This window comes from Vibrio sp. VPAP30 (assembly GCF_001188205.1).
Lineage (GTDB): Bacteria > Pseudomonadota > Gammaproteobacteria > Enterobacterales > Vibrionaceae > Vibrio > Vibrio bivalvicida.
Genome location: NZ_LBLS01000039.1, coordinates 1 through 57,671, shown reverse-complemented (window position 1 = coordinate 57,671; position 57,671 = coordinate 1). Strand labels below are relative to the sequence as shown.

Here is a 57,671-nt window from a genome sequence, read left to right as displayed (position 1 = left end):
AACAGAGAATCTTTAGTGATAAAACGTAGATTGACGTTTTCTACGTTTAGAAGTGAACCGGTGTACTCTCTGTGATCTTGGCTTTGACCTAACCAGTGATTCTTAACATCAAGCGGCTCCATCTCATGCGCCTCCTCGATGTAACTCACTAATGGAAAACGAGCCAGCTTCATATCTGAACGCGGAACAGCAGAAATTAAGCTGCGCGTGTATGAATGGTCAGGCTGACCAAGAACCTTAGCGGTAGGGCCAAATTCAACCAAATCACCACGATACATTACCGCTACGCGATCCGTTACGTTAGAAACCACCCCCATATCGTGGGTGACCAGCATACAACCGACATTATTCTGGATACATAACTCTCGGATTAAGCTCAAAATTTGGTCTTGAATCGAAACGTCTAGCGCTGTGGTCGGTTCATCAGCGATGATCAGATCCGGTTCACCGGCCAGAGCAATAGCGATAACGACACGCTGGCGCATACCACCAGAAAACTGATGCGGATACTGCTTCAAGCGATTTTCTGGTTGAGGAATCCCAACCTGTTGCATTAAAGAGAGAGCCCGTTGATATGCCTGTTCATCAGATACCTTCATATTGGCATGAATGGTTTCTTTAAGTTGCTGTTCAACGGTAAAAAGTGGATTTAGAGAAGTCATTGGGTCTTGAAAAATAAACCCAATTTTAGAGCCTCGAACACTACGCATTTGCTCTGGCGTTAAACCAGAAATCTGCTTACCGTCTAGATAAACATCACCACTAGCAATGCGACCAGGAGGACTCAGCAAATCGATAACCGCATTACCAACGGTCGACTTACCTGCACCAGATTCGCCAACAACGCCGACGATCTCCCCACGTTCAATATTAAAGGAGAGTGATTTAACAGCGGCATGGATACCATGACGCGAAGGGTACTCTATTCGAAGATTTTTAACTTCTAAAAGTGACATTACCAGACCTCTACTGCTTCGGCAGCTTTCTGCCCTGTCTGAAAAGTGAATCCATTCGAGCCAGAATATCATTCTGGCAAATTACAAGGTCATCAATTTGGCAAAAAATTCACAGAAAAGCAACAAAGATAGGATAAAAAGTCGAGAACGGACAAAAAACAAGCAGCATAGCAAAATAAATATGCAATAGAGCTATATCATCCATTGGTCATACCTGCGCCAAAAACAGGTCACAGACCTGTTGAAACTTAACTTTTGGTTATTTTAAATGGCATTTAGTTATAACAGGAAAAAGAATAATCATTCACCAAAAACACCCCCACCAATATTAACAACTTTAAAACATTAGTCTGAATATTTTATTTATATCAGTTTTTTTGTCCAACTTTCTTTATTTATATGGAATTAAAGCAAAACAATAATGAGTTGAACTAAATCTATTATCTGCGATTTTTTATTGCCTTACTAAAGCCAGTTAATGCTTAAGTATGAGGGCGGGATGCGGGATGCGGGATGCGGGATGCGGGATGCGGGATGCGGGATGCGGGATGCGGGATGCGGGATGCGGGATGCGGGATGCGGGATGCGGGATGCGGGATGCGGGATGCGGGATGCGGGATGCGGGATGCGGGATGCGGGATGCGGGATGCGGGATGCGGGATGCGGGATGCGGGATGCGGGATGCGGGATGCGGGATGCGGGATTATTTTATCCAGCTAGAGAACAAATACCGTCAACAACTTTCGTTGAGTCACCAACCCCACCTCTAGCAGGACGAAGTCCGTTCCCGATTCTCGAAGCGCAGCGTTCTGTAAGGCGCAGCCCGTTCCTAAATGCAAAAAAGCCCTAGTCTTTCGACTAGGCCTTCAATAGTGATTCGGTGAAGAGCCATTCTTTGAACATCAGGCGAACCCCACTTTGGGTTCTAATCAAATGCACAGTTCTCAAGATGTAAAAAAGCCCTAGTCTTCCGACTAGGGCTTCAATAGTGGTCGGTGAAGAGGGATTCGAACCCCCGACCCTCTGGTCCCAAACCAGATGCGCTACCAAGCTGCGCTATTCACCGAAATCAATGGGGTGGCTAACGAGATTCGAACTCGCGACCACCGGAATCACAATCCAGGGCTCTACCAACTGAGCTATAGCCACCACAGATTTTTTTGTATAACTGCCAGAGCAATTATTGAAATAGTGGTCGGTGAAGAGGGATTCGAACCCCCGACCCTCTGGTCCCAAACCAGATGCGCTACCAAGCTGCGCTATTCACCGACGAATTATTTTTTTACTTGGTTACGTTAATAGAGGGTCTACCCTCTGGTACCGCTTATTCCAAGCGCCGATATACGCTACAAACAACGCTATTCATCGACTTATGTTTTGTCCCGATTTTCATCCGAACAGGAAACCTAGGTTACCTTAATAAATGGGGTGGCTAACGGGACTTGAACCCGCGACAACTGGAATCACAATCCAGGGCTCTACCAACTGAGCTATAGCCACCACTGTAATTTTTACCGATATACCTTTAGGCGAATGGCACGCCCGAAAGGATTCGAACCTTCGACCTTTGGCTCCGGAGGCCAACGCTCTATCCAACTGAGCTACGGGCGCATGCCCTATCGGCGGAGTGGAATAATACGTATATCACACTATGTCGTCTAGTACTTTTTCAACTTTTTTTATCGTTTGGTGCCTTTTTCGGCAATTAAAGTGTGATAAACCCCTATTTCCCATTAGATACCCCCCTGAAAGCGGGTAACTTGTTGTTTATTGCAACAAGTTTACAGGATATAATCACCCATCATTTACATTGATTTAACAGCTGGCCATGCTTTTTGGCAGGGCATAACTGTTGGTCAAGCCACACTCTAATAATGGGTAAGCACGCACTTACCTTCAGGAATGTAAAGTGAGTTTAATGGATATGTCTCGAAAAATGTTAACCGCTTTGGTCGCTGCGATCACTTTTTCTAGCGCCGCTTTTGCAGCGAATGTAAGCCAAGAAGAATATGATGCAATTGCAGAACGTATTAAGCCTGTTGGTGACGTTTACCTAGCAGGAGCAGAACCCGTGAAAGCAGAACCAACAGGCCCTCGCGATGGAGCAGCTGTGTACGGTACTTTCTGTATTGCGTGTCACGCGTCTGGTGTCAGCGGCGCACCTAAAACGGGTGATGCTGGCGACTGGGCTCCGCGTATTGCACAAGGCCACGATGTGCTAAAAGATCATGCTATCAACGGCTTTAATGCAATGCCGGCGAAAGGTTCATGTATGGACTGTTCTGATGATGAAATCGTCGCAGCTATCGACCATATGATCGAAGGCCTATAGAATTACCCTCTATATAGATATAGAAAAGGCTTGGTTTTCACCAAGCCTTTTTAGTCTCTGTCAGCTGAACCAAATTACTTCTTGTTGAACATAGACCTTAGATTAGCAATATGTGCTTGGCCTTTCGCCATTCGTTCCTCTTGGGTAACAGGCTTCTTTACTTGCTCCCATTCTACATCGTCAAATGGCAGCTCATCGAGAAAACGACTTTGTGTCGGTTTAATTAACTCTCCAAACTGACGACGCTCTTTACACATAGTAAAGGTAAGCTCACGTTGCGCGCGAGTGATCCCTACATACATTAAACGGCGTTCTTCTTCAACGTTCTCTTCATCAATGCTGGTTTGGTGCGGAAGAATTCCCTCTTCGGAGCCAATCAGGTAGACGTATGGGAACTCCAAACCTTTAGAGGCGTGCAGTGTCATTAATTGAACTGCGTCGCTATCATCATCTTCTTCGCCTCGCTCCATCATATCGCGCAGAGTCAGACGCTGAACAACTTCTTTTATACTCTTTTCTTCTTGGTCATAGTTGTCTCCTTCAAGGTCCGCCACAATCCAAGAGTAGAGATCTGACACGTTCTTCATCCGCATTTCTGCCGCTTTGGGACTAGCAGAGGTTTCGTATAACCAGTCTTCATAGTTGATATCACGCACTAACGAACGCACCGCTTCAACGGTATCACCACGCTCAGCTTGGTCGGCAATCTTAACTAGCCAAGCAGTGAAGCGACGCAAATTCTCTAACCCGCGACCACTTAATGACTGCTCTAAGCCAATTTCAAAACTGGCTTCAAATAGGCTTTTGCCACGCATATTGGCGTAACTACCCAATTTTTCCAACGTCACTGGGCCAATTTCACGTTTTGGAGTATTCACAATACGTAGAAATGCATTGTCATCATCAGTGTTCACCAAAACTCGTAAATACGCCATGATATCTTTGATTTCAGCGCGAGCAAAAAACGAGGTGCCACCCGATAACTTATATGGCACTCGGTTTTGCATTAAAGACTTTTCAATCAAGCGCGATTGGTGGTTACCACGATACAAAACCGCATAATCTTTATATTCAGTGCGATTAAGGAATTTGTGCGCAATAAGCTCACCAGTAACTCGCTCAGCTTCATGCTCTTCATTTTTTGCCAGCAGAACTTTGAGCTTTTCACCATCAGGAATTTCTGAGAACAGGGACTTCTCATACACGTGTGGGTTATTCGCAATAAGGATATTGGCAGCGCGCAGAATTCGACTGGTTGAGCGATAGTTTTGCTCAAGTTTTATCAGGCGCAGGTTAGGATAATCCTCGCCCAGCAACACCAAGTTTTGCGGCTTGGCTCCGCGCCACGAGTAGATCGACTGATCGTCATCTCCTACCACCGTTAATCGACCACGTTCACCAACAATTAACTTAACTAAATCATACTGACTGGTGTTGGTATCTTGGTACTCATCAACAAGTAGGTAACGAATACGATTTTGCCAACGCTGACGAACTTCCTCGTTAGTACGCAGTAGAAGAACAGGCAATGAGATTAAATCATCGAAGTCGAGCGCGTTATAGGCTTTCATCTGTTTCTGGTACATCTCAAAACAGAAGGCAAACAACTGTTGCTGCTCTCCCTTCGCCTGCGCTTTGGCTTGCTCAGGAGTGAGCATGTCGTTTTTCCAGTTAGAGATTGTACTGAGCAGTTGACGCAGTAGATCTTTATCACCATCGAGCTGTTTTTCTGTCAGCTCTTTAAGCAACGCCATCTGGTCTTGATCATCAAACAGCGAAAATCCAGATTTTAGACCTAATGATTTGTATTCACGCTTGATGATATTAAGGCCCAAAGTATGGAAGGTAGAGACCATTAGCCCCTTAGATTCATTTTTACCTAATGTCTGGCCAACGCGCTCTTTCATTTCACGCGCCGCTTTATTGGTAAACGTCACTGCCGCGATATTACGCGCTTTATAACCACACTGCTGAACCAGATAAGCAATTTTATTGGTGATAACACGCGTTTTACCAGACCCTGCTCCAGCGAGTACCAAACAGGGGCCAGATACGTATTTAACTGCTTCATCTTGATTGGGGTTCAGCTTCATGATCATCTCAGCGGGAGGAAAAATGTGGCGCATATAATAATAGTGCAACAGACAGATTGCTATGTTTATAGCCAAGACAACGACGGCTAAATGTTTCTCAACAAGTGTGAATAACAACTTTTTTCATAAATCATTCGATAGTTTGTTGCATATTTGATGACTTCTTGGGCTATAATGAATGAACGTTCATTCACCAACCTACTATATGTAGATTGTCTGGTTCTCGTTTTATGGTAGATAAAAGACAACAGATCATAGATGCCGCAGAAAAACTGATTGCAGAATCAGGCTTTCAAGGTCTCTCGATGCATAAGTTGGCCAAGGAAGCTGGGGTCGCAGCAGGAACGATATATCGCTACTTCTCTGATAAAGAAGATTTACTGCAACAAGTTCGACTAGCGGTCATCCAACGCAATGCTGAAGTCATTCAGGATGGTGTTGAAGACTTTATGCCGTTAAGAGAACGATTTCGCAAAATGTGGTTAAACATTTTCGATCTCTCGGGGTCAAACATCGGCAACTTAAAGAATCGTGCTCAGTACGACTCTTTACCTTGCGTCCGAAGCCATGAAACCAAAGAGATCGAACGCAAGATGTTTAGCAAAGTGGATCAACTCTTCACTGAAGGGCGAGAACAAGGGATATTTAAACCCCTAGAAAACCCAGTGTTGGCTGCACTTAGTTTAGAAGTCAGTGTCACTCTGGCACGTAAGCAATCTCTCGGATATTACCAACTTGATCAAGACGCCATTAACGCGGCGATCGAAGCGAGTTGGGATGCGATTACAAAACACTAATTTGGAGTTCTAATAAGAATGAAAAAGTGGACTTTCTTTATGTTACTTATCGCAATACTGCTGTTCGGCAGTGTGATAGGTTTCAATCTATTCAAACAACAAAAGATCGCCGAATACATGGCGAATCGTCCTGAACCAGAATTTCCTGTCACGGTAACTGAAGTAAGCCCTGTAGATTGGGTACCTGTGATTGAAGCGATTGGTTTCATCGAGCCAAACCAAGGTGTGACTGTTGCCAATGAAACAAGCGGCGTGATCGACAAGATTGCTTTCGAATCGGGAACTCAGGTTGAAGAAGGCCAGCCTTTAGTAATGCTTGATTCTGACGTAGAAAAAGCAAACCTAAAAAGCTCACAAGCTAAACTTCCTGCTGCCGAAGCCAAGTACAAACGCTACCAAGGTCTGTACAAAAAAGGTTCTATTTCAAAAGAAGCTTATGATGAAGCAGAAGCTAACTACTTCTCGCTAAAAGCGGATATCGAAAGCCTGAAAGCATCCATTGACCGCCGTGAAATAAAAGCACCATTCGCAGGCGTAGTAGGTATTCGTAATGTATACCTAGGCCAATACCTGCAATCAGGCACGGACATTGTGCGCTTAGAAGATACTAGCGTTATGCGCCTGCGCTTCACTGTGCCACAAACTGATATCTCGCGCATCTCGCTTGATCAGGAAGTCGATATCTTTGTTGATGCTTACCCAGAGAAACCATTTAAAGGCTCTATCTCTGCAATCGAGCCAGCGGTTAATATTCAAAGTGGTCTGATTCAGGTACAAGCCGATATCCCGAACAGTGACGGTAAGTTGCGTAGCGGTATGTTTGCACGTGCAAATATCATCCTACCTAAACTAGAAAACCAAGTAACGCTGCCTCAAACGGCAATCACTTTCACGCTATACGGTGACAACGTGTACATCATTAGCGAAGAGAATGGTGAGAAGCGCGTTAAGCAACAAGTGGTTAAAGTTGGCGAACGTACTAAAGATATCGCGCACATCCTTGACGGTGTTAAAGCAGGTGATGTTGTGGTGACTTCTGGACAGGTTCGTTTAAGTAACGACGCTAAAGTTCGTGTAGTAGAAAGCGATGCAACTACTCCACCAGCTGAAACACCAATGCTGTAATTGGAGGCCTCATGCGCTTTACTGATGTTTTTATTAAACGTCCAGTTTTAGCGGTATCGATCAGTTTCTTGATCGCCCTGCTTGGTCTCCAAGCGGTGTTCAAGATGCAGGTTCGTGAATACCCTGAAATGACGAATACAGTAGTAACGGTTAGTACCAGTTACTACGGTGCCAGTGCCGATTTGATCCAAGGCTTTATTACCCAGCCACTGGAGCAGGCCGTCGCACAGGCTGATAATATCGATTATATGACTTCATCTTCTGTTCTTGGTAGTTCAACAATTACCGTCAATATGAAGTTAAATACCGATCCAAATGCGGCGCTGTCTGACATTCTGGCCAAGACAAACTCGGTTCGCTCTCAACTTCCCAAAGAAGCGGAAGACCCAACCGTAACCATGTCGACAGGTTCTACGACGGCGGTGCTCTACATTGGCTTCACCAGTGACGAGCTATCATCAAGCCAAATTACCGATTACCTAGAACGTGTCATCAACCCACAGCTATTCACTGTTAACGGTGTATCTAAAGTTGATCTCTACGGTGGTATGAAATACGCGCTACGCATTTGGTTAGATCCTGCCAAAATGGCCGCGCTAGGCTTAACCGCAACTGACGTAATGAATGTACTCAATGCCAACAACTACCAGTCAGCAACTGGTCAGGCAATTGGTGAGTTCGTACTTTACAACGGTAGCGCAGATACTCAGGTATCTAACGTAGAAGAGCTCTCTAACCTAGTTGTGAGTACTGACGAAGGTAACGTTACTCGTTTAAGTGATATTGCTAAAGTTTCGCTTGAGAAGAGCCATGACATTTACCGCGCAAGTGCCAACGGTCAGGAAGCAGTCGTTGCGGCTATCAATGCAGCGCCAAGCGCCAACCCAATCAACATTGCAGCCGATGTACTTGATTTGCTACCTCAGCTAGAGAGTAACCTGCCAAGCACAATCAAGATGAACGTTATGTACGACTCAACGATAGCAATCAACGAGTCGATTAACGAAGTAGTCAAAACGATTGTTGAAGCAGCTCTGATCGTACTGGTGGTTATTACCCTATTCCTAGGTTCATTCCGTGCGGTAATCATCCCAATCGTTACTATCCCACTGTCACTGATTGGTGTGGCAATGGTAATGCAAGCGATGGGCTTCTCATGGAACCTGATGACACTACTGGCAATGGTACTGGCCATCGGCCTGGTAGTTGATGATGCGATCGTGGTACTAGAAAACGTCGACCGTCACATCAAATTAGGTGAATCCCCGTTCCGCGCTGCGATTATCGGTACTCGAGAAATCGCTGTTCCTGTTATCGCGATGACACTAACATTGGGTGCAGTTTATGCCCCTATCGCATTGATGGGCGGAATTACCGGCTCGCTGTTTAAGGAGTTCGCGCTAACCCTCGCAGGATCCGTATTTGTATCAGGTATTGTGGCACTGACTCTTTCGCCTATGATGTGTTCGAAAATGCTTAAGGCCAACGAAAAACCAAGCAAATTCGAAACGAAGGTTCACAGTATTCTTGACGGTATGACTAACCGCTACGCGAAAATGCTTGATGCCGTTATGCAACACCGACCTGTGGTTATTGCATTTGCTATCATCGTGTTTGCTAGCCTACCGATGCTATTTAAGTTCATTCCAAGTGAACTGGCGCCATCGGAAGACAAAGGCGTAATCATGCTAATGGGGACCGCGCCGTCGAACGCCAACCTAGACTTCATACAAAACACCATGAATGACGTCAACAAGGTGCTGTCTGATCAGCCAGAAGTTGCCTATGCTCAGGTATTTAATGGTGTTCCAAACTCCAATCAAGCATTTGGTATTGCCTCTATGGTGCCTTGGAGTGAGCGTGAAGCTAGCCAGTCTGAAGTGGCAAACCGTGTTGGTGGTTTAGTTGCGAATGTTCCTGGTATGGCAGTCACTGCATTCCAGATGCCTGAGCTACCGGGTGCAGGCTCAGGTCTGCCAATCCAGTTCGTTATCACCACACCAAATGCATTTGAAAGCTTGTTTGCTATCACTACAGATATTCTTACTGAAGTACAATCCAACCCGCTTTTTGTTTATTCAGATCTTGACCTGAACTATGACTCTGCGACGATGAAGATCAGCATCGACAAAGATAAAGCAGGTGCTTACGGCGTTACTATGCAAGACATTGGTATCACGTTGAGTACCATGATGGCAGATGGTTACGTTAACCGAATTGACCTAAACGGCCGTTCGTACGAAGTGATTCCTCAGGTAGAGCGTAAGTGGCGCCTAAATCCAGAGTCGATGAACAACTACTATGTAAAAGCGGCTGATGGTAAAGCGGTACCTCTTGGTAGCTTGATTACGATTGATGTTGTCGCAGAGCCTCGTTCACTGCCTCACTTCAACCAGCTCAACTCAGCCACTATTGGTGCGGTTCCTGCTCCTGGTGCTGCTATGGGTGATGCAATTGCTTGGTTTGAAGATATTGCAGCGAGCAAGCTACCAAGCGGCTATAACCATGACTACATGGGTGAAGCACGTCAGTACGTAACAGAAGGTAGCGCACTATATGCAACATTCGGTCTGGCACTAGCAATCATCTTCTTAGTACTGGCAATCCAGTTTGAGTCATTAAAAGATCCACTGGTTATCATGGTTTCTGTACCACTGGCAATCTGTGGTGCCTTGATTGCTCTAGCTTGGGGTGCAGCTTCGATGAACATCTACTCTCAGGTTGGTCTGATTACTCTGGTTGGTCTTATCACCAAACACGGTATCTTGATCTGTGAAGTAGCGAAAGAAGAGCAGCTACACAACAAACTGAGCAAGACAGAAGCGGTAATGGAAGCAGCAAAAGTTCGTCTGCGCCCTATCCTGATGACAACCGCAGCCATGATTGCTGGTCTTATCCCGCTAATGTACGCAACAGGTGCAGGTGCTGCTCAGCGCTTTAGTATCGGTATCGTAATCGTTGCTGGTCTAGCGATTGGTACTATTTTTACGCTATTCGTACTGCCTGTGATTTACAGCTACCTAGCTGAAAAACATAAGCCTCTACCAGTGTTTGTCGAAGACAAAGACTTGGAAAAGCTAGCACGTGTTGATGAAGCGAAAGCCGCTCAACGTGAACTAGCAGAGAACAAGTAATCTATCACTCCTCTAAGGCCACTTCGGTGGCCTTTTTTATACCTGTAACTTGAGTGCCTACCCGGCTCAGTAGCTAATCAACTATTTATTCTAATTGGTATAACAGCTTCGAATTTTTACTATCGAGATAGCGACTTTCATGTATCAATTACATAGAATGAGCACAAATTGAAAGGAGTTTTAGTCACCATGTTTGACCCAAAGAAACTAGAGCAAATCGCTAAACAAATTCACGATTCGATGCCTGCGCCAGTAAAAGAGCTAGGTGCAGACATTGACCAAAAAGTTCGCCAAGTAATTCAAGGCCAACTAAACAAACTAGACGTAGTCAGCCGCGAAGAGTTTGATGTCCAGACTCAAGTTCTTCTGCGCACTCGTCAAAAGCTTACAGAGATGGAAAAGAAGCTCGCGGATTTAGAAGAGAAGCTAGCGGATAAGTAAGCGAGAAGCGAGATAACCCTGGGGGCTGACGTGAAAACGTCGGCCCTTTTTGTATGCGATTGCTTTAGGAGGAAGGTAGAGGGGGTAGACAGTTACAACTCTTTGTTTTTTATTACTGTCATCCTCAAGAGCGAGAAACGAGAGAGTTGGGGATCTCATACAGTGAGCGAAGAACCGTTAGAGATTCCCTACTCCTTCCTTCGTCAGTCTATGGAATGACGGTTTATCTCTCGACGGGTATAAAGCGACGCCCAAAAACAAAAAGGCTTGGTCAACGGAGACCAAGCCTTTTAATTAGATGTTGTGTTTTATTTTGTATTTATCACCCCAGTCTGCCTGGAGTTCTTTACTAACCTAAGTTAGTGAATTTCGCAGTAATTCAATATTCACAGCTAAGAGCTTAAGTTCGCGGAGGTAACACGAAGTTTGCGCGAGCAAATGAGTATTACCGACAAAGAAATTAAGCTCCTTAGCGAAGAAGATTAGCCGCCTACCGCGATGTTCTTCATATCTGTCATATAACCACGTAGCTCTTCACCAATGTACTCTACTGGGTGGTTACGAATAGTATCGTTAACTGCGATTAGCGTTGCGTTATCTACTTGGTTAGACGTCTCGCCTAGACCTTTACCAATTACGTCTGTACCTACTGAAGGCATGAACTTCTCACGTAGTAGCGGCGTTGCTACGTTAGCAAATAGGTAGTTACCGTATTCTGCTGTGTCTGAGATTACTACGTTCATTTCGTATAGACGCTTACGTGCTACTGTGTTTGCGATTAGTGGTAGTTCGTGTAGAGATTCGTAGTACGCAGACTCATCGATGATGCCTGATGCTGTCATTGCTTCGAATGCGAGTTCAACACCTGCACGAACCATTGCCACTAGTAGGATACCGTTGTCGAAGTACTCTTGCTCAGAGATTTCGATATCGCCTGCTGGGTAGTTTTCAAATGCTGTTTCGCCTGTCTCTTCACGCCAGCCTAGTAGGTTTGCGTCATCGTTAGCCCAGTCAGCCATCATAGTGCTTGAGAACTCACCCGTGATGATGTCATCCATGTGCTTGTTGTAAAGCGGACGCATTAGCTCTTTTAGCTCTTCAGACAGCTCAAATGCTTTGATTTTCGCTGGGTTAGATAGACGGTCCATCATGTGAGTGATGCCACCGAACTTCAGTGCTTCAGTGATGGTTTCCCAACCGTACTGTAGAAGTTTACCAGCGTAGCTTGGGTCGATACCGCCAGCAACCATCTTCTCGTAAGATACGATAGAACCTGCTTGTAGCATGCCACATAGGATAGTTTGCTCACCCATTAGGTCAGATTTAACTTCCGCTACGAATGAAGATTCTAGACAACCTGCGCGGTGACCGCCTGTACCTGCTGCCCATGCTTTCGCGATATCCCAACCTTCACCTTTTGGATCGTTCTCTGGGTGAACAGCGATTAGCGTTGGTACACCGAAGCCACGCTTGTACTCTTCACGTACTTCTGTACCTGGACATTTAGGCGCAACCATCACAACTGTTAGGTCTTTACGAATTTGCATACCTTCTTCAACAACGTTGAAGCCGTGTGAATAACCTAGTGCCGCGCCTTCTTTCATTAGCGGCATTACTGTTTCAACTACATTAGTGTGCTGCTTGTCTGGCGTAAGGTTGATCACTAGGTCTGCTTCAGGGATTAGCGTTTCGTAGCTTGCTACTTCAAAACCGTTCTCTTTTGCGTTCTTGTAAGATTGACGCTGCTCGTCAATCGCAGCCTGACGTAGTGCGTACGCTACGTTTAGACCAGAGTCACGCATGTTTAGACCTTGGTTTAGGCCTTGAGCACCACAACCAACAATCACCACTTTCTTACCTTTCAGGTAATCAGCTTCAGTTGCGAACTCGCTGCGATCCATAAAACGACAACGACCTAGTTGGTCTAGCTGCTCGCGTAGGTTTAAAGTGTTGAAATAGTTAGCCATCAGGGCGCTCCTTTAAAGAATTTTTCCGTTGAGGTCGGTAGCTTGGGTACCGAATGAGTCCATACTAAAACAGGTATTTAGTTGCTTAAAGTGATATATTCACAATTAGTAATTGCAATTAATGCAACAAGGATGTGACCATTTCATGAACATTAAGTGTCTGCAGTTGTTCATTCATCTGTGTGATAGTAAGAGCTTCGCGAAGACGGCTTCGGCGATGCATATCAGCCCGTCAGCCCTGAGTCGACAGATACAAAAACTGGAAAACGACACTGCTCAAGTGCTGTTTGTGCGAGATAATCGCAGCGTTGAGCTGACCCCAGCCGCGAAAAAGCTTTTGCCTGTCGCATTAAACATTCTTGGTGAGTGGCAAAACTACAACGCCCAACTCAAAGGCCATGAAGAAGAACTGAAAGGTGAAATTCGTCTCTTTTGCTCGGTGACGGCCAGTTACAGCCATCTGCCTGAACTCTTGTCCGAGTTTCGTCTTCAGCATCCGTTTATTGAATTTAAGCTTTCAACCGGAGATCCAGCGCAGGCCATTGATAAGGTATTGAGCGATGAAGTGGATATCGCGATTTCTGCCCAGCCTGAGCAACTGCCCGCTCGAATTGAGTTTGAAACCATCAGTGAAATTCCCCTTTCCGTGATTGCTCCAGTCGGGGTAAGTAACTTTGCTAAGGAGCTGCAAAAAGAGCAGCCGGATTGGTCGACAATTCCGTTTATCGTTCCTGAGTCAGGTACCGCCCGAGACCGCGCCAACGCTTGGTTTAAGGCAATGAAGATTAAGCCTAATATCTACGCCCAAGTTTCTGGTCATGAAGCGATCGTCAGTATGGTAGCACTTGGTTGCGGTGTGGGAATCGCCCCCGATGTGGTGATCAATAACAGCCCTGTTAAGGAAAAAATCGAGCGCTTAAAGGTCGCTTCGATAAAACCCTTTAAACTCGGCGTGTGCTGCAAACGCTCGCAGCTTGATAACCCACTGGTCAAAGCACTGTGGGAAATGGCTCACGATACCTATATCGCGCCCTAACTATAAACGCAGATACAACAAAGCCACCGCTTTTTCAGATCGAAAGAATAACGGTGGCTTTTGCATTTAAAGTAGTTTTCTAGATAGTTGGAGTCACAGCTAGGCGTCGAATAACCTTATTCCCATGAGCATAGTCCGCGATGTGATTGGGACGGCCGGCGCTCCGGGGAGGTTGTGAAGACAACGACGCTGTGGCTTCAAATATGACGAAAACTTAAATGACTCGGGAAAACTGCTGCTGACGCGCCTTAGCCCTTAAATACTTATCGAAACACATACAGATGTTACGGATCAGTAGGCGACCACGCAGTGTGACGCGAATTTCTTTGTCATCCACTTCCACCAGTTCATCATTGATAAACGTCTGTAGTAGCTGCAAGTCTTCTTTAAAGTAGTCATTAAAAGTCACCTTAAACTCAGACTCAATCATGGTCTTATCAAGTTTAAAGTTACAGATAAGCTGTTTAATAACTTCACGACGAAGTAAGTCATCACTATCAAGGGCTACCCCTTTCCATAGAGCATGACGCAGGTCGTTCACTTGCGCGTAGTACTTCTTCAGCTCTTTTTGGTTTTGCGCGTAAGCATCGCCAATCATAGAGATCGCTGACACACCAAAGCCCACTAAGTCCGCTTCGCCTTGAGTGGTGTAACCTTGGAAGTTTCGGTGAAGCACACCATTACGCTGAGCAACCGCAAGCTCATCATCTGGCTGAGCAAAGTGATCCATACCGATAAACTGATACCCTGCACCAGTCAGTGTCGAGATAGTATCTTGCAGGATCGCCATCTTCTCTTCTGCTACGGGTAGGTCTTCATCTTTAATCTTGCGCTGCGCTGCAAATAGCTGTGGCATGTGCGCATAGTTAAAGATAGACAAGCGGCCTGGCTGCATTTGCAAAACCTGAGCTAAGGTTTCGGCAAAACGTGCTTGAGTCTGTTTCGGCAAGCCGTAGATCAGATCTAAGTTAGTCGAACGGAAGCCAAGTTGTTTGGCACGCTCAACCATGGCAAAGATGAATTCTTCATCCTGCTCACGGTTAACCAGCTTTTGAACTTCTTTATTGAAGTCTTGCACACCAATACTTAGGCGATTAAATCCTTCACTTCGCAAGTGGTCGAGCACATCGAGTTCGATTTCGCGCGGGTCAACTTCGATACTAATTTCAGCGTCACCTTCGAAATTAAACTCATCACGCAGAATATTCATCACTCGGCTTATTTGTGCCTTGGTCAGGAATGTCGGCGTACCGCCACCGAAATGCAGCTGTGTCACTTTACGCCCTTGAAGCAATGCCGCTCGAGTACGAACCTCTAGCTCTAATACATCCAAGTACTCATCAGCCTTATGGGCGTGACGTGTAATAACCTTATTGCAGCCACAGTAGTAACAAAGCTTGTGGCAGAAAGGGATATGGATATAAAGAGAAAGCGGTCTGTCTGGGTACTGAGTGCACGCCATATCGTAGTCCGCTACCGTGAATGCTTCATGAAACTCCAAAGCGGTTGGGTATGAGGTATACCGAGGACCCGAATAGTTGTATTTATCCAGGATGGCTTGATCCCAGACTATTTGCTGGCTTGCGACGACATGCTGCGACATGATGGTATTTCCGTTTGGGCTATAATGCTTCGTTTGGCTACACGAGCCATTATTGTTAGCAGGCTATTTTGCCACACCTCGATATCACTGGTTGTGGGACAGGCTGCTTTTTGAGTAGCAATACTCAGAATTGATAACTCGATCACTCCCTCTAAAGGGTAGTCGAAGGAGCTATAAAACCAATCTAGACCATTTGGATGTTGATCTGATTGTTGAGAGGTTGAACCTTTTTCTGCAGGCGTTTCAGCTCTTCAACGATGGCTTCCTGAAGGAGAGACTCTGCCTTATGGCGCTCAAGGTTTTGCTTCATGCGCTCTTTTTTCGCTAGCGTTTGACGCTCTTCACCACGAGCCATATCTTTGACAATATGGAACAGCTCTGAAGTCGCCGGAAACTCCTTTTCAAAATCAACACGCTCTTCACCTTGGACATAATCCATGATGTTGTAGAGGCGGATGCTAATTTCCGACAAGTCACACTGCTCTTGGATACCCGCTAAGCAAAGAACATTGACGCTTTCAAAGATATTGGCATTGCGCTTTTCAATTGCCAGCTTCTGGTGCTGCAATTGCAATTCCTTTTGCTTCTTGAGCTGGAGCAGAAGGTAACCTGCGTATGATGCTAGGCCGAGAATAATGGCTCCACCTAAAATGGCTAACAAGGTTACATTCATGAGGCTCGATTATCCTTTAAATTGGTTCAAGTCTAAGTCTTCGAATTGAGAGAGTAGTTCATCATCTGAATCAGCTTTCTTGCTCGGTTTTTTCTTTGCTACTGGTTGCTCGACAACTTGCTCTTCAAGTTCTTCTTCAGGCTCTTCTTCGTAGATACCTAGCTGTTTCATTAGTGCTTCGATACGCGCTAGTTTCTCATCTACGTATTTCTGCAAACCATCGCCTAAGTTATCGCCATTATCAAGACGATCAAGCAATACGTTAAGTTGCGCATCACTTTCTAGCATCGCTAGCTCTTTCTCTGCATTGATACGGCGCTCAGCCTTAGTTGGCTTCTTCACTGCTTCAGCCACTAGAGGGATCTTCTTTTTGCTGCCTAAACGCGGATCACGCTTTTGACCTGCCGTCTGTTGCTTCTGATCTTTTGCTTCAGAGTGACGACCACCAGTCTTCAGACCTTTGCGCTTTTTGTCTTTCTTACGTAGACGTCCTTCAACGTCTGATTGAGTGCGGTTGCGAACAACGATAACGTCGCTATTGCCACCGGATCTTGCTTTCTTACTACGGCTCATTACTGGGCTTTCCTCAGTAAAATTACATCATTACCAATAAATTCAAGCTTGAGCTGATCCCGCTCTGCCAAATAGTGAAACGTTTTACGACTAAAGAACACCACATGGGTCTGATCGTTTTTATAGTGCCATGAGGCAAACGCTTCAACATCAATGACCATCTTGGTCATAAGACCAATCCAGCCACCTGGCTTAACTAAATTCAACCATTGCTGCCACACCTTATTCGGTTCATAGAGGTGCTCTATCACCTCTGTGGCAGTTATAAAGTCATACGATTTTTCTAACACCGAAACTTCAGGGTGATAATAGATATCGTATAATTTCATGGTGTGTCCTTGCTCTTGCAACATCAATGACAATGTTGGACCAGGTCCACAACCAAAATCTAACCCATGAGAGTTTGGTTCAATACGCTCTAATATGGGGTCAACCACCCGAGATAAAAAGCGTCGATACCCTTGATCATTTGGGTCATTCTCATGCAAATCGTAGTGGGCTTTCTCTTGTTTTGCATCCAATCGCTGATCTGGATTAACAAACACAAGCTCACATTGCAGGCACTGTAAATACTCTCGACGTTTGTCTTGGTAGTAGCGCTGAGTCTCCAAGCTTTGACAAAGGGGGCAACTATGCATATTGGGTGCGTTTAACATATCCTCAAACGGGATGCGAAACATACCAGAAACTGGCGTTAGAGTGGAGCACTATTGTGCAAATAATCATCACTTCATAAAAAATAGCAATAAAAAAAGCGATAGAGTTACCTATCGCTTTCTAAATGCCTTGCGGCCAAACTGTGTTGCACTGATTTCAGTGCACCAATATTCCATTTGTTTTTAGTGCTTTCCCTGCCAAAAGTGTTGTTTGCCACCATCCTGGTGAATTTTGGCCTTCCATTAACTTCCTGATGCCTGGGCTAGTCCTTAGCCTGATCCGTTTCACTGTCTTAAACCATTAGACAAGTCGACCATCCCTATCAAGTAGATTTCCTACCTACCCTGCATCCTTTCTATAACTACCAAGTTTCCATTACTTGCGTCCGTGGAGACTTCCTAGTCTTAATTCCGTTATCAGCACCCTGCCGATGAGTACACTTTAGCTACTTGGTAAAATTGAACAATCCATTGAGAGCAAAAAAACTCACTTTTTTATGGCCAAATTTTCACAGCTCTATTTTTCAATAAGTTACAAAATAGCAGAGGCAATTTACACAACTAAGTATGGACGATCTCTTACAAGAGATAAGGAAAGATCACTCACCCCAACCATAGAGAGAATGTGATCGTTCTCAAACGAAAAAGCCCAAGCAAACTGCTTGGGCTTTTTCATTACAACTTTATGCTCGAACGAATAAGTAGGGCTTAGTGTAGGCCACCAACATATTTAGAAAGAGTATCGATATCTTCATCCGTGAGTTTTTTCGCGATATCACGCATCATCTCGTTCATATCGTTTCCACGAGAACCATCACGGAATTTTACTAGCTGAGCTTTGATGTAGTCAGCATGCTGGCCAGAAATTTTCGGGAAGCCAGACAGCTCTGTACCATCACCACGGGGACCATGGCAGGCAATACATGCAGTTAGTCCACGCTCGGCATCACCAGAGGTATAAAGTACTTTACCCGTATCGACCACATTCTCCGGTGTAGTATTGTGAGAAATAGGTAGAGATGCGTAATAAGCCGCCAGGTCTTTCATATCTTCCTCAGATAGTGGCATAGCCATACCACTCATCACAGGATCCATACGACCTTGCTTACCATTACTAGTCATACCCAACTTGAACTCTTTCAGCTGCTTTTCAATATACTTAGCATGCTGACCTGCAATTTTCGGGTACATAGCGAGTTGACTGTTGCCATCAGCACCATGGCAGGCAACACAGGTTTGGGATTTTGCTTTACCAGCTTCAATGTTACCTTGGGCCCACACGGAGCAGCTGGCTAAAAGACTCAAGATTAGCGCTAATTTCTTCATGACATTCCATTATAATTATCAAGCTTCCGGTACCACTTGCAGGGCGTGTTGACCTTTTCATGGTACAATAGGCGACCTTATGCCGAGCACGGTTATTTTACACAATTTCACAAAAAAGTAATCAATCGACTACACAAAGTCGAGATGGAGTTAACAGTGAGCGTAAAAATTCATTATCAAAACACCCATTTCATCACGAGTGCACCTGATATTCGTCACTTGCCAGAAGATGAAGGTATCGAAGTTGCGTTTGCAGGACGCTCCAATGCGGGTAAGTCTAGTTCTTTAAACCGCCTAACGAACCAACGCAGCCTTGCAAAAACCAGTAAAACACCTGGTCGTACACAACTCATTAACCTTTTTAAGGTTACCGATGGTTGTCATATCGTCGATTTACCAGGTTATGGTTTTGCTCAAGTCCCCCTAGAAATGAAGAAAAAGTGGCAAAAGTCTTTAGGTGAGTACTTGCAAAAGCGCCAATGTCTAAAAGGCTTAGTCGTATTAATGGATATCCGTCATCCAATGAAAGATCTCGATCAACAGCTTATCTTTTGGGCGGTGGACAGTGGTATTCCAGTTCAAGTACTACTGACGAAAGCAGACAAACTGAAGAGCGGAGCACGCAAAGCCCAAGTTTTGAAGATCAAGAAAGATGCCGTTGGTTTTGGCGGTGATGTCAGTGTCGCAGCGTTTTCTTCACTGAAGGGACTTGGAGTCGACACACTACGCAGCAAACTCGATCAGTGGTTTGCTCCAGCGCTCACTGAATCGGTTGTCGAAGAAATCATCGAAGAAGAAAATCTCGATAACGAACAAGAGTAACTATTCAACAGCGACTTTATTGATTAGCCCTGCCCTAACAAGCAGGGCTTTTTTGTCTGCCTAGAAAAATAAAAGCCCCACCATCCTGGCGGGGCAACGGGAGAGAAATAGTCGTTATTAGTTATTATACGTTTAGGATTATGTATCTCGGTACTTAAATCAATATGCTGAAAGGCGGTATAATTTGCTATGCACGCCTCTCCATAAAAAAATAAACATTTGAAAGTAAACGTAATTAGTCTACAAAAAGTCTATTTTATTGCTATCTAGCCGCTTTAGTTTCCCAGCCAAAATAACCAAACTGTGACTGGTATTAATTTACAAACTTTCGGTAAATTACATTCAACCTAATTGAACTAATGTTAATCAGGACTTTTCAACGCAAATTAGGATTAAATTAGAAGGTTGTTGGCTTTCATAGGTATCGTATTGATATTTATGGATTTTTCTTTAGCACAATAAAAAACGCCCCAGTCAAAAGCTGACTGGGGCGGCTGAATCAGCCTAATCCAATAACGTGAAACAAAAGGTCTGAAAGATAGAACATCTTACCTCTGTACCCTACGCAGATTAATGTACAACAATTGGTCAGAAATGAAAACTATTTTTGTAAGTTTTTTTCATTAAAATTTTGTTAAGCAACATTTGGGCTCAAATCCATTTAACTTTTTTAGAACCAAAAAAAAGCCAACGTTTGTGCGCTGGCTCATGCAAAAGTGACATTTTAGGCGATTTTTTGCTTAGTGCGCCTGATCCCAGTTATCTCCATGACCAGCATCTGCGACCAAAGGGACATCAAGCTGTACTGCGGATTCCATCAATTGTTGTACTTTACTTTCAATTTCGGCTAAAGCTGACTCTTGTACTTCAAATACCAATTCATCATGAACTTGCATTAGCAGTTTAACGCGTCCATCACCTTCAGCTTGAATCCACTCATCAACTAATAGCATAGCTTTCTTGATAATGTCGGCGGCTGTTCCTTGCATTGGCGCGTTGATCGCTGCTCGTTCTGCTGCTTTACGACGCATACCATTACGTGACTTGATCTCAGGAAGGTGCAAACGGCGACCAAAGATAGTTTCAACATAACCCTGCTCTGCAGCCGCACTGCGAGTATCTTCCATATACTGCATCACACCAGGGTAACGCTCGAAATACTTGTTCATGTAGTCTTGTGCTTCCCCACGAGGAATACCGAGCTGCTTAGCTAAACCAAACGCACTCATACCGTAGATAAGGCCGAAGTTAACTGCTTTCGCGCGGCGACGTTGTTCTGAGCTGACTTGTTCAATAGTCGTACCCATGATCTCAGCAGCAGTGGCTGCATGGATATCTTTCCCTTGCTGGAACGCTTCTAACAGCGCTTTATCACCCGACAAGTGCGCCATGATACGCAGCTCAATTTGCGAGTAATCGACCGCCATGATCTTATAACCGTGCGGTGCAATAAATGCCTGACGGATGCGGCGACCTTCCTCATTGCGGATTGGAATATTCTGCAAGTTAGGATCGGTAGAAGAAAGACGACCGGTTGCGGTTACCGCTTGATGATAAGAGGTATGCACACGCCCTGTTTCTGGGTTAATCATCTTCGGCAGTTTGTCGGTATAAGTCGACTTTAGCTTGGCCAAACCACGGTACTCGAGAATCAGCTTAGGTAGTGGGTAATCCAATGCCAGCTCTTGTAGCACTTCTTCGTTAGTCGAAGGCGTACCTGAAGGTGTCTTCTTGGTCACCGGTAAACCCATCTTCTCGAACAGAATTGCTTGAAGCTGCTTTGGCGAATTCATGTTGAATTCCTGCTCAGCAATCTCAAATGCTTTCTGTTCTAATTCATCAAGACGTTGAGCTATCTCTTGCGACTGAGCAGATAACTTCATGTCATCAATCAGAACCCCAGTACGTTCAATACGAGAAAGCACAGGCACCAGAGGAACCTCAATATCTTGGTAGATACCTTCCAGCTTCTCATCCTGCTCAATGTTAGTCATAAGTCGGTTATGAAGGCGTAGCGTAACATCAGCATCTTCTGCCGCGTAAGGTGATGCTTGATCGAGCTCGATTTGATTGAACGTCAGTTGTTTTTTACCTTTACCGGCAATTTGCTCGAAAGAAATACAACTGTGCTGAAGGAAACGCAGCGCCAAGCTGTCCATATCATGTTTACCACCAACACTGTTATAAACGTAAGACGCTAACATGGTGTCATGCTTAATGCCTTTCATCTCAATGCCGTAACGCGCTAACACGCTCGCATCGTACTTAAGGTTCTGACCCACCTTAGCTTGAGCATCATCTTCTAAGATAGGTTTTAGTTGCGCCAGAACCCAATCACGCTCTAGCTGCGCAGGTGCATCTAGGTAATCGTGGGCAACAGGCACATATGCTGCAACACCTTCTTCGGTTGCAAATGATAGACCAACAAGGTTAGCAACCATGTAATCCAAGCTATCGGTTTCCGTATCGAAAGCAAACACCTCGGCTGCTTTTAGCTTCTCTAGCCAAGCATTGAATGAAGACTCATCTAGGATGGTTTCATACTGACTACGGTCGATCGTCACTGCCGATGTGTCGATATCTGCTGCAGAATCAGAAGAGGCAGCACTCCGAGCACCCAACTTCTCATCAGCCTCAACCACACCGGTGCCACCATCAAGAAGTTCGTTTAGCCAAGATTTAAACACCAACTGACCATACAGTTTGATCAACTCATCTTTGTTAGGCTCAGTTTTAAGCAGAGACTCAGGCGTCTCTTCTAACTCTACATCCAGTTTGATCGTCGCAAGGTCATAAGACAGACGTGCATTTTCTTCATTGTCGAGTAGCTTTTTCGCCATGGTTTTCGAACCGCGAAAACCTAATGGAGCGATGTCATCGAGGCTTTCATACAGTTTGTTAATGCCGCCAATACCTTGCAGCAAAGCAGTCGCGGTTTTATCACCAACACCCGGCACACCAGGAATGTTATCGACCTTATCCCCCATCAAGGCAAGGTAGTCGATGATCAATTCAGGTGGAATACCAAACTTCTCAACCACACCTTCACGATCCATCACCACATTAGTCATGGTGTTGATCAAAGTAACATTGTCATCTACTAATTGCGCCATATCTTTATCACCGGTACTGATTAACACAGGCATACCAGCTTGGGATGCTTGGTAAGCCAGCGTACCAATAACATCATCGGCTTCTACGCCCACAGTACAGATCAATGGCAAACCCATCGCGCGGATCACGTTGTGCAAAGGCTCAATCTGACAGCGCAGATCATCGGGCATTGGAGGACGGTTTGCCTTGTACTCTGGATACATATCATCACGGAAGGTTTTTCCTTTTGCATCAAAGACAACCGCTATACGATCTGAAGAGAACTGACGCATCATGCTACGAAGCATGTTGACCACACCATAAACGGCATTGGTTGGAATTTCGCCATTACTCATCGTTTCTGGATAAGCGTGGAATGCGCGGTATAAATAAGAAGAACCGTCAATTAAAATCAACGGATTATCAGGAATGTTGGCCATAGTCTTTACGTATCCAAAGAAAATGCAAAAAAGATCTGCTTAGGATGCCATGACTGGTTCAGCGAATCCATTTTAACTCTTTGAACTCTACTCACACATTTGGTTATTCCTTTATCACCTCACTCACTCCCCTGTGGATAACTCTGTTTATATTATTTACCCACAGGATATAAAACAGTGCACAAAAAAAACAAAACAGACCTCAAGTAATTGTAAATAAAAAATAAATTATCCGATCGATCGTTTAAAGATCGATCCTGTAATGATCTTGCGTTGTGGAAAAGACTACTGGTGTCCTTTTGTTCGAAGCGAAATAGCAGGCATAAAAAAAGCGACATCTTTCGATGTCGCCTAGCAAAAAGGGGTCAAAGCAATTCAGGTGAATGAGGTGCTTTGCCATAAAGCTATAAATTACACTGGAAGCAATGTGAGCAATGTCGTGTCAAAAAGAACTCGTGCAAGTTCGATTAAGTTCAGTGTCATCACCGTCTCCAATTGTGAATCTGGTAACTCAACATCCTTGTGAACTTCTCTCATTCCCTAAGACGAGATAAATAATAACCATTCTCATTTAATACGTCAACACCTAAATGAGAAAAAATCTCATTTAATTTTTATGACACTCGCCTAACTGCTTTACAAAGTGAATTCGGCTCTCTAATAAAGGAGCTTTTTGTTCATAACTTTCAATAAGATAACCATTATTAATCAGCAGTCTGAGCATAGCAGGAAATTGGTTACGTGATTTCACTTTAAGCTGTTTGTAGCCCTGCTCTGTTACCCATTGCTCCTGAATATCTAATAATTTTTGCGCCACCCCTTTGTTTCTCGCTAAACAAGACACGCCACCAAACCAGCTGTAGAACGTCGTTTCGTCGATCTGGTAACCAATCTTGAACCCTAGGATGTCGTCACCTTGTTGCGCTACCTGGATCAAAGAGCGCTGCTTCCCTTCTAAACGTGCAGACAAGCTCTCAACGGTCTCTTTATGGGCAAATTCCGCGATCTGCTCAACGACCTGAACACACTCTTCCAATGTACCTAGGCGATATTCAATACTCACTACTACTCTCCAAACTAAAAAAGGCTGACAAACGCCAGCCTTTGATATTTTTTGCTTAATTTGCGCTACGCTTGGTCGTCTTTTAAGAACGTCGCCGCTTGCGCATTTTCTTCCGCTAGCCACTCAGCGACATCTTTAGCAAAATAGGTGAGGATGCCATCCGCCCCTGCTCGCTTAAAGCACAGTAGAGATTCCATCACGGTATCACGCTCTTTTAACCAACCATTGGCAAATGCCGCTTTATGCATCGCATACTCACCAGATACCTGATAAGCAAAGGTTGGAACTTTAAGTTCAGACTTAACGCGGCGAACAATATCAAGATAAGGCATACCAGGCTTAACCATAACCATGTCAGCGCCTTCATTCACATCCATCGCCACTTCATGAATCGCTTCATCGCTATTAGCAGGATCCATTTGGTAGTTTTTCTTATTGCCACCCTTAAGGTTGCTTGCACTACCGACCGCATCGCGGAAAGGTCCATAGTAACAAGAAGCGTATTTGGCAGAATAAGCCATGATCTGGGTATTGATGTGGCCTGCTTGCTCAAGCGCTTTACGAATCTCACCAATACGTCCATCCATCATGTCTGAAGGGGCAACGACATCGGCGCCGGCTTCTGCATGAGATAGAGCCTGTTTAACCAAGACTTTGGTTGTCTCATCGTTTAGCACGTAACCTTCTTCATCAATGATGCCGTCTTGACCATGAGTAGTGAATGGGTCAAGCGCGACATCCGTGATCACGCCGATTTCTGGAACATGCTCTTTCAGAGAACGAACCGCACGCTGAACCAATCCTTCAGGGTTGTAAGCTTCAGCAGCACATAGGCTTTTGGCATCTTGGTTGACCACAGGGAATAGAGCGATCGCAGGAACACCTAACTGAGCTAAGTACTGCGCCTCTTCTAGCATTAGATCAATCGACAAACGTTCGATACCCGGCATTGACTCCACGGTTTCGCGGCGATCTTTACCCATAAGAATAAACATTGGATAAATCAGATCGTTAACAGACAATTGGTTTTCAGCCATCAAGCGGCGGCTAAAGTCATGCTTGCGCAGGCGGCGCATACGACGGCCAGGGAATTGACCTTGAATCGAAACTGACACTCTATTCTCCTTGTGTGGTGAAAGTGCTTGAATTGCATAATATCACTCCAAGCCGACGACGCCAGAGAGAGTCGAGAAAAATGCAAAAAATGACCAAATGCTCACACTGCCGTATACTCTCAGCTCTAATAGATAGTGAGATAAGCAATGATTGATACCCACGCACATATTTACGCCACTGAATTTGATACTGATCGCGACCAAGTCGTCCAGCGCGCGTTGGCACAAGGCATTGATAAGATACTACTGCCAAACATTGATTTAGACTCTATCGAGCCGATGCTACGCACAGAAGCTGAGTACCCAGAAGTTTGTCGCTCGATGATGGGATTGCACCCTTGTTACGTCAACGCCGATGTTAAACAGAGCCTAGACATCATCCATTCTTGGTTTGATAAGCATAACTTTATCGCCGTCGGTGAAATTGGCATCGATCTGTACTGGGATAAAACCTTTAAAACCGAACAAGAGATGGCGTTTATTACTCAGCTCAATTGGGCAAAAGAGATGAAGCTGCCAGTAGTCATTCATACACGCGACTCAATAGAAAAGACCCTCACACTACTTAGCCAAGAACAAGATGGTTCATTAAGTGGAGTATTCCACTGTTTTGGTGGCACTGTTGAAGAAGCCCAAGCGATCAATGATCTCGGCTTTCATCTTGGGCTTGGTGGCGTTTCGACGTTTAAAAATGGTGGCATGGATAAAGTGATTCCACATCTAGATATGGACTACGTTATCTTAGAAACCGACTGCCCTTATCTCGCTCCGGTTCCTCATCGTGGCAAACGCAATGAACCTGCGTATACCTCGCTCGTTGCTCAGCGCGTCGCTGACCTAAGAGAAATCAGTGTCGAACAAGTGGATAGCCTCACCACTCACAATGCCAAAACGCTGTTTAGTCTTTAGCTCTCCAGCTCTCCAGCTCTCCAGCTTTCCAGCTTTCCAGCTTTCCAGCTTTCCAGCTTTCCAGCTTTCCAGAAAATAGAAAGGGGTCGATAGTTAACTATCAACCCCTTGATGTATCGCGTTCTAAGTGGATTACTCTTCCACTTGGTCCTCACTGTCACCTTTACGCACATAAAAGCGCGCAAAGAACAAACCAACCTCAAACAGTAGGCACATAGGAATCGCCAATAGCGTTTGCGAGATCATATCTGGCGGCGTCAGCATCATCCCGACCACAAAGGCACCAACAATAATATACGGACGCTTCTGACTTAAGCTCTTAGGATCAGTCGCCCCTGTCCAGCAAAGCAAGATAATGGCTACAGGCACTTCAAAGGCAATACCAAATGCTAGGAATAACGCCAAGACAAAATCGAGATAGCTAGAAATATCCGTCGCAAACTCTACTCCACCAAGTGAAATAGCAGTAAAGAAGCCAAACACTAACGGAAATACCACAAAATAAGCAAAAGCAACACCGCAGTAGAACAGCAACGAGCTAGAGAACATCAGTGGCATGATTAAACGACGTTCGTGTTTGTATAAGCCAGGAGCAACAAACGCCCACACCTGGTAAAGAATAAACGGAACCGCGACAAAAATAGACGCGATTAAAGTCAACTTTAGTGGCGTAAAGAAAGGAGATGCCACATCGGTAGCAATCATGGTTGCCCCTTCAGGTAGACGCTCTACCAAAGGTGCTGAGACAAACTCATAGATGTCATTGGCAAAATAGATCAGCCCGATGAAAACCACCAATACCGCTACAATTGCTCGTAGCAGGCGATTTCTCAGCTCTAGTAAATGGCTGATCAAAGGTTGTGTCTGCTCAACAGAAGACATGGAAACCTCTACTCATAAAGATCGAAAAGGAGCTACTCCATAGCAGCTCCTCCTGTATGCGAGACTATTCGGCTTTTTTATCTGCCTGTGGCGCTGATTGAGTGTTTAGACTCTCAACCGCCCCTACTGAGTCATTGGCGTTCTGAGCAGGCTCAACAGTCTCGTTGGCCGCTTCAGCAATGTTCGTCGCTGATTCGCTTTTGCTCGCGTATGGGCGTTGAACATCTTGCGCAGCTTGCTTTAATTGCTCTACCGAAGACTTGAGCTCTGGAGATAAATCTTCCATTCCCATCTGCTCGGCTTTGCGCAAGTTTTCTTGTAGCTCTTGAACCTTAAGCTCATGTGAAAGTTCATCTTTCACACTGTTTGCCATGTTTTTCGCCGCACCAACAAACTTGGAAACACTACGAATGGCATGAGGCAAACGCTCAGGCCCAAGAACCACCAGCCCAACGACAGATATTAATACCAGTTCCCAAAAACCGATATCAAACACGATCTACGCCTGCTCTTTGTCTTTCTTAGTTTCAGCAGTCGCGTCTGTTTTCTGCTGCTCTACGCTCTTTTGCTGATCAACGGCTTTCTGCTCAAAGTCTGCGTCTTTCTTCTCTTTGTCAGACTCATCTTCGCTCATTGCTTTCTTAAAGCCTTTTACTGCACCGCCTAGGTCGCCACCGATACCACGTAGCTTCTTAGTACCAAATAGTAGAACCACGATGACAGCAATAATCAAAAGTTGCCAAATACTAATACCACCCATTCTTTTTACCTCGGGTCTTATTAAACAAATTAATTTCAAGAGTTTAACGTCTATTGACGATAAGCTCGCCAACTAAGCAACCAAAATGTGACCCCACCTAGGGCACTGGCCAGCGAAAGTTGCTCGTATGTGCTGTTGACCAATATTGCCGAGCATACGACTAATGTGGCTCCAACACCAAATAAAAATTTACCTGTTGCCTGCTGCCTTTTGCTAGAACGATAACCTTGGTAAAGCTGATCCATTCTCTGGTTCATCATTTTACCCTGACGCAAGCTGTCATACAGAAGCTCTGGCAGTTCAGGTAATTTCTCTGCCCAAAAAGGGGCGCGGTCTTTAACCGCATTGATCACTGCCTGAGGACCAACTTGGTTCATCATCCACTGTTCTAAAAATGGTTTAGCCGTTTCCCACAAGTCAAGCTGCGGATATAGCTGTCGTCCTAAACCTTCCACATAAAGCAGCGTTTTTTGTAGTAACACTAACTGCGGCTGGACTTCCATATTAAAGCGACGCGCGGTGTTAAATAGATTCAGTAGTACATGACCGAACGAAATTTCACACAATGGCTTAGCAAAAATCGGTTCACATACAATACGTATGGCAAACTCGAACTCATCGATGTTGGTTTCACGTGGAACCCAACCCGACTCAACGTGCAACTCGGCGACACGTCGGTAATCTCGGTTAAAGAAGGCTAAGAAGTTCTCTGCCAGATAGCGCTTATCTTCGCTGTTTAATGTACCGACGATGCCACAATCTAAACCTATCCAACGCGGGTTTTCTGGATGATCCGGTTCAACAAACACGTTGCCTGGATGCATATCCGCATGGAAAAAGCTGTCTCTGAATACCTGGGTGAAGAACACGCTTACTCCGCGCTCAGCCAACAGTTTCATATTAGTGCCGTTAGCTTTCAACCCTTCAATATCAGAAACTTGGAAGCCGTATATTCGCTCAGAAACCATGACAGTTTCATTACTAAAGTCGGTGATAACTTCAGGAACATATAGTTCTTCACTGGCTTCAAAGTTGCGTCGGAGTTGAATCGCGTTGGCAGCTTCTCGGCGTAAGTCCAATTCATCAAGCAAGGTCTTCTCATATTCACGCACCACTTCGACAGGTTTCAAACGACGTGCTTCAGGAAGTGCTTTGGCGACTATACGCGCCATGCGGTACATCAGTTTTAGATCTGCATCAATGACCGGACGAATATCTGGGCGAATAACCTTCAATACCACTTCTTGGTTAGTCGATTTTAGCTTAGCGGTATGTACCTGAGCGATTGAAGCAGAAGCAAGCGGTTCAATCGCGAAATCATCAAACCATGTCTCTAGTGAACCACCGAGTGCTTGTTCGATTTGCTGCTTGGCAAGCTGACCATCAAATGGTGAAACTTGGTCTTGCAGCATAGCAAGTGGATCAGCAATCTGGGGAGGAAAAAGATCTCGACGAGTCGACATCATCTGGCCAAACTTGATCCATACAGGGCCGAGCTCTTGCAATGCTAAACGCAGTCTGTCACCAAGTGGTTTCTCTGGGTGTTTGTTTTTAATCCAAAACAGACTTTTTCTTGCTAGCAGTGGCGCTTTAGTCAACTGGTGTGTTGGCAGTAGTTCGTCCAACCCATACTCTAGCTGAACACGGATGATCTGGTATAAACGACGCATCTCTGTTGGGGTCATGCGCGCTCCAACAGTTGATTCAATTTAGCCTCGACACGTGAAGCTTGGCTTTTCACTTCATCCACTTGGTCACAGAAATGCGCCACCTCTAGTGGTGCTGGCGCAATTTTCCACTCTTCTGTCAGGACTTGAGCAAGGTGGTCTTGATGTTTTGCGGCTTGCGACTTGAAGAATTGACCGACATTGGCAGCACCCTGAACCACAGTATGCGCAACAACATCCCCCGTCACGCGCGATAACCACTCTTCAATATCTGGTTTGCAATCCGTCATCAGTTGCGAAAACTTTTGTGCCAGCTGAATATCGCCTTCCAATACCAATTTATCTTGCTTGATCAGCTTAGTGATATTGGACTGCTCACGCAGTTCTGGCAGCACCGAGAGGTTCAATGATAAATAGCAATCCGGCTCACCTTCATAATTCGCCAAAACATCAATTTGCTGGCTAAAAATAAAGGTCAATGTCTTGTTCAGTTCTTTAAGGTGAACTTGAATCACTTGCCCTTTCAGGCGAGCAAGACGACGACCGAGCTCAGGGTCGTCGTTAATAAGAGTGTTGAGTGACGTTTCAATCACTGCAGTAACAAGAGGCTCAAATGGCATAACAACCGACCTTAGAACTTATAACCACGGTGAAGGGCAACGATCCCCCCCGTCAGGTTGTAGTAACTGGTTTGATCGAAGCCAGCTTCATTCATCATGCCCTTCAAGGTCTCTTGATTTGGGTGCATACGGATAGATTCCGCTAGGTAACGGTAGCTTTCCGCATCATTTGCCACCAACTCGCCCATTTTAGGTAGTAGATGGAATGAGTAGGTATCATAAATTTTTGATAATGGCTCTAGAACTGGTTTTGAAAACTCAAGCACCAATAAACGGCCACCTGGCTTAAGCACGCGGTACATAGATCGCAATGCTTTGTCTTTGTCGGTGACATTACGTAGACAGAAACTAATCGTAATTGCATCAAAATAATCGTCAGGAAACGGCAATTCTTCGGCGTTTGCTTGCACGTAGTGAACGTTACCGACAATACCGTTGTCACGCAGTTTGTCACGACCAACATTCAACATCGAGTTATTAATGTCAGCCAAAACCACATGACCTTTTTCACCCACGATGCGTGAAAACTTAGCAGTAAGATCCCCAGTACCACCACCTAGGTCTAAAACACGTTGACCAGGACGAACACCACTACAATCGATAGTGAAACGCTTCCAGAGGCGGTGAATACCACCCGACATTAAGTCATTCATAATGTCGTACTTAGCCGCCACAGAGTGGAAAACTTCAGCAACTTTCGTCACTTTCTCGTCTTTTGCTACGGTACTGAAACCAAAGTGCGTGGTTTCATTTGATTCTAAAGCTGTATTCGATTGCACGCTTGTATCCGTCATGATGATTCCTCTTCGAGCAGCGCATTGAATAAATACGACCTAAGCACTGCGGGCGATTAGTTTACTTTATCCTCATCCGGATGTCTTTGTACGAAAGAGTCATTTTTATCCAAGGCAGCATTTTCTGTGAAATGGTCATGTTGAGCGAGTTGTGCCAAATCATTGGATATTGGTTTTTTCACTTCAACGCCCAACTGTTTAAAGCTTTCCGCTTGGCGAATCACATTCCCGCGCCCTGTAGCGAGCTTGTTCATCGCCCCTTGATAATTTTGGTTGGCTCTATCTAATGCACCGCCAAGGCTTTCCATATCATCTACAAACAGACGCAGCTTGTCGTAAAGCTTGCTTGCGCGCTCGGCGATAACCTGAGCATTCTGGTTTTGCCGATCGTTACGCCATAGGTTATCGATCGTGCGCAGCGCCACGAGCAAGGTGGTTGGGCTGACCAAGATAATGTTTTGCTCCATCGCATCTTTTACCAAACTAGGGTCTGCTTGAATAGCCACCTGAAATGCAGGCTCCACAGGAATAAACATCAGCACATAGTCTAGGCTCTGAATGCCTTTTAGCTGATGGTAGTCTTTTTGAGATAGCCCTTTAATATGGGCCCGCAAGGCAAGTAAGTGGTCACTTAACGCTCGTTCTCGTTGGTTATCTGTTTCAGCATTAAAGTACCTTTCGTATGCTACCAAGGCCATTTTAGAGTCCACCACCACTTGTTTATCTTGCGGTAAGTGAACAATCACATCGGGCTGGTAGCGTTTACCCGCTTCATTTTGCAAACTGACCTGGGTTTGATATTCATGCCCTTCACGTAAGCCAGACTCCGCTAATACGCGCGCGAGTACGACTTCTCCCCAGTTGCCCTGCTGCTTGTTATCGCCCTTTAGTGCTTGAGTCAGATTAAGCGCTTCTTTGGTCATCTGCTCATTCAAGCGCTGTAAGTTCTTCAACTCATGAACTAAGGTATGGCGCTCTTTAGCTTCTTGATTAAAGCTGTCGTTGACTTGCTTCTTAAATCCTTCAAGTTGCTCTTTAAGGGGAGATAGCAAACCATCCAAACTCTGACGGTTTTGCTGATCCACTTTGGCAGTTTTAGATTCAAACAACTGGTTTGCAAGCTGCTCAAATTGCTGCTTAAGACGCTCTTCTGCCTGCTCTAACAGTTGCAGCTTCTCTTGGCTGGCTTTGTTTTGTTGCTCATGGCGTGCTTCTTGTTCACGTAACTGCGCTTCTAACTGCGATTTTTGCTCGCGAATCTGATTGAGGTCATCGGCATACTGCTGGCGTTCCTGCTTTACTGCTTCGAAGTAACGTAGCTTCTCTAGCACCGCCATCAACTTACCGTGAGACTGCTTTATCTCGTAAGCAGACTTATCACGTTCACCATCAAACTCGTCGAGTTCTTGCTGCGCCTCACGGAGTTCTTTTTGCAGTTGCTCAATTTGGCTGCTAGCAAGCTGCTGATTCGATTCCAATTGTTGTTCAAGAAGCTGATTGTCAAAGCGCATTTTCTGTTTGACCCACCAGCCGACAACCATGCCACTTGCTACGGCACCAGATAGGCCACTGATCAACATAGCTTGATGCTCAAGAATCCATTGCATAATAAAGATTTAACTATTCTGAATTAGATACTTTCAATGGTATTTTAGCACTGGATAAATGTCCAGTTTGTCGGCTAGATATCGAACAGCTAGACTAGGCGCTCACTACCCTGTCCCATACTTTTCACCAGTGAGTCTTAACTGGTTGGTTTTATTGAAGGAACATCATGAACGAGCGCCGTGCTTTAGGCTTAGGTTTATCAGCAGTATTACTCTGGTCAACGGTTGCCACCGCATTCAAACTCACCTTGGCTGAGTTTTCCCCTATTCAAATGTTGACTGTCGCCAGTATCACTTCCGCACTGGCACTGACGGTTATTTGTGCTGTGCAAGGTAAGCTTAAGACACTACCTAGCACATTTCTCTCCAACCCCGGGTATTACCTACTGTTAGGGCTGATTAACCCACTCGCTTACTACGTTATTTTGTTTAAAGCTTATGACTTACTTCCTGCTTCCCAAGCACAGGCGATCAATTACAGCTGGGCAATTACGCTCACCCTGATGGCGGCAGTATTTTTAGGCCAGAAAATACGTAAACAAGATTGGATTGCTTGTACGTTCAGCTACTTGGGGGTGATTGTTATTGCCACACAAGGCGATTTGCTTGGCTTAAACTTTGAGAGCCCGCTAGGGGTTGGCTTGGCTCTGTTTTCCACTCTACTTTGGGCAAGTTACTGGATTTTAAATACCAAAAACAAGGCAGACCCTGTTGTCGGCGTTTTACTCGGTTTTTTAGTCGCGATTCCATTTGCGATTGGTTTAACTCTTTATGAGGGGCTGAGCTTTAGCCAGATTTCGATGCAAGGCTGGCTGGCGGTCAGCTATGTGGGATTGTTTGAGATGGGAATTACCTTTGTTCTATGGCTAAGTGCTTTGAAGCTCACACAAAACACTTCCCGCTTAAGTAACCTTATTTTTGCTTCTCCTTTTATCTCGCTGATGCTTTTAGCCACCATTATTGGCGAGCAGATTCATCCTTCAACACTTGTTGGATTAGTACTAATAATTACCGGCTTGGTGATCCAACAGATTAATATTGGCAAAAAAAGTTTTGCCAAACAACCTGGATAACTAAAAGACTATTCTAGATAGGCCTACCTAGAATAGTTGGTAGGCCAATTCACTTCCTTGGCCACGAACCTCATCAATTTTTGGTACTACGGAGTGGCAAATATGCAGCGCAGATGCCGCTTTGCAGTTGGCAATATATTCGCGTTTTTCTCGCTCGTCCAACATCATATCCCAACGTTTATTCACATCACGCGAGAAATAGATAAGGCAGGCAAAACGTTTTGATTCAAGAGCTTGTCCAGGGTGGTTGACGTTTGCAATGGCATCAACTAACTCATGAGGAAACTTCCAAGTTTCCGCCAGCAGCGAGCCTAGTTGCTGCGCATCAATACCGATCACTTCTTGCTGCACTTTGGCTGCATTCTCACCATTTTGCACACGTTGTTGAATATCCACCGCCTTTTTGGGCTCCAGAGTGTGGATCATTAGCTCGCCAATATTGTGTAGGACACCAATAGTAAACGCCTCGCTCGGATCAAGCTTAATCTCTCTTGCTACTGTGCTTGCAATTGTGGCGACTTCGAACGTTTCAGCCCAGTAATCTTTAATGTTGAGCGTTTCTAGACGCGGAAAGGTTGAAACCAATATTGAAGAGGAAATCAGATTGCGTATTGGCCCAAGCCCAAGACGCACGATAGCATCATTGATATTGGTAATACCTTTTACTCCCCCATAAGCAGCAGAATTGGCCATTCTTAATACCCTAGCCAGTAACACCTGATCCATCGCCATTTTCTGGGACAACGCACTAAAGTCGATGGTTTCACGATTTACCATTTCCAATAATTCTTGGAGAACACTTTCGATACGTGGTAGCTCGTTAATACGAGAGATCAATGCTTCCTGACTCATAGAGCTTACTCCTTTATACCCTTTACTTTTTTATAAGTAAGTGTAGTACTAAAGTGTGAACTCTAAGCAAATTTCCCGTATGAAAATCACACCCACTGTCCGGCGGCAAAACCAGAACTCCAGCACCATTGGAAGTTATAGCCCCCGAGCCAGCCAGTTACATCCATCACCTCACCGATAAAGTACAAACCGTTAATCTGCTTGCATTCCATCGTCTTAGAAGAGAGATGATTAGTATCAACGCCACCAAGAGTTACTTCGGCTGTACGATATCCTTCAGTGCCGTTAGGTGCGATTTGCCAGTTTTCTAGCTGCTTAGCGATGGCTTCAAGTTGCTTAACGTTAAACTGTTTCAGTGGTTTGTCTGCAAAAACCTTTCGCTCGATCAAAACTTCAACAAGTCGCTTTGGTAGCACCTTGGCTAGGGTGTTTTTAAGACTCTGATTAGGGTGCTTGTCGAGGGAACGTTGCAGTAGTTCATCAACATCCACTTCAGGGACTAAGTTAATCGTCACTTTCTGCCCGGCTTTCCAGAACGAAGAGATTTGCAACACTGAGGGCCCAGATAAACCGCGGTGGGTAAACAATAGTGCCTCTTTAAACATGGTGCCGTCTTGAGCGGTAATCTCCGCTGGAATAGCAATACCAGACAGTTCAGCAAATGACTCTTTGTCTTCTTTGTGCAGGGTAAATGGCACAAGTCCCGCAGTGGTCGAAATAATATCGAGACCAAATTGCTCAGCAATCTTATAACCAAATGGCGTTGCGCCCAATTTTGGCATTGATAAGCCACCTGTCGCCACAACCAATGAGTCACATTCAATCACACTCGTATTGGTGCGCAGAGCAAAGCCAGTCTCAGTCTTTTCAATTTGGTGGATATCTTGCTGGTAGCGCTGACTCACACACGGTAAATCACACTCTGCCAGAAGCATCTTGACGATATCTTTTGAGTCGTAATCTCCAACACAGAATAACTGCCCATGATCACGCTCTTCAAACTCAATCCCATGTTTACTCACCATGGAGATAAAGTCCCAGTTGGTATATTGAGACAAGGCAGATTTGACAAAATGTGGGTTTTGACACAAGAAGTTATTTGCCGACACATCATAGTTGGTGAAGTTACAACGACCGCCACCAGCTATAAGGATCTTGCGTCCAGGCTTTTTTGCATGATCTAGTAGCAACACTTTGCGACCACGCTTACCCGCCTCAGCGGCACACATTAGCCCCGCAGCACCCGCACCTATGATGACGACATCAAACTTTTCTGTCATGAACCACTACTCAAAAATTAAAACCAATAAAAAAGGATGTGCCTGATGCACATCCTTCGCAATTTACGCGGCTATTTTAGCGGCATTTTGAACCAATGCCAATTTAGCTAGAGAATCATTGCCGCCAGCAAGGTTACCGCGAGTAACGAGGTCGATAAAATAAACAGCTCGCGTACTCTGTCGCACTTACCCGTGAACACTTCATCATGATGATGATGATACTCTTTACTCTTTATGTAATGGAACAAGCGAACCTGCTTAGTGACATTACCGTGAGTGGTAAAGAAGCCATTGCCATCGACTTGCTGATAAAGTAACGGGTGGGCTTCACGCATGATGTAAATCAAAGAGCGCAGCGCGGTAAGATAGCGCGCCATATTAACGAGCGTTACCATCATTAGCGCAAATAGAATTGTGTCAGCATTGATCATCTTTTCCTCCCTACATCTTCTAAAATGCCCAGAGAAAAAGACGACCTACTTAGAGTGTCTTACGCCGAAATTTATTCAGCGGGGGCATCCATGATTGAAGATGAACCTTCTTTCGCCAAAGCTGCTAAATCTTTGTCGATAAAGAACAGCGCTTTGCCATCTTCGCCAACTAGATCTAGCTTATCTAAGATCCCTTTAAATAACTTCTCTTCCTCGTGCTGCTCTGCAACGTACCACTGTAAGAAGTTGAACGTAGAATAGTCTTGTGATGTAAACGCCACATGAGCAAGTTTGTTGATTTTTTCGGTAATCATCTGCTCGTGTTCAAATGTCTCACGGAAGACATCACCCAGACTATTAAACTCGTGCTTTGGTGCTTCGATGACACCTAAAATAGGCATTGCACCTGTCTCACTCACGTAAGTGAAAAGACGCTGCATGTGCTCCATTTCTTCTACGGCATGTGCACGTAAAAACTCAGCTGCACCTTCGAATCCTTTGTCTTCACACCAAGCACTCATTTGTAAGTATAGATTGGATGAGAAAAATTCGAGATTAATTTGCTCATTCAATTGATCGACCATTGCTTGAGAAAGCATCTACCACTCCTACTAAGTCTATGAAGTTAAATTGACTATATCATGTTGGTCACCATAACACTTTGTATGCCAAATGTGGATCTGAGATCACTTCAGCAAAATTTATTAATTCAAGGTGCTAATCTTTAATTAGAACCCTTACAAGGAGATAGCACTATGAGTTATCAACATATTTTGGTTGCCATCGACCTATCTGAAGACAGCAAACTCTTGGTCGAAAGAGCCGTATCCTTGGCAAAACCGCTAGGCGCATCTGTGTCGTTCGTTCATATTGATGTAAATTACGCTGAGCTTTATACCGGCCTGATTGACATAAACCTTGCCGAAACCCAACACCAAGCCATTGAAGCATCTCAGAAGCAACTACAGAACTTGGCTGACCATGCTGATTTCCCTATCAAGCATACTTTGGTCGGTAGCGGCGATCTGAGCAATGAACTGTGCGATACCATCAAGGAATTCAATATCGATCTTGTTGTGTGTGGCCATCATCAAGATTTTTGGAGCAAACTGCTCTCCTCTACTCGCCAGCTCATCAATTGTTCGCCCGTTGATATGTTAGTAGTACCACTCAAGGACTAAATAGGTATACACTGCCCGATAGTTTTTGATAATGAGTCTTAGTTATGGGGTATTTATCTGCGGTCACCTTGCTGTGGGCGTTTTCATTTAGCCTGATCGGCGTTTATCTAGCTGGTCAGGTTGATTCTTGGTTCTCAGTGCTAATGCGTGTTGCACTCGCAAGCTTGGTTTTTTTGCCTTTTCTTAAATTCAAAGGGATCGACAAAGGACTAATAGCCAAACTCATGGTGGTTGGTGGTTTCCAGCTTGGCTTAATGTATTGCTTCTATTACCAATCTTTCTTATTGCTCTCAGTGCCTGAAGTACTACTGTTCACTGTCTTTACGCCTATTTATGTCACACTGATTTACGATTTACTCAAACGTCGCTTCTCGCCTTGGTATTTAGTCACAGCGGCTATCGCAGTCGCTGGCGCCGCTTTTATTAAATTTGCAGGCATCAACGAGAACTTCATTGTTGGTTTCCTCGTGGTTCAGGGTGCTAATGTCTGTTTCGCGATTGGTCAGGTCGGCTACAAGTACTTGATGGAAAAATACGATGTAGAACTGCCACAGCACGCAATTTTTGGCTATTTCTATTTAGGCGCTTTGTGTGTCGCGACGGTCGCGTTCGCCTTAATGGGTAACCTAGACAAAATGCCAACTACCAGTACACAGTGGGGAGTATTGGTTTACCTTGGCCTTATTGCTTCAGGTTTGGGGTACTTTGCCTGGAACAAGGGCGCAACTCTAGTCAATGCTGGTGCTCTAGCTGTGATGAACAATGCTTTGGTTCCTGCTGGTCTTGTCGTTAACATTGTGATTTGGAATCGAGATGTGGATATCACTCAACTGAGTATCGGTGGCGCAATCATCCTGCTTTCTTTGTGGGTCAACGAAACTTGGGTCAAGCGTAAAGTTGAACAGAGTTATAAAACCAATCCACAGTAAATAAAATCACTAGATGCAAAAAAGCTCTCCATTGACGGAGAGCTTTTTATTGTCTGTATGATTAATGAAGGTTTGAGCTAGTTTGTGTCTCTGGTATCTCTGCGACTAAGCTAGATAGACTTACCTTATCTTCCAATTTCTTCTGTTTTTTAATCAGCTTACGTTGCTTATTCGCTAGCTTGAGCAGTTTCTTCTGCTGCTTGTAGTGTTTCTTTATCGCTTTCTTTGCCTTCTTAAGCGATTTTTTATCTTCTAAATCAAACACTTCACTAGCTACAGTTTCTGCTTGGCTAGTTTGAAGTTGCGTTTTTTGCAGCAAGGCTTTCTCTTTCACCCTCTCAACCACTCTTCTGACAGCTTGCGCTTTTTGCTCTGAGGGTAGATTTGCTTGAGTATTAGGCAAAGCTTCCGCTAGTAAAGCGCAGCTCTGTTGTTGCTCTAACGGCTTATTTTGGCAAGCTTGAGGAGGAATAGCGGCTGGTTTACAAAGGGAGTCTTTAGAAGCGGACGAGCGAGCACAAGAGCGACAAAGATATTTAGGCTCAACCACCAAACGATGAATATCACCCAAATTTTCCGCAATTTGCTTGCGATTCATCTTACAGAAACGTTTAGCCACGCTACAACTCCAGCTAAGAATACGAATAGTTCTTAGTAAGATATACCTGCTTGATAAGGAATTAGCAAGGACAAAAATCGCACTATTGATACAGTGTTCGCTAAGTCATTGATGCATTAACATAAACATCGAAACGATTTTTTTTCGTCTCAATTGCCATCATAGGTTTTTGTTGGTTGAGCCAATCTGCATAGTCGGGCCGTTTCACCACCACCCTTTTAGTGGCAAGGGCTAAGGCGGGTTCCAAAAGGCTATCAGCATCATGATCGGCACCAACCAAAGACTGGAATACACGCATCTCTTTTTTCACTAATGCGCTCTTTTTCTTGTTGTCAGGGTGCGGGTACATAGGGTCAAGATAAACCACGTCAGGTTTAACAAACTCCGGATCTTCTGCAAGTTGACTAAGCGCATTATGGCTAGAAGCATGAATCAAAGACATACGCTCACTCACCCACGCTCCAATCTCAGGATCATTCTTAGCTCGGGTTAGCCCATCATCCAATAACGCCGCTACGACAGGATGGCGCTCAACCATCTGAACTTTGCATCCTAGCGAAGCCAAGACGAAAGCATCACGCCCGAGACCGGCAGTGCCATCAAGTATCGTCGGTGTCGCACCCTTGTTTAAACCAGCCGCCTTAGCTATCGCCTGACCTTTACCGCCACCAAATTTACGTCTATGTGCAACCGCGCCACCGGCTAGATCAACGAAAATGGCTCCTAGTTTTGGCTCATCTAACTTACGTAGCTCTAAACGCTGCTCTGTAAGCACCAGAGCAAACGGGCTTTCATCGCTATACGCTAGCCCCCAGCGTTGTGTTATCTGTTGAAAACGTTCAGTTTGTGTTTGATCTTCACATAACAGCTGTAGTTGCACGCAATATTCCTAAGGGTTTAATCACTAACTCGGGCGCAGTTTACTGGATCTTTAGCCATTTCACTAAGCATTCTGTTGTGGTGTTAGCTCTGATACCAGTTCAGCAAGTGGCTTAGGTTTGCCGATGACATAGCCCTGTGCATAATCGACCCCGAGTTCCATCAATTGTTCAATAATCTGAGCGTTTTCTACAAACTCGGCGACGGTTTGCTTACCCATTTGTCGAGCAAGATCGTTAATTGAACGCACCATTAAGTGGTCCATATCATTGATGTCCATATCACGGACAAAAATGCCGTCTATTTTTACGATATCGACAGGAAGCTGCTTCAAGTATCCAAATGAAGATAAACCAGAACCAAAATCATCGAGTGCAATATAGCAGCCCAACGCTTTGAGCTGACTAAAAAACTCAATCGCTTGATTCATGTTGCTCATTGCTGCGGTCTCTGTGATTTCAAGACAAATTTTTCCACACGGTACTGAACTGTGCGCAAGTTTTTCTAGCAAGAAAGCGATGAACTCTTTGTTGCCCATTGAATGGCCTGAAAGATTTATCGAGCAGCGCGCTAATTGCTCTAGTACCTCAGGGTGCTGTTCAAACCAAGTAAGAGTCTGGTTGACCACTTGTTTGTCGAGCAAATGAGCAATGTTGTAACGCTCAGAAGCTGGCATAAAAATACCGGGGGAAATGTATTCACCATCGGCGTTTTTAATTCGAATCAGTATTTCAAAGTGCATTCCCTGCTCATTACCCGTCAAGTCAAGAATCTGCTGAGCAAAGAGTTCTATTCTATTGTTGGCCAGAGCGTTGTGCACTAAGTTGACGCTTTCCATTTCTTGCTCTCGGCGACGTAATTCTTGGTCATCAAGACAATACATGCTGAAGCGATTGCGCCCTTCTTCTTTAGCCACATGACAAGCGGTGTCGGCTTGAGCGTGAACCATTTGTGGCGATGAAGCCGTATGGTCAATTAAACGTATACCTATTGAACAGTTCAATGTAAGACTAATATCTTCCCAAATAAACGCATGTTCACTCAAGGTATTGATGATAGTGGTGGCAAGTTTCTTGGCATCCATTTCCGTACAATCTTTCAATAGGATGGCAAACTCATCGCCCCCTAAGCGTGCCAGGATCGTATTGTAAGGCAACACTTCTTCCAGCATGCTGGCACAAAACTGGATGGCGGCATCTCCGGCCTCGTGACCCGCGGTATCATTAAGTACTTTAAGCTGATCAAGGTCGATATAGAGCATCGCATGTGTTCGGGTATAGCTTTCGACCTCACGCAGTGCCTTCTCCAACTCCTTTTCGAAGTAGTTACGACTGTAAGTACCTGTCAGCAAATCATGTTGCGCTTGATATTGAAGCTGCTCTGATAACGCTTTGGTCTCAGTAACATCTTCGCCAACAATCAGTAGGTGCCCTGATTCAGCCAAAGGACGAATGTTTTCACGCACCCAAACAATATGTCCATCAGCATGGCGATATTCAATTTCTCGGCGCCATACACCTTTAATCGCCTGCTTAGGTTGCAGCAGAACTTGCCTTGGCACTAGCGAATTATTGTTGTGATAGAATTCTTTCAACCTATGGCCAAGCACCTGCTCAGAGCGATAACCCAATAGTTGCTCAGCAAACTGGTTAACTTGTTGGATGCGATTTTGCTCATCTAGGGTAACCATCATTACAGGTTGCTGATCGTAATAATGGCTTAAGTTGGCCTCTCGTTGATAGAGACGCTCTTCTGTAATTTTGCGTGAAGTAATGTCACGCGCCTCTAATAAGTACTGACTACCTTCATTGAGCAGAGGTATAGGCTTAAGCGAAAGTTCTAATACCATCGAGCCTTGATCGGCATGCCAGATTTCAGCCTCAAACTGAACAATAGCGTCGTGCTCTTTAGTGATAAAAAATTGCTTCAACTGCTCTCTAGCTTGCTGCTCCCAATGGCGATGCTGCCATATTGGACGCTCAACACTAAAGTTTTGGTCATAGAGCAGATCCTGCAGCTTGCGATTGCTTGACATAATATGGCCGCTGGCATCAATCACCCCAATAAAATGATAGCTCTGATCAAAAACCATTTCGATTAATGTTTGGCTCTCTTTTGCAAGCTGTTCACTGCGCTTTATCCGGCTGAGATAATAGATAAGAATCATAATGATAACCGCCAGAAAAAGTACCAAACTGCCTACTATTTCTAGCTCCTGCTGATAGCGGTCAGAAAAAGATTGAGGCTTATTGAAAATAACTGATGTCGCTTCTCCCTCTATGCCGAGCCCCCATTTCAACACAGCTTGATAGTCGAGTTTGATTTCTGGAATGCCCACTTCAACTTTTGGTAGCTGAGCTTCTGGATTGTCTAGCACGCGTTGCAATAGTTTCGCCGTCTGCTGACCATGCTGCCGACCACTTTGAATTACACCGCCCACAGCTCCGTAACCTAAGCCCAAGTCATGCACCATATAAATTGGTGCCTTAGAGGCTTCATTCAACTGCTGCCAATGCTCTTGCTGAGCCACAATAGAGCCATCTATTTCTCGGTAGTAAATCCAAAAAATGACACTCGCCGTACTTTCTAGCTTTGTAGCAAACTCAATGAGCTGTTCAAATTTTTCCGGAATAAGTGAAACCACTCGATCATTATATTCCGGGTAGTGAGTTAAAAACTTATCAATTTGTGAACGTGCAGCCGCGCCAGTCACCGAATAGTCGGTAACGATATAGATTGACTTAACTTCAGGTTGAATACGCTCTATCAGTGAGATATTGCTGTAAAGATCAATATCTTCCGTTACACCTGTCGCGTTAAGATCTTTATGCATGTTAGGGTCGTAGCCATTGATTCCACCGAAGATAACTGGCGTATCCCCCAAAATGGGTGCCAGTTTGTTCATCAGCATCAAAGCATTATTGTCACTAACGACAACGGCTTTAAACTGCTCTTGCTCAAATTTAGTTTTATAGAGAGAGTACAATTGTTCAAAGTAGGCATCGCTCTGTATTCGCTTGGTATCGAGATACAGAACACGTGTAGAGATATGAGCGTTCTTCAGTTGCTGTTCTAAACCCTTTTGAAAGGTATCAGTCCAAAAGAAACCTTGATGGTAGGAGTGCACCACTAACACATCATTTTCACTTGCTCGCGTAGCAAAAGTGGTAACTAGCGCTAGAAGGATTAGACACAAACGCACTAAAATAGTCTCAAAATCAAAGGAGTATGGATATAATTGTATCACCACTGATGATAAATTGTACTAATTCCACAAAGTTAGGCTGATTTACAAGGACTCACATGCAAGCACACGGTATTAAACTTGATGACTTAGATAAAGCCATCTTAAAGACTTTAATGGAAGACGCTCGTACTCCTTATGCCGAAATGGCTAAACAATTCGAGGTTAGCCCCGCAACGATCCATGTTCGAATCGAAAAAATGAAGTCAGCGGATATAATTCAGGGTACAGAAGTGATCGTCGATACCAAAAAGCTTGGATACGACGTCTGTTGCTTCATCGGCATTAACCTTAATGCAGCGCGTGATTACCATTCTGCGCTAGAAAAGCTCAATGCGCTTGAAGAAGTGGTTGAAGCGTATTACACCACGGGAGCCTATAATATTTTCGTAAAGCTCATGTGTCGCTCTATAGAAGAGCTACAGTACGTTTTAATCGATAAATTACAGGCGATTGATGAAGTGCAATCGACGGAAACTTTAATTTCTTTGCAAAACCCAATCAACCGTAACGTCAATCCATAAAAAAACTCGCCTAGGCGAGTTTTTATTATTCAGTATCGAGCAATTACTTCGATTCTAAATATTGCTTTAGATCATCGACAGAGATGCCTTGCTCAGCTATCTCTTTGGCTAAAGATTCAATCTGTTCACCTTTGCGTGAATCAATCACTTGCTGAAACTGATAAACCATATCACGCAAGACTGGCAGTGGTACTTGTTTTGCTGCACTTCGAATGCGTTCACCACTTTGACTGCCTAGCTCACTCAAAAGTTTACCAAACATAATTTTTTCTGGAGTATCTTCCAATTGCTCCAATACACGAGCCATCTCGTATGTTGTCATTGACATCGTTGTGATTTATCCACAGAACTCGATATAAGAAGCTCAAATATACATCGTTTGGTTAGATTATCAAGGCTTGTCAGACTCGCTAAGCCGTTGCATGGTGCCAAGTTTTCCCGACCCTTGACCATAGAATGGCCAGCGCAGGAGCAACTATCAGCATTAAGGTCGCGATCATGACATGAGGTTCCATACCTAGTCGCTGAACGCTACCAACCACTAAGCCGGAACCACTCATCTGAAATAGTCCAAGTAATGCGGCCGCTGTACCCGCTTTATCACCAAAAGGTGCGAGTGCCTTTCCTGCTGATGCACCAAGTATCCAGGCAAAACCTACAGATGATATAAAGATAGGGAACATAAAGGCAAAAGCAGTAGAATGTCCGATTAGAGCAAGCATAGTGACACCCGCGATAGCTAGAGTAATGATACCGACCGACAGCGTTTTGTGAGTGCCAAATTTGTCCATAAACTTAGGTGCACTCATACAAGCAACAATGTTAAATGCTGCATTGATACCGAACCACATAGTAAATTGGTTCATTGACAGACCGAGGTTTTCCATCAACACAACAGGCGCAGACGTCACATAACCAAGAATCACTGCCATAGCTAACATACATAGTGTTGCATGGAAGAGGAATGTAGGCGTTTTAATCACATCCAGATAACGGTTAAGCTTAAACACAGGCTCTTTACTTAGCTGTGGATTCGTCTCCTTTAAACCAAGCCAAAGCATGGCCAGTACTACAACAGCAAAACCAGCCATAAAACTAAAATTTGCTCGCCAACCGAACTGCTGTGTTAACCAACTCCCCAAGATTGGAGCAAGTGCAGGAATAAAACATATTGCACCATTTAGGTAGCTAATCATCTTACCGCTTTTCTGTGGACCAAAAATGTCGCGAACTGTTGCAAAGGCTGCTACCGATGTCGCGCACGCACCTAAGCCTTGTAGCAATCGAGACATAAGCATCCACTCAATATTTTGAGCACTCCACGCCAATAAAGCGCTCACTGCGTAGATACTAACACCTCCCAATGCAACAGTTCGACGTCCTAACTTGTCTGCTAAAGGACCTGCAAACAACTGTCCTACCCCCATAGCAAACAAAAACCAAGTAATTGTGTCTTGAGCAAGAGCATGTTCCACGTGGAACGCAGTTGAGATCATTGGTAGTGCCGGCAAGTAGATATCTATCGCCAATGGGCTGAATAGAACCAGTAGTGTAAGCAACACTAACTGTAATTTACGAGGGGAACTTTCATTTGCCACTTGCACTACGAACTCCGATGCACTTGATGAATTTGTCCATATACTAAGCTAAACTAGATATGCCAACCAATGACATATAGTCATCAATGTTATTCCAATAGGGAATTTCTATGAATATTGAGAAGCTAGCTCGCATCGATCTTAATCTATTGGTTTGCTTGCGGGTGCTAATAGAAGAATTGAATGTAACACGTGCAGCACATAGATTATGTTTAAGTCAATCAGCTGTCAGCAAAAGCTTAGCCAAGCTAAGAACCCAATTTGATGACCCGCTTTTCGTTCGTCATGCTCATGGGCTAAAGCCAACACCTAAAGCCCTGTTTCTCAAGCCTAAGCTTGAAATTCTTATTAACCAACTCGAACAACTTACCCAGCCTGAACAGTTTTCAGCGAGTTCGAGTGACTATCGCTACCAAATTGCCGCAGTAGAAAGCGTTTACCCGTTAATTCTTCCCCACTTTTTGCCCGAGATTTTTAAACGTGCACCTGGTGTAACCATTAGTACTCACGCATGGGCCGAAGAAACATTTAAACAATTACAACGCGGAGAAATTGACCTTGGGATTACTGGTAAGGATATTGACATAAACGACGCTAAGTTAACCATGCTTCCACCGAGTGATATTTGCGAGCAAGAGATCTATCGTGACAACCAGATGTGTTTAGTACGAAAAGAACATCCAGCGCTTAGCCAACATTGGAACTTGGAAAACTACCTTTCTCAACGCCACGTACAAGTTAGATGCGATGGTAACGAACGCTGGCTACTCGACTATCGATTAGCGGATATAGGTAAAGAGCGTGATATCGCTATTACTGTGCCTGATTTCAACAGTGCAGCTAGCCTCTGCTCATATACTGATTTCGTGTTTACTGCACCAAGCCATTTCGTCAAACTTGCTTCGAAGCAACTCAGCTTAACTGTTTTGCCACTACCGATGGAATTTCCTCCTATGGCTTATACGTTGTTTTGGCACCGAGACAGAGAAAATGACCCAGCTTTGTCTTGGCTACGGCAAATTATTCGTGACAAAACCACAGCACTTAGACAATTTGCAGGCTGACAGCAAAAAGAGTAGCTTATTCGCATCGTCCACTTAACGTCACTCACGCCGACATGGACGCCTTACTAATATGAAGGATTAACACAGATGCTTACAACAATAGAGCAACGCCTATCCGCAATTCGTGAATGGCTAGCCCAGCACAACATTGATGCCTTGCTTGTCCCACATGAAGACGAATACCTAGGCGAATACGTACCAGCACATAATGAGCGCTTACATTGGCTAACTGGCTTTACTGGTTCAGCAGGTGTCGCCGTTATAACTCAAGACAAGGCAGCGATCTTTGTCGATGGTCGCTACACGGTGCAAGTCACTAAACAAGTTCCTGCCGATCTATTCGAGTACCGTCACTTAATTGAAGAGCCTGCGCTAGATTGGATTAAAGACCAGCTAACTAGTGGAGCTTGTGTAGCAATCGATCCTCGTATGCACAACTCAGCTTGGTTAGATATGGCACAAGCAAAACTAGCAGAATCACTTGAGCTTAAGACTCTCAACGGCAACCCAATTGATGAGCTTTGGCTTGATCGCCCTGCTCCTGTGGTTTCTGACGTTCGCCTGATGGCAACAGAAGCAGTTGGTCAATCTAGTCAGAGCAAACGCCAACAAATTGCTGATCTATTAAAAACAACAGGTGCAGACAGCGCAGTGATTACTGCACTTGACTCTGTTTGTTGGTTACTTAACGTGCGCGGTCTTGATGTATCACGCCTGCCGGTTCTTCTTTCTCACGCGATTCTTCATTCAGACTCAAGCGTAGAATACTTCCTCGACCCTGCTCGCCTACCGAAAGGATTTGAAGCTCATGTAGGTAATGGTGTAAATGTACATCACCCAGAAGCACTGCAAGCAAGACTAGAAAGGTTGTCAGGTAAGAAAGTGCTGGTTGACCCAGCGACAAGCAGCGCATGGTTTAAGCTGGTTCTACAAAATACTGGGGCGACCGTATTAAGCGCTGCGGATCCATGCCTAATGCCAAAAGCTGCTAAGAACGCTGTAGAAATTGCAGGAATGAAAGCGTGTCACATTCGTGATGGTGTGGCGATGAGCAAGTTCCTAAGTTGGTTAGATGCGGAGGTAGCAGTCGGCAACCTGCATGACGAAGCGACACTATCTGACAAGCTAGAAGCGTTCCGTAGCGAAGACCCTACTCTAATGGACCTTAGCTTCGACACGATTTCAGCAGCAGGCGGAAACGCGGCAATGTGTCACTACAATCATGAGAACCAACCGGAACCTGGTCAGCTTGAATTGAACACGCTTTACCTTGTCGATTCGGGTGGTCAGTACCTAGATGGTACCACAGACATCACGCGCACAATCGCAATCGGTCAACCTTCACAAGAGATGATTAAGCAATTCACCCTCGCTCTAAAAGGTCATATCGGTGTTGCTCGTGCTCGATTCCCTAAAGGTACTCGTGGTTACCAAATTGATACGTTGGCTCGTCAGCACCTATGGGCTGAAGGCTATGATTACGATCATGGTACCGGTCATGGTGTTGGTCACTTCCTAAATGTTCATGAAGGACCCGCTAGTATTTCCAAGAGACAAATCGATGTTCCTCTTACAGAAGGCATGGTGCTATCGAACGAGCCTGGTTACTACCGCGCTGATGCATTTGGTATCCGTATCGAGAACTTAGAGCTTGTTGTCGAAACACCTACCAATGGTGACTTCCCTGTTCTATCTTTTGAATCGCTAACACGCTGCCCGATCGACAAGCGTAACATCAATGTAGATATGCTGACTCGACCAGAGTTGGCTTGGCTAAATGACTACCACCAAAAAGTCTGGGATGAAATCAGCCCACTAGTTGAAGGTGAAGTGAAAGAATGGCTTCGTCAGTCAACCTTGCCACTGACTCATGGCTAGAAACTGGATAACTGGATAACTGGATAACTGGAAAGAATAGAGGGTTGATGTGATGCATCAACCCTCTTTATTATTGTTAGTTGTGTTTCACGTGAAACACCAATTCTTAACATAAACCTGAATAGGCAGAGTGCCAATCTCGCCAAACGGGGTCAAACCCTTTAGCGCGAATCATATCTTCGACTGTACCTGCACTTCGCTCATCACTAATTTCAAATTGCTCCAGTTCAGTGTCATCCATCGCATAGCCACCTGGTTGAGTTTTTGATGCTGCAGACATGGTTGTGATCCCCAAGGGTAAGACATTATCTCTAAATTTTGGTGACTCACGAGTCGATAGAGACAAGTCTACTTCAGGATTCAACAAGCGATAAGCACAAATGAGTTGGACCAATTGTTTATCTGTCATCACCGACTTTGGCTGAAGCGCTCCCTCACATGGACGCAATCGTGGGAACGAAATCGAGTAACGAGTTTGCCAATAGGTGCGCTCTAGATAATCGAGATGCGCCGCAACATAAAAGCAATCAGTTCGCCACTCTTCCAAGCCAATCAAGGCACCGATACCAATCTTATCTATACCCGCTTTTGCCAATCGATCCGCAGTATCTAGTCGGTACTCAAAATCCATCTTGTTACCACGCAAGTGGTGCTCAGCATAGGTAGATGGATGATATGTTTCTTGATACACCATCACGGCGTCCAACCCTAAGGTCTTTAGTTCAGCATACTGATCTTGATCGAGCGGCTGAACTTCCATCGCCAAATAGTTAAAGCGCTGCTTTATCATTGGCACCATTTCACGGAAATAGTTCATGCCAACTTTGGTTTCGTGTTCGCCTGTTACTAGCAAAACGCTATCAAACTTCATTCGTTTGATCGCTTCCACTTCCGCAGACACTTCATCTTTGTTTAGGGTGCGACGCTTAATACGGTTCTCCATCGAGAAGCCACAATAAGTACAAGCATTGGCACACAAGTTAGACAGGTACAGGGGAATATAGAGTGACATAGTATTGCCAAACCGTTTACGAGTTGCCGTGTAAGACAACTGAGCCATCTGCTCCAAATAAGGCTCGGCAGCAGGCGAAATTAATGCCTTAAAGTCTTCTAAATTACGCTTGGGTTTATTCAATGCACGTTCGACATCTTGCGCCGTCTTGGCATAGATCGACATCGAAATGTCGTCCCAATTGAGCTGCTTAAATTGTTCAACGAAACTCATTTTATTCTCGCTTAGAACTTATAGCTCATCTAAAAATGAAGTCAGTGGACTCGATGCGACTGCTTGAGACACCTTACCTGCGAGACCCGCTTCATAGGCCATACGCCCCGATTCGACCGCCATATTAAATGCCTGTGCCATCGCAACTGGATCGTTTGATGCAGCAATAGCTGTGTTAACAAGTACCGCATCTGCGCCCATTTCCATTGCCCGCGCGGCATGTGAAGGCGCTCCAATACCTGCGTCCACAACCACAGGAACATTAGCCTGGTCGATGATAATCTCTAGGAAGTCGTGAGAGACGATGCCTTTGTTTGATCCTATCGGCGCGCCTAATGGCATTACTGCTGCACAGCCCACTTCTTCCAACCGCTTACACAACACAGGATCTGCATGGCAGTAAGGAAGCACGATAAACCCTTCGCGAACCAATTGTTCGGCAGCAGTAAGTGTTTCAATTGGGTCCGGCATCAAGTACTTAGGATCAGGGTGAATTTCTAATTTTAACCAGTTTGTCTCCAACGCTTCACGCGCTAGTTGCGCGGCAAAAACAGCGTCTTTCGCATTCTTCGCACCAGAAGTGTTCGGTAGGAGGTTTACGCCCGATTGCACTAGCGGCTTCAAAATATCATCTTGCTGATCGTTTACGTCAACGCGCTTTAACGCCATGGTCGCTAATTGAGAGCCTGAGGCTTGAATCGCTTGCGCCATTAATTGGCTATTAGCAAACTTGCCGGTTCCTGTGAACAGGCGTGATTCGAACAGTTTATCACCAATTTTAAGCATCGACTTTAACCCCCTGCGATAGCTTGAAACAAAGAGATGCTATCTCCCTGCGAAAGTACTGTACTCGCCCACTCACTGTGCGGCACAACATTGTTATTAATTGCAAAAACACACCCCATTTCAGGCAGCTCAAACTGGCGAATGATTTGCTGTAGATTTGACGCACTGGCAACTTGATGTGATTGGTCATTGATGACAATAGTGATCACATCGAGTTCTTCGGCAAGTGCTTGTGTTGTTTGTTGTTCTGATAACGCCATTGCTTCCATCTCTCTTATTTCCAATCGTTACTTTAAGTAGACCTATTGGATGTTTTGCTCTGTTAACTTGCACTCTAATCTTGAGCGCAAACTTGGCACTGTTTGTCTTTGCTTATCCCCATAGTTCGCCACTGCATTTTCAAACCATCAAAAATATGCAGCTTGGCGACCTCGACATGAAACTGGCCGGTAGCAAGTTTTTGTATCGCCGCCAATGCTTGGTAATTACCAAGTGTGCCCACCACAGGGCCAACCACACCACTGTCACTACATTTCTGCGTATGTGGCAGTTCATCGAATGGATACAAACAGCGATAACAAGCCTTACCCTCGTCTCCGTCAGCACTACTATTCGCTTGATAGTCAAAGACAACAAATTGGCCTTGCCAGCCAATCGCGGCTGCAGATATCAGTGGCTTTGCTTGTTCAAAACAAACTTGGTTTATTAGCTGACGAGTTGGCATATTGTCAGTGCAGTCCAACACGACATCCGCCAGCATAGCTTCAAGCTGCAACTGTGCCTTATCGAGCCGCTTGTGAAGTGCTCGAACTTGGATCATGGAGTTAAGTTCAGAAAGCTGTTTGACTGTCGCTTCCGTTTTAGCAAGCTGGAGATCACGTTCACGATAGATGATCTGACGTTGTAAGTTGCTACTATTGACCTCATCATCATCAACGACCACTAACTTACCGACCCCCGCCGACGCCAAATAGAGACTCGCAGCACTTCCAAGTCCGCCACAGCCAATTATCAATACATGCGACTTGCTCAGCCTCTCCTGACCACTTTCAGCGATTTCTGGCAGAGCGACTTGACGCTGATAGCGGAGGAATTGCTGATCAGTGAGCATGTTGTTCTCTCTCTTCATTAGTTGCTATCGAGATTGAATCAGTAAACGCTGACTGCCTTTCCTTCATCAGCTGGTTGAAAAACTCAATCACAGGCTCAGGTGACTGTGCCAATGTAATCGCTCTAACGACCGCCAAGCTCGAAACGCCTGTTTGCCAAACTTGGTCTGCGTTCGTTTGGTCAATACCGCCGATTGCTACCGTTGGATAACCAAGAGTCAAACCACTAGTGCTCTCTTGCGTGCAGGCATAAGGAATACTATCAATCAATTTTTGATATAGAGCTAAGCGCACTAAGCCTTGTGGCTTCGATGGCATCTGCTTAGTGGTGGTTGGGAAGATATGTCCCAGCGCAATGTAGCTAGGGTGGATTTGCACAATACGAAGCAACTCGTAATAGCCATGGGTAGAAAGGCCTAAACGAATGCCAGCTTTGGTTAGCTGAGCCAAGTTTGACTCTTCTATATCTTCTTGCCCAAGATGAACACCATAAGCACTATGCTTGATCGCTAACTGCCAGTAGTCATTAATAAACACTTGCGCTTGATATTGGCGACCGAGTTCAATCGCTCGAATGATCTGTTGTTCCAAATCGGCTTGCTGCGCGCTCTTGATTCGCAGTTGAATAGTGTTGATACCTAACGGCAGTAAGCGTTCAATCCAAGCAACATCATCAACTACTGGGTAGAGCCCTAAACTCTGCTTAGTTAAACTAGGAAAGCTGACACTCTCCCCTTGCGCAGACCACCCAACTTGTATGCCAAGTCGGCTATCTTCTAGTACTGGAGTTGGGAACTGATTGAATTGCTCAGCCCACTGAGTCAAAGATTTCTCATTCAACGCTGTTTCACGTGAAACATTCGCTTGTTGAGTTGTCATTCCTCGCGCGAGTGTTAACGTATCTTCGACAGGAAAGTCGAGTACGGTCAATACAACTATCCAAGCAAAGTGATACTCAGGCTCAAATACAGAATTGAGTTTAGACCTAACGGAAAGTGCTCTCACTTCGTCGTTAATGGGATGACGCCAGACATCAAGCTGAAGCACTTCATCCCTTTTATCACAAGCCAAACCATCAGCAATACCAATAAAGATAGCGTTGGAAGACTGCTTCGCACAGGCTTCTACCGATAAAGCAGAGCTGTAATAAATAGCAAATGAGCAATCTGACTCACAGTCATACCCCTCAATGAGATCGGTAGCGACATGCGTAATCTGTTGGTCGCGAACAAGCTGAACAGACTGAGTTGGGCTGACACCCAACTCAATCTCTTCGATGCGAAAACCCTGTTCTTTCGCCAACAACAAACATTGCTGAACTAAGCCTGTTAGCTCAATCAATGATGACGGAATTAGGATTTTGCTCATTACTCACTTACCTCTGCATGAGCTGCTGGGTGGTATAGCTCAGAACCAGTCTCTCGGAATTCTTGCGATTTTTGGCGCATGCCTTCTAGTGGATCGTCGAGCATTTTGATCGAGATAGCTTGGTCAGCCGCTACTTGATCAGTATCTTTCGCGTATTCACGAACTTCTTGTGAAATCTTCATAGAGCAGAATTTAGGTCCACACATTGAACAGAAGTGTGCAACCTTTCCAGACTCTTGAGGCAGGGTTTCATCGTGATAAGCTCGTGCAGTATCAGGGTCTAGCGATAGGTTGAACTGGTCTTCCCAGCGGAATTCAAAACGCGCTTTAGAGAGCGCATTATCTCGAACCTGAGCACCAGGGTGACCTTTGGCTAAGTCAGCCGCATGTGCTGCGAGCTTATAGGTAATCATACCCACCTTAACGTCTTCTTTATTCGGTAAGCCAAGGTGCTCTTTTGGTGTAACGTAACAAAGCATCGCACAGCCATACCAACCGATCATCGCGGCACCAATGCCAGATGTAATATGGTCATAGCCAGGTGCAACGTCGGTTGTCAGTGGGCCAAGGGTATAAAATGGTGCTTCATGGCAGTGTTCTAACTGCTCTTCCATGTTCTCTTTGATCATGTGCATTGGTATATGGCCAGGACCTTCGATAATGACCTGTACGTCATATTCCCAAGCAATCTTGGTTAACTCACCAAGAGTACGAAGCTCAGCAAATTGCGCTTCATCGTTCGCATCGGCTACTGAGCCAGGACGTAAACCATCGCCAAGAGAAAGAGCCACGTCATACTTGGCACAGATTTCACAGATCTCGCGGAAGTGAGTATATAGGAAGCTTTCCTGATGATGCGCTAAACACCATTTCGCGATAATAGAACCACCACGAGAAACAATGCCAGTAACACGTTTTGCCGTCATAGGCACATAGCGAAGCAGTAAACCTGCGTGAATAGTGAAATAATCGACGCCCTGCTCTGCTTGCTCAATCAAAGTATCGCGCATCACTTCCCAGTTGAGGTTTTCCGCAATACCGTTCACTTTTTCAAGCGCTTGGTACATTGGCACAGTACCGATCGGCACGGGGCTGTTACGTAGAATCCACTCACGAGTTTCGTGAATATTGCGACCAGTAGACAGATCCATAACAGTATCGCCACCCCAGCGAGTCGCCCATACTAGTTTCTCTACCTCTTCCTCAATTGAAGATGTCACCGATGAGTTACCGATATTAGCGTTTACTTTAACTAAGAAGTTACGCCCAATAATCATTGGTTCAGATTCTGGGTGGTTAATATTGGAAGGGATAATCGCTCGACCTTCTGCGACTTCTTTACGAACAAATTCTGCAGTAATGTCTTTGGGTAAATTGGCCCCGAAGCTTTGCCCTGGATGCTGTTGATTCAACACCTCATCGCGATACTGAGCACGGCCCATGTTTTCACGCAGGGCGATGTATTCCATCTCAGGGGTAACAATGCCTTTGCGCGCATAGTGCAGCTGAGTGACACACTGACCATCTTTAGCACGTCTAATTCGCGGCAAATTGCCATAACGTAGCTCATCAAGCGTCTCGTCTTCTAAGCGCTCCTTGGTGTATACCGAGCTAACATCGTCGAGTAATTCAGTATCGGCGCGTTCCTCTATCCAACCTTCTCTTAGCTTTGGTAGGCCGCTGTAAAGGTCAATAGCGTGTTCTGGGTCAGTGTAGACGCCAGAGGTATCATAAACACGTACAGGCTCATTAGGTTCGAAAATAGGCGCTTCTTTTGTACCTCCGATAAGACTATCCGCGAGCGAGATTTCCCGCATAGGTACACGAATATCTGGGCGTGAACCCTCTACATAGACTTTGCTTGAATTTGGGTACGGCTGTACCGAAAGTGTATCAATGAACTGTTTTGCTTCCAGTCTCGCTTGTTTGCGACTCGACATAGCATTTTTCCTTGCTTTGTTATTCTTAGATAAAAAGTAATGGGATAAAAATGCTTGGCGGAAAGATGCGACAAGAGGAATCGAATTATGACCTTATTAGTGTGCACTAATGGTATATAACAACATTCGACTATTTGATAGGTAACCAGACAAAACTCTGGTGTAGATATCTTCTCTTGTTCCCTTCGCAGATTCTAATCTGATCAGGTTCAACGGATCCCGAATAAACGGTCTCAGCCTTATGGCACTCCGACAAGTAATTGCAGTATATAAAAACGGCTTAGGTAAACCAAGCCGTGATGAACAATAATTAGCTAAATTTTAACCAACATTAGTTCTTAATGAGTATTTGAAAACCAATCCATGCAGCAGAAATGCTTAAAAAGACATTCAGCAACACGTTCAAACCCATCTTAAAAAATGCACCTTGCTGCATTAGAAGCACATTATCCATAGAGAATGTAGAGAAGGTGGTTAGCGCGCCAAGAAAGCCCAATCCGATAATTTGGCGCCATGGTTCGGTAGCTAGCATCTCATTTTCAAAAGCCGCAATAAGCAAACCCATAATGAAAGAACCGACCACGTTAACAGTTAGCGTACCGTATGGAAAGCCACGCCCAAGAAGCGCAACACAAAACTCCGAAACAAGATAACGAGAGCATGCTCCAAATGCACCACCGAGTGCGATAAAACCCAAAATTGAAAACTGACCCATAATTCCTCCGATTGACTGGGTGTATTGTAGCCAAAATACACGCTTGCGGAAGATCATAAATTAAGATTTAGCCATTGCTAACTGCAAACTTTTTAAAAGTTACAGGAGTCACTTTACTTCAATATACCCCATTAGTCCGGTTTTCATATGCTCTATCACATGACAGTGATACATCCAACGCCCTGGATTATCCGCCACAAACGCTGCGATAGCCGTACCGTTTTTGCCTAGTAAAACAGTGTCAGTGTGGAAAGGCTGCTCGACCTTTTTACCATTGAGATCTAATACTGTGAATGTATGGCCATGGATATGAATTGGATGGTGATACTGAGTGACATTCTTGAGATAGAAAATATAAGTTTTACCCAGTTGTAATGAAGCTAGTGGCGCGGGGATATTATCTTTCGACATCCCTTCCCAAGCCCGTTTATTGGTTAACCAAAACTTAGGAACAGACTTACCATCTTTCCCAACCGGTGAAATTGCCCCTTCCCATTCAAATACGAAATCAATTTTCTCCGCATTGGCTAAATCAAGATCAGGCACTGGATTAAGAGGAAGTTGAGGGATCGGCTTGTGATCGGAAAGATCAGACTTGATCGCTTCAAACTCACACAAAGGAAACGGAAATCTACCCTTCATATATCGGACATAAACGGACTCTCCTTGCTTCGGAGCTCTTAAGGCAAGGTCAACCCTCATTCCTGGGCCAATTTTATGTTGAGAGAGCTTATAGGGTGTTTTAATCGGGTTACCATCAATGGCTACCACCCATGCTTCGGCTCCTTCAATAGCAATCGGATAGGTAATGGTATTATCGACGTTTGCGATACGCAGCCGAGTAGTGGCATTTTCCCTTAATTGATACTTAGGCTCATGTACACCGTTAACGCTACTCCACTCTCCGGGGGTTCCCATTCTGGCGCTAAGACGAGGGATCATTAACTGTTTCCACTGCCCCTGCTTATCAAGGTGCCAGTGCTTAAGCATTAACTCGTGTTCTTCATCAAACTCTACTGGAACCGCTTCTTCGACGATGATCAGCCCCACTAACCCCATACCAAGTTGTTTGACGCTATTCATATGCGGGTGATACCAGAATGTACCAGCATCAGGCGGGGTAAAGCGATACTCGAAAGTTTCACCTGGCATGATTGGCGCTTGGCTTAAGAATGGCACGCCATCCATTTCAATTGGAATTCTTAGCCCGTGCCAGTGAATCGTAGTTGGCTCTGAAAGCTTGTTGGTAAATCTGATCGTGACTTCCTGCCCTTGACGGCAACGAATCGTCGGGGCTGGAATCTCACCATTAAATCCAAGTACATTCGTTGTATAACCAGGTACAAGTTCAGCCGTTGCGGGCTCTGCAGTGAGATCATAAACAAACTCACCTTTATCATTGTTAGCTCGGGTTAAAGTACATGCAGGCAGTACACTAAGCGCAGAAAACGCTAATCCAGTTTTGATAAAATGACGACGAGAGAATTCCATAATCTATTAGACTTTCGAATGAATAAGTAACTAAAGTAACAAATTGGTGGGAATAATTCTCAATAACGTAGGTAGTTTGAGAACTGGGAGTTAAGTAATTGCCTCTTCGAAAACAAAAAGGCTCCAGCATTTCTGCTAGAGCCTTAAATATGGCAGGGGTGGAGAGATTCGAACTCCCAACACGCGTATCTTTGGTAGTGGTGGAATCCGCTGCTCTTTCCTTACTACAAACGAAAAGGCTCCAGCATTTCTGCTAGAGCCTTGAATATGGCAGGGGTGGAGAGATTCGAACTCCCTACACGCGCATCTTTGGTAGTGGCGGAATCCGCTGCTCTTTTCTTACTACAAACGAAAAGGCTCCAGCATTTCTGCTAGAGCCTTAAATATGGCAGGGGTGGAGAGATTCGAACTCCCAACACGCGCATCTTTGGTAGTGGCGGAATCCGCTGCTCTTTTCTTACTACAAACGAAAAGGCTCCAGCATTTCTGCTAGAGCCTTGAGTATGGCAGGGGTGGAGAGATTCGAACTCCCAACACGCGGATTTGGAATCCGCTGCTCTGCCAATTGGAGCTACACCCCTGTAGAATCTTTCAAATTATAGATTCGAAAAAACCTCGCCTTAGCGAGGTTTCTAAATAAGTGGCGGAGCGGACGGGACTCGAACCCGCGACCCCCGGCGTGACAGGCCGGTATTCTAACCAACTGAACTACCGCTCCGCACTGGTCAGACTCTTGAGTCTAAATTTAAAGCCTGGCGATGTCCTACTCTCACATGGGGAAACCCCACACTACCATCGGCGCTAATTCGTTTCACTTCTGAGTTCGGCATGGAATCAGGTGGGTCCAAATCGCTATGGTCGCCAAGCAAATTCTTTAATTCGGAAAGCTGTTTTAAGTTCTTAACACATTCAATCTGTTCTTGCTTTGAGTCCATCAAAACCCTTTGGGTGTTGTATGGTTAAGCCTCACGGGCAATTAGTACAGGTTAGCTCAACGCCTC

The 57,671-nt window shown here is 44.9% G+C and carries 50 protein-coding genes, 7 tRNA genes, 1 rRNA gene and 1 riboswitch (1 of these 59 running past the window's edge); of the genes, 14 read left to right on the top strand and 44 right to left on the bottom strand.

Going from position 1 to position 57,671, the window contains the following annotated elements; genetic code table 11:
• The 6 genes from ZX61_RS20070 to ZX61_RS20040 form a co-directional block, all read right to left on the bottom strand.
• A protein-coding gene (locus ZX61_RS20070; RefSeq protein WP_049846374.1) for a dipeptide ABC transporter ATP-binding protein crosses the window boundary here: on the bottom strand, positions 1 to 956 show its 5' portion. The gene continues 760 nt to the left of window position 1, outside the view; 956 of the gene's 1,716 nt are visible here — the first part of the coding sequence; the start codon lies at positions 954 to 956; its stop codon lies beyond the left edge, outside the window.
• 989 nt (positions 957 to 1,945) lie between these two features.
• Positions 1,946 to 2,022: transfer RNA gene (locus tag ZX61_RS20060), tRNA-Pro, on the bottom strand.
• A 7-nt stretch (positions 2,023 to 2,029) separates the two neighbouring features.
• Positions 2,030 to 2,105, bottom strand: a tRNA-His gene (locus tag ZX61_RS20055).
• A gap of 43 nt (positions 2,106 to 2,148) precedes the next feature.
• Positions 2,149 to 2,225 (bottom strand) — tRNA-Pro (locus ZX61_RS20050).
• Between the two features lie 155 nt (positions 2,226 to 2,380).
• Positions 2,381 to 2,456, bottom strand: a tRNA-His gene (locus ZX61_RS20045).
• Between the two features lie 34 nt (positions 2,457 to 2,490).
• Positions 2,491 to 2,567, bottom strand: a tRNA-Arg gene (locus ZX61_RS20040).
• 307 nt (positions 2,568 to 2,874) lie between these two features.
• On the opposite strand from ZX61_RS20040, the gene ZX61_RS20035 reads away from it, so the two are divergent.
• Positions 2,875 to 3,288: a c-type cytochrome gene (locus tag ZX61_RS20035; protein WP_049846372.1), complete on the top strand. Its 414-nt coding sequence runs from the start codon at positions 2,875 to 2,877 to the stop codon at positions 3,286 to 3,288.
• A gap of 74 nt (positions 3,289 to 3,362) precedes the next feature.
• Here ZX61_RS20035 and rep read toward each other — a convergent pair whose 3' ends face one another.
• Positions 3,363 to 5,381, bottom strand: a complete 2,019-nt coding sequence (gene rep, locus ZX61_RS20030; protein ID WP_049846371.1) for a DNA helicase Rep — start codon at positions 5,379 to 5,381, stop codon at positions 3,363 to 3,365.
• A 230-nt stretch (positions 5,382 to 5,611) separates the two neighbouring features.
• On the opposite strand from rep, the gene ZX61_RS20025 reads away from it, so the two are divergent.
• The 4 genes from ZX61_RS20025 to ubiK all read left to right on the top strand — a co-directional run bounded on the left by ZX61_RS20025 (position 5,612) and on the right by ubiK (position 10,878).
• Positions 5,612 to 6,178, top strand: a complete 567-nt coding sequence (locus ZX61_RS20025) for a TetR/AcrR family transcriptional regulator (RefSeq protein ID WP_049846417.1) — start codon at positions 5,612 to 5,614, stop codon at positions 6,176 to 6,178.
• Positions 6,179 to 6,196: 18 nt separating this feature from the next.
• Positions 6,197 to 7,303 (top strand): efflux RND transporter periplasmic adaptor subunit, encoded by a 1,107-nt coding sequence (locus ZX61_RS20020; RefSeq protein WP_049846370.1) that lies wholly within the window; start codon positions 6,197 to 6,199, stop codon positions 7,301 to 7,303.
• Positions 7,304 to 7,314: 11 nt separating this feature from the next.
• On the top strand, positions 7,315 to 10,437 hold the full coding sequence (locus tag ZX61_RS20015) for a multidrug efflux RND transporter permease subunit (protein ID WP_049846369.1): 3,123 nt from the start codon (positions 7,315 to 7,317) through the stop codon (positions 10,435 to 10,437).
• Positions 10,438 to 10,626: 189 nt separating this feature from the next.
• The gene (ubiK, locus tag ZX61_RS20010) at positions 10,627 to 10,878 is read left to right on the top strand and encodes a ubiquinone biosynthesis accessory factor UbiK (RefSeq protein WP_049846368.1); all 252 of its coding nucleotides are present in this window, start codon (positions 10,627 to 10,629) and stop codon (positions 10,876 to 10,878) included.
• Between the two features lie 482 nt (positions 10,879 to 11,360).
• Here the strand turns inward: ubiK and ilvC are convergent, their stop codons facing one another.
• Positions 11,361 to 12,845 carry a ketol-acid reductoisomerase gene (ilvC, locus tag ZX61_RS20005; RefSeq protein WP_049846367.1) on the bottom strand — a complete coding sequence of 495 codons (1,485 nt, stop codon included), beginning with the start codon at positions 12,843 to 12,845 and terminating at the stop codon, positions 11,361 to 11,363.
• 145 nt (positions 12,846 to 12,990) lie between these two features.
• On the opposite strand from ilvC, the gene ilvY reads away from it, so the two are divergent.
• On the top strand, positions 12,991 to 13,881 hold the full coding sequence (gene ilvY / locus ZX61_RS20000; protein ID WP_049846366.1) for an HTH-type transcriptional activator IlvY: 891 nt from the start codon (positions 12,991 to 12,993) through the stop codon (positions 13,879 to 13,881).
• 214 nt (positions 13,882 to 14,095) lie between these two features.
• Here the strand turns inward: ilvY and hemN are convergent, their stop codons facing one another.
• The 5 genes from hemN to ZX61_RS19975 all read right to left on the bottom strand — a co-directional run bounded on the left by hemN (position 14,096) and on the right by ZX61_RS19975 (position 18,712).
• Positions 14,096 to 15,484, bottom strand: coding sequence for an oxygen-independent coproporphyrinogen III oxidase (hemN, locus tag ZX61_RS19995; RefSeq protein ID WP_049846365.1), 1,389 nt, complete (start codon positions 15,482 to 15,484; stop codon positions 14,096 to 14,098).
• A gap of 184 nt (positions 15,485 to 15,668) precedes the next feature.
• Positions 15,669 to 16,157, bottom strand: a complete 489-nt coding sequence (locus tag ZX61_RS19990) for a DUF2489 domain-containing protein (RefSeq protein ID WP_049846364.1) — start codon at positions 16,155 to 16,157, stop codon at positions 15,669 to 15,671.
• 9 nt (positions 16,158 to 16,166) lie between these two features.
• On the bottom strand, positions 16,167 to 16,730 hold the full coding sequence (gene yihI, locus ZX61_RS19985; RefSeq protein ID WP_049846363.1) for a Der GTPase-activating protein YihI: 564 nt from the start codon (positions 16,728 to 16,730) through the stop codon (positions 16,167 to 16,169).
• Positions 16,730 to 17,368 (bottom strand): class I SAM-dependent methyltransferase, encoded by a 639-nt coding sequence (locus tag ZX61_RS19980; protein ID WP_049846416.1) that lies wholly within the window; start codon positions 17,366 to 17,368, stop codon positions 16,730 to 16,732. The genes yihI and ZX61_RS19980 overlap by 1 nt, the downstream gene beginning before the upstream one ends.
• Before the next feature lie 726 nt (positions 17,369 to 18,094).
• Positions 18,095 to 18,712, bottom strand: a complete 618-nt coding sequence (locus tag ZX61_RS19975; RefSeq protein WP_049846362.1) for a c-type cytochrome — start codon at positions 18,710 to 18,712, stop codon at positions 18,095 to 18,097.
• A 156-nt stretch (positions 18,713 to 18,868) separates the two neighbouring features.
• Between ZX61_RS19975 and yihA the strand changes: the two genes are divergently transcribed.
• The gene (gene yihA, locus ZX61_RS19970) at positions 18,869 to 19,534 is read left to right on the top strand and encodes a ribosome biogenesis GTP-binding protein YihA/YsxC (protein WP_049846361.1); all 666 of its coding nucleotides are present in this window, start codon (positions 18,869 to 18,871) and stop codon (positions 19,532 to 19,534) included.
• A 499-nt stretch (positions 19,535 to 20,033) separates the two neighbouring features.
• On the opposite strand, the gene ZX61_RS24735 is transcribed toward yihA, so the two are convergent.
• From ZX61_RS24735 to hemB, 4 genes are all read right to left on the bottom strand, one after another.
• On the bottom strand, positions 20,034 to 20,081 hold the full coding sequence (locus tag ZX61_RS24735) for a hypothetical protein (RefSeq protein WP_438356636.1): 48 nt from the start codon (positions 20,079 to 20,081) through the stop codon (positions 20,034 to 20,036).
• A 193-nt stretch (positions 20,082 to 20,274) separates the two neighbouring features.
• Positions 20,275 to 23,067, bottom strand: a complete 2,793-nt coding sequence (gene polA, locus ZX61_RS19965; protein WP_049846360.1) for a DNA polymerase I — start codon at positions 23,065 to 23,067, stop codon at positions 20,275 to 20,277.
• A gap of 607 nt (positions 23,068 to 23,674) precedes the next feature.
• Positions 23,675 to 24,130 (bottom strand): acetyltransferase, encoded by a 456-nt coding sequence (locus tag ZX61_RS19960; RefSeq protein WP_049846359.1) that lies wholly within the window; start codon positions 24,128 to 24,130, stop codon positions 23,675 to 23,677.
• 65 nt (positions 24,131 to 24,195) lie between these two features.
• Positions 24,196 to 25,245 carry a porphobilinogen synthase gene (gene hemB / locus ZX61_RS19955; RefSeq protein ID WP_049846358.1) on the bottom strand — a complete coding sequence of 350 codons (1,050 nt, stop codon included), beginning with the start codon at positions 25,243 to 25,245 and terminating at the stop codon, positions 24,196 to 24,198.
• 147 nt (positions 25,246 to 25,392) lie between these two features.
• Between hemB and ZX61_RS19950 the strand changes: the two genes are divergently transcribed.
• Positions 25,393 to 26,154, top strand: a complete 762-nt coding sequence (locus tag ZX61_RS19950) for a TatD family hydrolase (protein ID WP_049846357.1) — start codon at positions 25,393 to 25,395, stop codon at positions 26,152 to 26,154.
• Positions 26,155 to 26,286: 132 nt separating this feature from the next.
• Here the strand turns inward: ZX61_RS19950 and tatC are convergent, their stop codons facing one another.
• The 7 genes from tatC to rmuC all read right to left on the bottom strand — a co-directional run bounded on the left by tatC (position 26,287) and on the right by rmuC (position 32,484).
• Complete coding sequence (gene tatC / locus ZX61_RS19945) at positions 26,287 to 27,036, bottom strand: twin-arginine translocase subunit TatC (protein ID WP_049846356.1); 750 nt, start codon at positions 27,034 to 27,036, stop codon at positions 26,287 to 26,289.
• Between the two features lie 64 nt (positions 27,037 to 27,100).
• Positions 27,101 to 27,532, bottom strand: coding sequence for a Sec-independent protein translocase protein TatB (gene tatB / locus ZX61_RS19940; RefSeq protein ID WP_049846355.1), 432 nt, complete (start codon positions 27,530 to 27,532; stop codon positions 27,101 to 27,103).
• Positions 27,533 to 27,535: 3 nt separating this feature from the next.
• Positions 27,536 to 27,796 (bottom strand): Sec-independent protein translocase subunit TatA, encoded by a 261-nt coding sequence (gene tatA / locus ZX61_RS19935; RefSeq protein ID WP_049846354.1) that lies wholly within the window; start codon positions 27,794 to 27,796, stop codon positions 27,536 to 27,538.
• 50 nt (positions 27,797 to 27,846) lie between these two features.
• Positions 27,847 to 29,481: a ubiquinone biosynthesis regulatory protein kinase UbiB gene (ubiB, locus tag ZX61_RS19930; protein ID WP_049846353.1), complete on the bottom strand. Its 1,635-nt coding sequence runs from the start codon at positions 29,479 to 29,481 to the stop codon at positions 27,847 to 27,849.
• The gene (locus ZX61_RS19925; protein WP_049846352.1) at positions 29,478 to 30,083 is read right to left on the bottom strand and encodes a ubiquinone biosynthesis accessory factor UbiJ; all 606 of its coding nucleotides are present in this window, start codon (positions 30,081 to 30,083) and stop codon (positions 29,478 to 29,480) included. Before ZX61_RS19925 ends, ubiB begins: the two co-directional genes overlap by 4 nt.
• Positions 30,084 to 30,094: 11 nt before the next feature.
• Complete coding sequence (gene ubiE / locus ZX61_RS19920) at positions 30,095 to 30,877, bottom strand: bifunctional demethylmenaquinone methyltransferase/2-methoxy-6-polyprenyl-1,4-benzoquinol methylase UbiE (RefSeq protein ID WP_049846351.1); 783 nt, start codon at positions 30,875 to 30,877, stop codon at positions 30,095 to 30,097.
• 56 nt (positions 30,878 to 30,933) lie between these two features.
• Positions 30,934 to 32,484, bottom strand: a complete 1,551-nt coding sequence (rmuC, locus tag ZX61_RS19915; protein WP_049846350.1) for a DNA recombination protein RmuC — start codon at positions 32,482 to 32,484, stop codon at positions 30,934 to 30,936.
• A 167-nt stretch (positions 32,485 to 32,651) separates the two neighbouring features.
• On the opposite strand from rmuC, the gene ZX61_RS19910 reads away from it, so the two are divergent.
• On the top strand, positions 32,652 to 33,557 hold the full coding sequence (locus ZX61_RS19910; protein WP_049846349.1) for a DMT family transporter: 906 nt from the start codon (positions 32,652 to 32,654) through the stop codon (positions 33,555 to 33,557).
• 27 nt (positions 33,558 to 33,584) lie between these two features.
• Here ZX61_RS19910 and ZX61_RS19905 read toward each other — a convergent pair whose 3' ends face one another.
• The 4 genes from ZX61_RS19905 to ftnA form a co-directional block, all read right to left on the bottom strand.
• Positions 33,585 to 34,409 (bottom strand): HDOD domain-containing protein, encoded by an 825-nt coding sequence (locus ZX61_RS19905; protein ID WP_049846348.1) that lies wholly within the window; start codon positions 34,407 to 34,409, stop codon positions 33,585 to 33,587.
• 86 nt (positions 34,410 to 34,495) lie between these two features.
• Positions 34,496 to 35,689 (bottom strand): NAD(P)/FAD-dependent oxidoreductase, encoded by a 1,194-nt coding sequence (locus ZX61_RS19900; RefSeq protein ID WP_049846347.1) that lies wholly within the window; start codon positions 35,687 to 35,689, stop codon positions 34,496 to 34,498.
• 107 nt (positions 35,690 to 35,796) lie between these two features.
• Positions 35,797 to 36,120 (bottom strand): universal stress protein UspB, encoded by a 324-nt coding sequence (uspB, locus tag ZX61_RS19895; RefSeq protein ID WP_045954504.1) that lies wholly within the window; start codon positions 36,118 to 36,120, stop codon positions 35,797 to 35,799.
• Positions 36,121 to 36,191: 71 nt separating this feature from the next.
• The gene (ftnA, locus tag ZX61_RS19890; protein ID WP_049846346.1) at positions 36,192 to 36,719 is read right to left on the bottom strand and encodes a non-heme ferritin; all 528 of its coding nucleotides are present in this window, start codon (positions 36,717 to 36,719) and stop codon (positions 36,192 to 36,194) included.
• A 156-nt stretch (positions 36,720 to 36,875) separates the two neighbouring features.
• On the opposite strand from ftnA, the gene uspA reads away from it, so the two are divergent.
• Entirely contained in the window at positions 36,876 to 37,301 is a 426-nt protein-coding gene (gene uspA, locus ZX61_RS19885) for a universal stress protein UspA (RefSeq protein WP_049846345.1), read from the top strand.
• A 44-nt stretch (positions 37,302 to 37,345) separates the two neighbouring features.
• Positions 37,346 to 38,230: a carboxylate/amino acid/amine transporter gene (locus tag ZX61_RS19880; RefSeq protein WP_049846344.1), complete on the top strand. Its 885-nt coding sequence runs from the start codon at positions 37,346 to 37,348 to the stop codon at positions 38,228 to 38,230.
• Positions 38,231 to 38,291: 61 nt separating this feature from the next.
• Here the strand turns inward: ZX61_RS19880 and ZX61_RS19875 are convergent, their stop codons facing one another.
• The 3 genes from ZX61_RS19875 to ZX61_RS19865 form a co-directional block, all read right to left on the bottom strand.
• Positions 38,292 to 38,849 carry a hypothetical protein gene (locus ZX61_RS19875; RefSeq protein ID WP_049846343.1) on the bottom strand — a complete coding sequence of 186 codons (558 nt, stop codon included), beginning with the start codon at positions 38,847 to 38,849 and terminating at the stop codon, positions 38,292 to 38,294.
• 100 nt (positions 38,850 to 38,949) lie between these two features.
• A complete protein-coding gene (locus tag ZX61_RS19870; protein ID WP_049846342.1) occupies positions 38,950 to 39,729 on the bottom strand; it encodes a class I SAM-dependent methyltransferase in 780 nt (259 codons plus the stop codon).
• Positions 39,730 to 39,792: 63 nt separating this feature from the next.
• Positions 39,793 to 42,930 carry an ABC transporter substrate binding protein gene (locus tag ZX61_RS19865; protein ID WP_049846341.1) on the bottom strand — a complete coding sequence of 1,046 codons (3,138 nt, stop codon included), beginning with the start codon at positions 42,928 to 42,930 and terminating at the stop codon, positions 39,793 to 39,795.
• A 101-nt stretch (positions 42,931 to 43,031) separates the two neighbouring features.
• Here ZX61_RS19865 and asnC point away from each other — a divergent pair, with 101 nt between their 5' ends.
• Positions 43,032 to 43,496 carry a transcriptional regulator AsnC gene (gene asnC / locus ZX61_RS19860; protein WP_045954511.1) on the top strand — a complete coding sequence of 155 codons (465 nt, stop codon included), beginning with the start codon at positions 43,032 to 43,034 and terminating at the stop codon, positions 43,494 to 43,496.
• Between the two features lie 43 nt (positions 43,497 to 43,539).
• On the opposite strand, the gene tsrA is transcribed toward asnC, so the two are convergent.
• Both tsrA and ZX61_RS19850 read right to left on the bottom strand, forming a co-directional pair.
• A complete protein-coding gene (tsrA, locus tag ZX61_RS19855) occupies positions 43,540 to 43,824 on the bottom strand; it encodes an H-NS-like global regulator TsrA (protein WP_049846340.1) in 285 nt (94 codons plus the stop codon).
• A gap of 82 nt (positions 43,825 to 43,906) precedes the next feature.
• Positions 43,907 to 45,100 (bottom strand): multidrug effflux MFS transporter, encoded by a 1,194-nt coding sequence (locus tag ZX61_RS19850; RefSeq protein WP_049846339.1) that lies wholly within the window; start codon positions 45,098 to 45,100, stop codon positions 43,907 to 43,909.
• A 104-nt stretch (positions 45,101 to 45,204) separates the two neighbouring features.
• Here ZX61_RS19850 and ZX61_RS19845 point away from each other — a divergent pair, with 104 nt between their 5' ends.
• A complete protein-coding gene (locus ZX61_RS19845) occupies positions 45,205 to 46,158 on the top strand; it encodes a LysR family transcriptional regulator (RefSeq protein ID WP_049846338.1) in 954 nt (317 codons plus the stop codon).
• Positions 46,159 to 46,245: 87 nt separating this feature from the next.
• Positions 46,246 to 48,036, top strand: a complete 1,791-nt coding sequence (locus ZX61_RS19840; RefSeq protein ID WP_049846337.1) for an aminopeptidase P family protein — start codon at positions 46,246 to 46,248, stop codon at positions 48,034 to 48,036.
• Positions 48,037 to 48,142: 106 nt separating this feature from the next.
• On the opposite strand, the gene thiH is transcribed toward ZX61_RS19840, so the two are convergent.
• The 11 genes from thiH to rrf form a co-directional block, all read right to left on the bottom strand.
• Entirely contained in the window at positions 48,143 to 49,261 is a 1,119-nt protein-coding gene (thiH, locus tag ZX61_RS19835; RefSeq protein ID WP_049846336.1) for a 2-iminoacetate synthase ThiH, read from the bottom strand.
• Between the two features lie 18 nt (positions 49,262 to 49,279).
• The gene (locus tag ZX61_RS19830) at positions 49,280 to 50,047 is read right to left on the bottom strand and encodes a thiazole synthase (protein WP_049846335.1); all 768 of its coding nucleotides are present in this window, start codon (positions 50,045 to 50,047) and stop codon (positions 49,280 to 49,282) included.
• Positions 50,048 to 50,052: 5 nt separating this feature from the next.
• Positions 50,053 to 50,307, bottom strand: a complete 255-nt coding sequence (gene thiS, locus ZX61_RS19825; protein ID WP_049846415.1) for a sulfur carrier protein ThiS — start codon at positions 50,305 to 50,307, stop codon at positions 50,053 to 50,055.
• 74 nt (positions 50,308 to 50,381) lie between these two features.
• A complete protein-coding gene (locus tag ZX61_RS19820; protein WP_049846334.1) occupies positions 50,382 to 51,158 on the bottom strand; it encodes a HesA/MoeB/ThiF family protein in 777 nt (258 codons plus the stop codon).
• The gene (locus ZX61_RS19815) at positions 51,148 to 52,524 is read right to left on the bottom strand and encodes a thiamine phosphate synthase (protein WP_049846333.1); all 1,377 of its coding nucleotides are present in this window, start codon (positions 52,522 to 52,524) and stop codon (positions 51,148 to 51,150) included. Before ZX61_RS19815 ends, ZX61_RS19820 begins: the two co-directional genes overlap by 11 nt.
• On the bottom strand, positions 52,524 to 54,464 hold the full coding sequence (gene thiC, locus ZX61_RS19810; RefSeq protein ID WP_049846332.1) for a phosphomethylpyrimidine synthase ThiC: 1,941 nt from the start codon (positions 54,462 to 54,464) through the stop codon (positions 52,524 to 52,526). The genes ZX61_RS19815 and thiC overlap by 1 nt, the downstream gene beginning before the upstream one ends.
• A gap of 163 nt (positions 54,465 to 54,627) precedes the next feature.
• A riboswitch (TPP riboswitch) is annotated at positions 54,628 to 54,726 on the bottom strand.
• Positions 54,727 to 54,795: 69 nt separating this feature from the next.
• Positions 54,796 to 55,179 carry a fluoride efflux transporter CrcB gene (gene crcB / locus ZX61_RS19805; RefSeq protein WP_049846331.1) on the bottom strand — a complete coding sequence of 128 codons (384 nt, stop codon included), beginning with the start codon at positions 55,177 to 55,179 and terminating at the stop codon, positions 54,796 to 54,798.
• A gap of 108 nt (positions 55,180 to 55,287) precedes the next feature.
• A complete protein-coding gene (locus ZX61_RS19800) occupies positions 55,288 to 56,670 on the bottom strand; it encodes a multicopper oxidase family protein (protein ID WP_049846330.1) in 1,383 nt (460 codons plus the stop codon).
• Between the two features lie 504 nt (positions 56,671 to 57,174).
• Positions 57,175 to 57,251 (bottom strand) — tRNA-Trp (locus tag ZX61_RS19795).
• A 60-nt stretch (positions 57,252 to 57,311) separates the two neighbouring features.
• Positions 57,312 to 57,388, bottom strand: a tRNA-Asp gene (locus tag ZX61_RS19790).
• Between the two features lie 32 nt (positions 57,389 to 57,420).
• A 5S ribosomal RNA gene (gene rrf, locus ZX61_RS19785) occupies positions 57,421 to 57,536 on the bottom strand.
• Positions 57,537 to 57,671: the final 135 nt, after the last annotated feature.

What these genes read in the sequence shown, in the direction of transcription:
- ubiK (WP_049846368.1), top strand. Translation starts at nt 10,627, where the DNA reads ATGTTTGACCCAAAGAAACTAGAGCAAATCGCTAAACAAATTCACGAT.
- ZX61_RS19820 (WP_049846334.1), bottom strand. Translation starts at nt 51,158, where the DNA reads ATGCTCACTGATCAGCAATTCCTCCGCTATCAGCGTCAAGTCGCTCTG.
- ZX61_RS19905 (WP_049846348.1), bottom strand. Translation starts at nt 34,409, where the DNA reads ATGAGTCAGGAAGCATTGATCTCTCGTATTAACGAGCTACCACGTATC.
- tatC (WP_049846356.1), bottom strand. Translation starts at nt 27,036, where the DNA reads ATGTCTTCTGTTGAGCAGACACAACCTTTGATCAGCCATTTACTAGAG.
- ZX61_RS19815 (WP_049846333.1), bottom strand. Translation starts at nt 52,524, where the DNA reads ATGAGCAAAATCCTAATTCCGTCATCATTGATTGAGCTAACAGGCTTA.
- ZX61_RS19900 (WP_049846347.1), bottom strand. Translation starts at nt 35,689, where the DNA reads ATGACAGAAAAGTTTGATGTCGTCATCATAGGTGCGGGTGCTGCGGGG.
- yihI (WP_049846363.1), bottom strand. Translation starts at nt 16,730, where the DNA reads ATGAGCCGTAGTAAGAAAGCAAGATCCGGTGGCAATAGCGACGTTATC.
- ZX61_RS19880 (WP_049846344.1), top strand. Translation starts at nt 37,346, where the DNA reads ATGGGGTATTTATCTGCGGTCACCTTGCTGTGGGCGTTTTCATTTAGC.
- ZX61_RS20035 (WP_049846372.1), top strand. Translation starts at nt 2,875, where the DNA reads ATGGATATGTCTCGAAAAATGTTAACCGCTTTGGTCGCTGCGATCACT.
- ZX61_RS19830 (WP_049846335.1), bottom strand. Translation starts at nt 50,047, where the DNA reads ATGCTTAAAATTGGTGATAAACTGTTCGAATCACGCCTGTTCACAGGA.
- ZX61_RS19980 (WP_049846416.1), bottom strand. Translation starts at nt 17,368, where the DNA reads ATGCATAGTTGCCCCCTTTGTCAAAGCTTGGAGACTCAGCGCTACTAC.
- ZX61_RS20015 (WP_049846369.1), top strand. Translation starts at nt 7,315, where the DNA reads ATGCGCTTTACTGATGTTTTTATTAAACGTCCAGTTTTAGCGGTATCG.
- ZX61_RS19925 (WP_049846352.1), bottom strand. Translation starts at nt 30,083, where the DNA reads ATGCCATTTGAGCCTCTTGTTACTGCAGTGATTGAAACGTCACTCAAC.
- thiH (WP_049846336.1), bottom strand. Translation starts at nt 49,261, where the DNA reads ATGAGTTTCGTTGAACAATTTAAGCAGCTCAATTGGGACGACATTTCG.
- crcB (WP_049846331.1), bottom strand. Translation starts at nt 55,179, where the DNA reads ATGGGTCAGTTTTCAATTTTGGGTTTTATCGCACTCGGTGGTGCATTT.
- rmuC (WP_049846350.1), bottom strand. Translation starts at nt 32,484, where the DNA reads ATGCAATGGATTCTTGAGCATCAAGCTATGTTGATCAGTGGCCTATCT.
- hemN (WP_049846365.1), bottom strand. Translation starts at nt 15,484, where the DNA reads ATGTCGCAGCATGTCGTCGCAAGCCAGCAAATAGTCTGGGATCAAGCC.
- ZX61_RS19910 (WP_049846349.1), top strand. Translation starts at nt 32,652, where the DNA reads ATGAACGAGCGCCGTGCTTTAGGCTTAGGTTTATCAGCAGTATTACTC.
- uspA (WP_049846345.1), top strand. Translation starts at nt 36,876, where the DNA reads ATGAGTTATCAACATATTTTGGTTGCCATCGACCTATCTGAAGACAGC.
- ZX61_RS20020 (WP_049846370.1), top strand. Translation starts at nt 6,197, where the DNA reads ATGAAAAAGTGGACTTTCTTTATGTTACTTATCGCAATACTGCTGTTC.
- ubiB (WP_049846353.1), bottom strand. Translation starts at nt 29,481, where the DNA reads ATGACCCCAACAGAGATGCGTCGTTTATACCAGATCATCCGTGTTCAG.
- rep (WP_049846371.1), bottom strand. Translation starts at nt 5,381, where the DNA reads ATGAAGCTGAACCCCAATCAAGATGAAGCAGTTAAATACGTATCTGGC.
- ubiE (WP_049846351.1), bottom strand. Translation starts at nt 30,877, where the DNA reads ATGACGGATACAAGCGTGCAATCGAATACAGCTTTAGAATCAAATGAA.
- asnC (WP_045954511.1), top strand. Translation starts at nt 43,032, where the DNA reads ATGCAAGCACACGGTATTAAACTTGATGACTTAGATAAAGCCATCTTA.
- ilvC (WP_049846367.1), bottom strand. Translation starts at nt 12,845, where the DNA reads ATGGCTAACTATTTCAACACTTTAAACCTACGCGAGCAGCTAGACCAA.
- ZX61_RS19840 (WP_049846337.1), top strand. Translation starts at nt 46,246, where the DNA reads ATGCTTACAACAATAGAGCAACGCCTATCCGCAATTCGTGAATGGCTA.
- ZX61_RS19950 (WP_049846357.1), top strand. Translation starts at nt 25,393, where the DNA reads ATGATTGATACCCACGCACATATTTACGCCACTGAATTTGATACTGAT.
- ZX61_RS20025 (WP_049846417.1), top strand. Translation starts at nt 5,612, where the DNA reads ATGGTAGATAAAAGACAACAGATCATAGATGCCGCAGAAAAACTGATT.
- tatA (WP_049846354.1), bottom strand. Translation starts at nt 27,796, where the DNA reads ATGGGTGGTATTAGTATTTGGCAACTTTTGATTATTGCTGTCATCGTG.
- ftnA (WP_049846346.1), bottom strand. Translation starts at nt 36,719, where the DNA reads ATGCTTTCTCAAGCAATGGTCGATCAATTGAATGAGCAAATTAATCTC.
- uspB (WP_045954504.1), bottom strand. Translation starts at nt 36,120, where the DNA reads ATGATCAATGCTGACACAATTCTATTTGCGCTAATGATGGTAACGCTC.
- ZX61_RS19975 (WP_049846362.1), bottom strand. Translation starts at nt 18,712, where the DNA reads ATGAAGAAATTAGCGCTAATCTTGAGTCTTTTAGCCAGCTGCTCCGTG.
- ZX61_RS19845 (WP_049846338.1), top strand. Translation starts at nt 45,205, where the DNA reads ATGAATATTGAGAAGCTAGCTCGCATCGATCTTAATCTATTGGTTTGC.
- ilvY (WP_049846366.1), top strand. Translation starts at nt 12,991, where the DNA reads ATGAACATTAAGTGTCTGCAGTTGTTCATTCATCTGTGTGATAGTAAG.
- ZX61_RS19800 (WP_049846330.1), bottom strand. Translation starts at nt 56,670, where the DNA reads ATGGAATTCTCTCGTCGTCATTTTATCAAAACTGGATTAGCGTTTTCT.
- ZX61_RS19990 (WP_049846364.1), bottom strand. Translation starts at nt 16,157, where the DNA reads ATGAATGTAACCTTGTTAGCCATTTTAGGTGGAGCCATTATTCTCGGC.
- thiS (WP_049846415.1), bottom strand. Translation starts at nt 50,307, where the DNA reads ATGGCGTTATCAGAACAACAAACAACACAAGCACTTGCCGAAGAACTC.
- polA (WP_049846360.1), bottom strand. Translation starts at nt 23,067, where the DNA reads ATGGCCAACATTCCTGATAATCCGTTGATTTTAATTGACGGTTCTTCT.
- tsrA (WP_049846340.1), bottom strand. Translation starts at nt 43,824, where the DNA reads ATGTCAATGACAACATACGAGATGGCTCGTGTATTGGAGCAATTGGAA.
- thiC (WP_049846332.1), bottom strand. Translation starts at nt 54,464, where the DNA reads ATGTCGAGTCGCAAACAAGCGAGACTGGAAGCAAAACAGTTCATTGAT.